Annotated in this window: 44 protein-coding genes, 1 tRNA gene, 1 rRNA gene and 1 other RNA gene; 16 read left to right on the forward strand and 31 right to left on the reverse strand. The window is 59.4% G+C overall.

Going from position 1 to position 51,905, the window contains the following annotated elements; genetic code table 11:
- The 3 genes from DWW51_RS07785 to DWW51_RS07795 all read left to right on the forward strand — a co-directional run.
- On the forward strand, positions 1-880 hold an 880-nt coding region (locus DWW51_RS07785), incomplete at its 5' end, for an LPXTG cell wall anchor domain-containing protein (RefSeq protein WP_231501609.1).
- Positions 881-1,189: 309 nt separating this feature from the next.
- Positions 1,190-2,179, forward strand: coding sequence for a hypothetical protein (locus tag DWW51_RS07790; RefSeq protein ID WP_117774101.1), 990 nt, complete (start codon positions 1,190-1,192; stop codon positions 2,177-2,179).
- Positions 2,180-2,479: 300 nt separating this feature from the next.
- Positions 2,480-3,523, forward strand: a complete 1,044-nt coding sequence (locus DWW51_RS07795) for an LPXTG cell wall anchor domain-containing protein (RefSeq protein ID WP_117774102.1) — start codon at positions 2,480-2,482, stop codon at positions 3,521-3,523.
- A gap of 315 nt (positions 3,524-3,838) precedes the next feature.
- On the opposite strand, the gene ffs is transcribed toward DWW51_RS07795, so the two are convergent.
- Positions 3,839-3,934, reverse strand: an RNA gene (ffs, locus tag DWW51_RS07800) — signal recognition particle sRNA small type.
- Between the two features lie 134 nt (positions 3,935-4,068).
- On the reverse strand, positions 4,069-5,850 hold the full coding sequence (gene tadA, locus DWW51_RS07805; protein ID WP_117774103.1) for a tRNA adenosine(34) deaminase TadA: 1,782 nt from the start codon (positions 5,848-5,850) through the stop codon (positions 4,069-4,071).
- A gap of 51 nt (positions 5,851-5,901) precedes the next feature.
- Here tadA and DWW51_RS07810 point away from each other — a divergent pair.
- Positions 5,902-5,991 (forward strand) — tRNA-Ser (locus tag DWW51_RS07810).
- 3 nt (positions 5,992-5,994) lie between these two features.
- On the opposite strand, the gene DWW51_RS07815 is transcribed toward DWW51_RS07810, so the two are convergent.
- Complete coding sequence (locus DWW51_RS07815; protein WP_117774104.1) at positions 5,995-6,579, reverse strand: TetR/AcrR family transcriptional regulator; 585 nt, start codon at positions 6,577-6,579, stop codon at positions 5,995-5,997.
- 211 nt (positions 6,580-6,790) lie between these two features.
- Here DWW51_RS07815 and DWW51_RS07820 point away from each other — a divergent pair, with 211 nt between their 5' ends.
- Positions 6,791-7,342: a LemA family protein gene (locus DWW51_RS07820; protein ID WP_082421874.1), complete on the forward strand. Its 552-nt coding sequence runs from the start codon at positions 6,791-6,793 to the stop codon at positions 7,340-7,342.
- Between the two features lie 561 nt (positions 7,343-7,903).
- On the opposite strand, the gene DWW51_RS07825 is transcribed toward DWW51_RS07820, so the two are convergent.
- A complete protein-coding gene (locus tag DWW51_RS07825) occupies positions 7,904-8,956 on the reverse strand; it encodes a branched-chain amino acid aminotransferase (protein ID WP_117774105.1) in 1,053 nt (350 codons plus the stop codon).
- A 289-nt stretch (positions 8,957-9,245) separates the two neighbouring features.
- Complete coding sequence (locus DWW51_RS07830) at positions 9,246-9,893, reverse strand: DedA family protein (RefSeq protein WP_117774106.1); 648 nt, start codon at positions 9,891-9,893, stop codon at positions 9,246-9,248.
- 224 nt (positions 9,894-10,117) lie between these two features.
- Here DWW51_RS07830 and cysE point away from each other — a divergent pair, with 224 nt between their 5' ends.
- Positions 10,118-10,822: a serine O-acetyltransferase gene (gene cysE / locus DWW51_RS07835; protein ID WP_117774107.1), complete on the forward strand. Its 705-nt coding sequence runs from the start codon at positions 10,118-10,120 to the stop codon at positions 10,820-10,822.
- Positions 10,823-10,933: 111 nt separating this feature from the next.
- Here cysE and DWW51_RS07840 read toward each other — a convergent pair whose 3' ends face one another.
- The 4 genes from DWW51_RS07840 to DWW51_RS07860 form a co-directional block, all read right to left on the reverse strand.
- Positions 10,934-12,934 (reverse strand): ABC transporter transmembrane domain-containing protein, encoded by a 2,001-nt coding sequence (locus DWW51_RS07840; protein ID WP_197032219.1) that lies wholly within the window; start codon positions 12,932-12,934, stop codon positions 10,934-10,936.
- 1 nt (position 12,935) lies between these two features.
- The gene (locus tag DWW51_RS07850; protein ID WP_197032220.1) at positions 12,936-14,660 is read right to left on the reverse strand and encodes an ABC transporter ATP-binding protein; all 1,725 of its coding nucleotides are present in this window, start codon (positions 14,658-14,660) and stop codon (positions 12,936-12,938) included.
- Positions 14,660-15,160 (reverse strand): MarR family winged helix-turn-helix transcriptional regulator, encoded by a 501-nt coding sequence (locus DWW51_RS07855; protein WP_117774111.1) that lies wholly within the window; start codon positions 15,158-15,160, stop codon positions 14,660-14,662. Before DWW51_RS07855 ends, DWW51_RS07850 begins: the two co-directional genes overlap by 1 nt.
- Positions 15,161-15,340: 180 nt before the next feature.
- Positions 15,341-15,631 (reverse strand): hypothetical protein, encoded by a 291-nt coding sequence (locus DWW51_RS07860; protein ID WP_006235631.1) that lies wholly within the window; start codon positions 15,629-15,631, stop codon positions 15,341-15,343.
- A gap of 292 nt (positions 15,632-15,923) precedes the next feature.
- On the opposite strand from DWW51_RS07860, the gene DWW51_RS07865 reads away from it, so the two are divergent.
- Complete coding sequence (locus tag DWW51_RS07865) at positions 15,924-16,445, forward strand: nitroreductase family protein (RefSeq protein WP_117774112.1); 522 nt, start codon at positions 15,924-15,926, stop codon at positions 16,443-16,445.
- A gap of 63 nt (positions 16,446-16,508) precedes the next feature.
- Here DWW51_RS07865 and DWW51_RS07870 read toward each other — a convergent pair whose 3' ends face one another.
- The 3 genes from DWW51_RS07870 to DWW51_RS07880 all read right to left on the reverse strand — a co-directional run bounded on the left by DWW51_RS07870 (position 16,509) and on the right by DWW51_RS07880 (position 19,687).
- Positions 16,509-17,084, reverse strand: coding sequence for a hypothetical protein (locus tag DWW51_RS07870; RefSeq protein ID WP_147344063.1), 576 nt, complete (start codon positions 17,082-17,084; stop codon positions 16,509-16,511).
- Between the two features lie 84 nt (positions 17,085-17,168).
- A complete protein-coding gene (locus DWW51_RS07875; RefSeq protein ID WP_117774114.1) occupies positions 17,169-18,386 on the reverse strand; it encodes a helix-turn-helix domain-containing protein in 1,218 nt (405 codons plus the stop codon).
- A gap of 266 nt (positions 18,387-18,652) precedes the next feature.
- Entirely contained in the window at positions 18,653-19,687 is a 1,035-nt protein-coding gene (locus DWW51_RS07880; protein WP_117640448.1) for a YeiH family protein, read from the reverse strand.
- Positions 19,688-19,880: 193 nt separating this feature from the next.
- On the opposite strand from DWW51_RS07880, the gene DWW51_RS07885 reads away from it, so the two are divergent.
- Entirely contained in the window at positions 19,881-20,582 is a 702-nt protein-coding gene (locus tag DWW51_RS07885; protein WP_117774115.1) for a GntR family transcriptional regulator, read from the forward strand.
- A 113-nt stretch (positions 20,583-20,695) separates the two neighbouring features.
- On the opposite strand, the gene glmS is transcribed toward DWW51_RS07885, so the two are convergent.
- Complete coding sequence (glmS, locus tag DWW51_RS07890) at positions 20,696-22,543, reverse strand: glutamine--fructose-6-phosphate transaminase (isomerizing) (protein ID WP_117774116.1); 1,848 nt, start codon at positions 22,541-22,543, stop codon at positions 20,696-20,698.
- Positions 22,544-22,854: 311 nt separating this feature from the next.
- Here glmS and DWW51_RS07895 point away from each other — a divergent pair, with 311 nt between their 5' ends.
- Positions 22,855-23,988, forward strand: coding sequence for a LacI family DNA-binding transcriptional regulator (locus tag DWW51_RS07895; RefSeq protein ID WP_231501610.1), 1,134 nt, complete (start codon positions 22,855-22,857; stop codon positions 23,986-23,988).
- A 213-nt stretch (positions 23,989-24,201) separates the two neighbouring features.
- Positions 24,202-25,407 (forward strand): ATP-binding protein, encoded by a 1,206-nt coding sequence (locus DWW51_RS07900; protein WP_117774118.1) that lies wholly within the window; start codon positions 24,202-24,204, stop codon positions 25,405-25,407.
- Between the two features lie 201 nt (positions 25,408-25,608).
- Here the strand turns inward: DWW51_RS07900 and DWW51_RS07905 are convergent, their stop codons facing one another.
- On the reverse strand, positions 25,609-26,259 hold the full coding sequence (locus DWW51_RS07905) for an HAD family phosphatase (protein WP_117774119.1): 651 nt from the start codon (positions 26,257-26,259) through the stop codon (positions 25,609-25,611).
- Positions 26,260-26,432: 173 nt separating this feature from the next.
- Between DWW51_RS07905 and DWW51_RS07910 the strand changes: the two genes are divergently transcribed.
- Positions 26,433-27,311, forward strand: a complete 879-nt coding sequence (locus tag DWW51_RS07910) for an ATP-dependent sacrificial sulfur transferase LarE (RefSeq protein ID WP_117774120.1) — start codon at positions 26,433-26,435, stop codon at positions 27,309-27,311.
- Between the two features lie 142 nt (positions 27,312-27,453).
- Here DWW51_RS07910 and DWW51_RS07915 read toward each other — a convergent pair whose 3' ends face one another.
- From DWW51_RS07915 to DWW51_RS07940, 6 genes are all read right to left on the reverse strand, one after another.
- Positions 27,454-27,906, reverse strand: a complete 453-nt coding sequence (locus DWW51_RS07915) for a PTS sugar transporter subunit IIA (RefSeq protein WP_089573499.1) — start codon at positions 27,904-27,906, stop codon at positions 27,454-27,456.
- Between the two features lie 12 nt (positions 27,907-27,918).
- Positions 27,919-28,857, reverse strand: a complete 939-nt coding sequence (locus tag DWW51_RS07920) for a transketolase family protein (RefSeq protein WP_117774121.1) — start codon at positions 28,855-28,857, stop codon at positions 27,919-27,921.
- Positions 28,857-29,687, reverse strand: a complete 831-nt coding sequence (locus DWW51_RS07925; RefSeq protein WP_089573497.1) for a transketolase — start codon at positions 29,685-29,687, stop codon at positions 28,857-28,859. The genes DWW51_RS07920 and DWW51_RS07925 overlap by 1 nt, the downstream gene beginning before the upstream one ends.
- A gap of 64 nt (positions 29,688-29,751) precedes the next feature.
- Complete coding sequence (fsa, locus tag DWW51_RS07930; RefSeq protein ID WP_006235616.1) at positions 29,752-30,435, reverse strand: fructose-6-phosphate aldolase; 684 nt, start codon at positions 30,433-30,435, stop codon at positions 29,752-29,754.
- A gap of 125 nt (positions 30,436-30,560) precedes the next feature.
- The gene (locus tag DWW51_RS07935) at positions 30,561-31,835 is read right to left on the reverse strand and encodes a class II D-tagatose-bisphosphate aldolase non-catalytic subunit (RefSeq protein ID WP_006235615.1); all 1,275 of its coding nucleotides are present in this window, start codon (positions 31,833-31,835) and stop codon (positions 30,561-30,563) included.
- A gap of 144 nt (positions 31,836-31,979) precedes the next feature.
- Complete coding sequence (locus tag DWW51_RS07940) at positions 31,980-33,452, reverse strand: PTS fructose transporter subunit IIC (protein WP_117774122.1); 1,473 nt, start codon at positions 33,450-33,452, stop codon at positions 31,980-31,982.
- 415 nt (positions 33,453-33,867) lie between these two features.
- Between DWW51_RS07940 and DWW51_RS07945 the strand changes: the two genes are divergently transcribed.
- Both DWW51_RS07945 and DWW51_RS07950 read left to right on the forward strand, forming a co-directional pair.
- Positions 33,868-34,878 carry a LacI family DNA-binding transcriptional regulator gene (locus DWW51_RS07945; RefSeq protein WP_231501611.1) on the forward strand — a complete coding sequence of 337 codons (1,011 nt, stop codon included), beginning with the start codon at positions 33,868-33,870 and terminating at the stop codon, positions 34,876-34,878.
- 119 nt (positions 34,879-34,997) lie between these two features.
- Entirely contained in the window at positions 34,998-35,963 is a 966-nt protein-coding gene (locus tag DWW51_RS07950; protein WP_117774124.1) for a DNA/RNA non-specific endonuclease, read from the forward strand.
- 129 nt (positions 35,964-36,092) lie between these two features.
- On the opposite strand, the gene DWW51_RS07955 is transcribed toward DWW51_RS07950, so the two are convergent.
- The 4 genes from DWW51_RS07955 to DWW51_RS07970 all read right to left on the reverse strand — a co-directional run bounded on the left by DWW51_RS07955 (position 36,093) and on the right by DWW51_RS07970 (position 40,917).
- Positions 36,093-38,168, reverse strand: coding sequence for a translation factor GTPase family protein (locus DWW51_RS07955; RefSeq protein WP_117774125.1), 2,076 nt, complete (start codon positions 38,166-38,168; stop codon positions 36,093-36,095).
- 297 nt (positions 38,169-38,465) lie between these two features.
- Complete coding sequence (locus DWW51_RS07960) at positions 38,466-39,215, reverse strand: amino acid ABC transporter ATP-binding protein (RefSeq protein WP_197032225.1); 750 nt, start codon at positions 39,213-39,215, stop codon at positions 38,466-38,468.
- A 188-nt stretch (positions 39,216-39,403) separates the two neighbouring features.
- Positions 39,404-40,057: an amino acid ABC transporter permease gene (locus DWW51_RS07965; RefSeq protein WP_117774127.1), complete on the reverse strand. Its 654-nt coding sequence runs from the start codon at positions 40,055-40,057 to the stop codon at positions 39,404-39,406.
- Positions 40,057-40,917, reverse strand: coding sequence for a transporter substrate-binding domain-containing protein (locus DWW51_RS07970; protein ID WP_117774128.1), 861 nt, complete (start codon positions 40,915-40,917; stop codon positions 40,057-40,059). The genes DWW51_RS07965 and DWW51_RS07970 overlap by 1 nt, the downstream gene beginning before the upstream one ends.
- Positions 40,918-41,499: 582 nt before the next feature.
- On the opposite strand from DWW51_RS07970, the gene rlmD reads away from it, so the two are divergent.
- Entirely contained in the window at positions 41,500-42,714 is a 1,215-nt protein-coding gene (rlmD, locus tag DWW51_RS07975; RefSeq protein WP_369832581.1) for a 23S rRNA (uracil(1939)-C(5))-methyltransferase RlmD, read from the forward strand.
- A 65-nt stretch (positions 42,715-42,779) separates the two neighbouring features.
- Here rlmD and DWW51_RS07980 read toward each other — a convergent pair whose 3' ends face one another.
- From DWW51_RS07980 to tilS, 5 genes are all read right to left on the reverse strand, one after another.
- A complete protein-coding gene (locus DWW51_RS07980) occupies positions 42,780-43,601 on the reverse strand; it encodes a phosphatase (RefSeq protein ID WP_117774130.1) in 822 nt (273 codons plus the stop codon).
- A 165-nt stretch (positions 43,602-43,766) separates the two neighbouring features.
- The gene (locus tag DWW51_RS07985; RefSeq protein ID WP_117774131.1) at positions 43,767-44,951 is read right to left on the reverse strand and encodes a pyridoxal phosphate-dependent aminotransferase; all 1,185 of its coding nucleotides are present in this window, start codon (positions 44,949-44,951) and stop codon (positions 43,767-43,769) included.
- Positions 44,952-45,117: 166 nt separating this feature from the next.
- Positions 45,118-47,256 carry an ATP-dependent zinc metalloprotease FtsH gene (gene ftsH / locus DWW51_RS07990; protein ID WP_117774132.1) on the reverse strand — a complete coding sequence of 713 codons (2,139 nt, stop codon included), beginning with the start codon at positions 47,254-47,256 and terminating at the stop codon, positions 45,118-45,120.
- 1 nt (position 47,257) lies between these two features.
- Positions 47,258-47,806 carry a hypoxanthine phosphoribosyltransferase gene (gene hpt / locus DWW51_RS07995; protein WP_117774133.1) on the reverse strand — a complete coding sequence of 183 codons (549 nt, stop codon included), beginning with the start codon at positions 47,804-47,806 and terminating at the stop codon, positions 47,258-47,260.
- Between the two features lie 147 nt (positions 47,807-47,953).
- The gene (tilS, locus tag DWW51_RS08000; protein WP_197032221.1) at positions 47,954-49,495 is read right to left on the reverse strand and encodes a tRNA lysidine(34) synthetase TilS; all 1,542 of its coding nucleotides are present in this window, start codon (positions 49,493-49,495) and stop codon (positions 47,954-47,956) included.
- Positions 49,496-49,543: 48 nt separating this feature from the next.
- Between tilS and DWW51_RS08005 the strand changes: the two genes are divergently transcribed.
- The gene (locus tag DWW51_RS08005) at positions 49,544-50,353 is read left to right on the forward strand and encodes an MBL fold metallo-hydrolase (protein WP_197032222.1); all 810 of its coding nucleotides are present in this window, start codon (positions 49,544-49,546) and stop codon (positions 50,351-50,353) included.
- A gap of 82 nt (positions 50,354-50,435) precedes the next feature.
- Here the strand turns inward: DWW51_RS08005 and DWW51_RS08010 are convergent, their stop codons facing one another.
- Entirely contained in the window at positions 50,436-50,867 is a 432-nt protein-coding gene (locus tag DWW51_RS08010; RefSeq protein ID WP_035138719.1) for an Hsp20/alpha crystallin family protein, read from the reverse strand.
- Between the two features lie 277 nt (positions 50,868-51,144).
- Here DWW51_RS08010 and DWW51_RS10185 point away from each other — a divergent pair, with 277 nt between their 5' ends.
- Positions 51,145-51,612, forward strand: a complete 468-nt coding sequence (locus tag DWW51_RS10185) for a hypothetical protein (RefSeq protein WP_147344065.1) — start codon at positions 51,145-51,147, stop codon at positions 51,610-51,612.
- Between the two features lie 131 nt (positions 51,613-51,743).
- Here DWW51_RS10185 and rrf read toward each other — a convergent pair.
- A 5S ribosomal RNA gene (rrf, locus tag DWW51_RS08015) occupies positions 51,744-51,859 on the reverse strand.
- Positions 51,860-51,905 lie beyond the last annotated feature (46 nt).

The following is a 51,905-nucleotide window of genomic DNA, read 5'->3' on the forward strand; positions in this document are numbered from 1 at the left end:
TTCCGGTTCGACGAACAGCCGATCGTGTCAAATTTGGTCTAACAGAGCCAAAGAAAAAGCGTATGCAGCCATGCAGGAAGCGCTCAAAAACCTCGAGGCCGCAAAAGACGCCGCAAGTCCTGAGAAACTTGCGGTAATCGATGATGACATTGCCGCTTTTCAAGAGATCTACGACATGGTGGTGACGGAAGCCGCCAAATGGAGGAAACCCCTTCCCGCCATGCAGGCGAACGTCGATGCAGCCCAAGCCAAATACGATGAGGCCCACAACCGGACAAGCGGCCTTCAGGCAGAATTAGATAAGGTACTCAAGGAGCTCGGCGACGAGGCGCCCAGCACAGCTATTAAGGAGCATATTAAGCAGTTGCGCAGTGAGATCATGGCGGCAGAAAGGCGAGAAGAATCTTGTGAAGATGATCTTCACCACTACCAACGCCGGCTCGAAAGCCAGGAAAAACAGGTTCAGTATTTCGAAAGTGAGGCAAAGGAAGCTAAAGCCCACATCGACGAGGACATAGCCAAGCGAAATGCGCTCCTTAGCGATTTGGAAAAAGCGCAAACGGCCTATGACGACGCCTGCAAGGCATACGAAGAGGCAAAGGCCGCGGCAGACAAGGCCGCCTCGCCCGAGATAACGCAACCGACCGAGACGACAAAACCCTCCAGCTCAGCGCAGCCGGCCGAAACGGCACAGCCCGCCAGCTCGCCCGCGACCGGCAAATACGCTCCATCGAGCTCCACCAAGCAAGCAGATACGACCGCCGGCAAGCTCGCGAACACGGGCGACGCAGCGCCGAGCGCAATCGCACTCGCAGGAATCGCCGCCGCAGGACTCGGAATAACCGCCACGGCCACACGCCGCATCAAGAACTTAAAATAGCCGCCAGAGCATACTACCTTCGCCAATCCACAAACCCAGAGACAAAAAGAGGCCCGTTTCCCCAACCAAAATCAGGGAAACGGACCTCTTTACTTGAAATAACAAATGGTAATGCCGACGTCTCTTGTACCACGCGATCCCATCAATGCCCAGACAACACTAGCAAGCCGCGTTCCTTAAGGGATAGATTTAATGGCTGTTAATCAAGGGGTATACGCGCACACCCAGCCAGTGTCGGGTCAAATAGCTTGGTATACTTACATTAGTGCTACCAAGTTGAGCCGCCGACCCTTGAAATGAGGTGCCGAGATGAACGACATTCTCGCAAGAAGAGCAAGACGAGCAACCTTGGGCATCGCCCTTTCCGCGGCACTCGTCGCGGGAATCGCCCCCGCAACGGCGATCGCGGCGGAAACCAGCTCCCCCACCGGTGCAGTTGCCTTGCAGACGGAAGATGCGGCCACCGCAAAAGAAAGAGCGTATGCAGCCATGCAGGAAGCGCTCAAAAACCTCGATGCCGCAAAAGACGCCGCAAGTCGCGAGAAAATTGCGGAAATCGATACTAAAATTGCCATTTTTCAAGAGAACTACGACACGAATTTGGCGCAAGCCGCCATATATAAAGAATCCCTTCCTACCATGCAAGCGAACGTCGATGCAGCTCAAGCCGAATGCGATAAGGCCCACAACCGGACAAGAGCCCTTGAGGCAGAATTAAATAAAATCGACTACACGACTCCTGCCGAAACTATTCGGCAGTTGCAAGAGGCGATCACAGAGGCAATAATGCAAGAAAATTCCTGTGAAGATAAGCTTGAGCACTGCCGAATGCGCCTCGAAAGTCATAAAAGCCTGATTTATTTCTTTGAAAGCGAAGTGGAGTTTAATAAAACCCATCTCGACGGAGAAACAGCCAAGCGGGATGCGCTCCTCGACGATTTGAAAAGAGCGCAAATAGCCTATGACGATGCCTGCAAAGCATACGAAGAGGCAAAGGCCGCGGCGGACAAGGCCGCCTCGCCCGAGATAACGAAACCGACCGAGACAGCGCCTCCCTCCGGCTCAACGCAACCCGCCGAGGCGACACCGCCCGTTGCCTCACCTGCAACCGGCAAAGACGCCCTACCAAGCTCCACCAAGCAAGCGAACACAAGCAGCGGCAAACAAGCAGATACGACCGCCGACAAGCTCGCGAACACGGGCGACACAGCGCCGAGCGCAATCGCACTCGCAGCAGTCGCCGCCGCAGGCCTCGGAATAACCGCCACAGCCACACGCCGCATCAAGAACTCAAAATAGCTGCCAGCGGTTATTGTCTTCGCCAATCCACAAGCCAAGAGACAAAAAGAGGTCCGTTTCCCCAACCCAGGGAAACGGACCTCTTTACTTGAAATAACAAATGGTAATGCCGCCGTCTCTTGTACCACGCAGCCATCAATGCCCAGACAACACTAGCAAGCCGCGTTCCTTAAGGGATAGATTTAATGGCTGTTAATCAAGGGGTATACGCGCACACCCGATCAATGGCGGGCAAACTGCCTGATATACTTACATTAGTGCTACCAAGTTAGTCGCCGACCCTTGAAATGAGGTGCCGAGATGAACGACATTCTCGCAAGAAGAGCAAGACGAGCAACTGTGGGCATCGCCCTTTCCGCGGCACTTGTCGCGGGAATCGCCCCCGTAACGGCGATCGCGGCAGAAACCAGTTCCCCCACCGGTGCGGCCGTTTCGCAGACGAGCGCCGCCAACGGCAATTCGGGCGCCCCGCAGACAGAAGACGCGGCCGCCGCAAAAGAAAGAGCGTATGCAGCCATGCAGGAAGCGCTCAAAAACCTCGAGGCCGCAAAAGACGCCGCAAGTCGCGAGAAAATTGCGAGATTCAATGATGACATTGCCCGTTTTCAAGAGCTCCGCGACAAGATGGCGGCGCAAGCCGCCGAATTGAGGGAATCCCTTCCCACCATGCAAGCGGACATCGATGCAGCCCAAGCCAAAAACGACGAGGCCATCAACCGGGTAAGCAAGCTCCAGGAAAAATTAGACATGAAGCTTGAGGAGCTTAAGGCAGTCGAAGCACTCGGCGACGAGGAGCTTGCCGAAACTATTAAACAGCAAATAAAGTCGTTGCACCAAGAGATCGTAACGGCAAAAGCGCGAGTTGACTTTTGCGAAATGGAGCTCCGCGAGGCCCAGGACCGCCTCAAAAGGCAGGAAAGACAAGTTAATGACTGTGAGCGTGCTGCAGAGAAGTATAAAGCCCATATCGACCAGTTCATAGCCTGGCGAGATGCGCTCCTCGACAATTTGAAAAAAGCGCAAACGGCCTATGACGACGCCTGCAAGGCATACGAAGAGGCAAAGGCCGCGGCAGACAAGGCCGCCTCGCCCGAGATAACGCAACCGACCGAGACGACAAAACCCTCCAGCTCAGCGCAGCCGGCCGAAACGGCACAGCCCGCCAGCTCGCCCGCGACCGGCAAATACGCTCCATCGAGCTCCACCAAGCAAGCAGATACGACCGCCGGCAAGCTCGCGAACACGGGCGACGCAGCGCCGAGCGCAATCACACTCGCAGGAATCGCCGCCGCAGGGTTCGGAATAGCCACCGCGGGTGTACGCCGCATCAAGAACTCAAAGTAGCTGCCAGAGCATATCGCTCCCACCAATCTACAAGCCCATAGACAAAGAGGCCCGTTTCCCCAACCAAAATCAGGGAAACGGGCCTCTTTACTTGTAAAAACAGATGGCAACGCCGCCGTCTCTTGAACCACGTAGCCATTGATGTCTTGGCGCAGTCAGCGAGCGCCATCAAGAGCGAACAAGTTGGCATGAAAAAGACAAGGCATAGACCTTCTGGTCATGCCTTGCCTTTTGAATGACAAATTGTCGCTCTGGGTGGCGCGCAGCGTCGAGCATTGCGCGGTTTGGTAAAACCGCGCAAAAAGAAAGCCCGTGCGCTCGATGGATCCGGATGCCCGACAGAGGCTCCTTATGGCTGCTTCCTTCCGGACCTGACCAGATTCGGAACATGTCGTCATCCGAACCCATCGAACGCGCTAGGCGCTCGGTATATCTTACTCGCTCCCGCCCGATGGGGCAAGACAGCTAATTTGGGACGGGGCTTTTTTGACTACTTTTTGACTGGCGGGTAGTCAAAAAAGCCCCGTCCTAAAAAGACTACTTTTCTAGATGCGGCCGAGGTCGTAGGCTCGCGCGGCAGACTCGCCGGCGCAGATGAGGTTGGTTGTGGCTTCTTGCGGATCGAGTGCCTGTTCCAGGTCCATGGGCTTGCGGCAAATCGGCAAAACCAAGTCAATACCCTGCTCACATACCGCATCCAGGTTGTCGGCACGACCGCCCACGACAGCGGCCACCGGCTTGCCATATCGCTTGGCACGGCGGGCCACACCAACCGGCGCTTTGCCGGCGGCGGATTGCTCGTCCATATTGCCCTCGCCCGTTATGACCAGGTCGACATCACGCACGCGCTCGTCAAATCCCACAAGGTCGAGCACGGTCTCAACGCCCGAACGCAACTCGGCACCAAGTGCCAACAGCGCGGCACCCAGGCCGCCGGCGGCACCTGCGCCGGGCACGCCGAGCACCGAGCCAAATGTCCGTGCGCCCTCGGGTGTGCGCAACAACCCCTGGGCCCGAGCCTCGACAATTGCCGTATCGAGCAGACGACCGTAGCCGACCATCCAGCTGTCGTACTTGCCCAGCGCCTCGGCATCATCCGCCGGCAGACCCTTCTGTCCACCGAACACTGCCAGCGCACCGCGACGCCCTACGAGCGGATTCTCGACATCCGAAAGCACCACGACACGCACGCCATTCAGTGCCCGAAGCGATGGCGCCAAATCGATACTCGCCACGTGTTCAAGGCCTGCAAGACTGGGAGCGATATCGCAGCCCTGGTCATCGACCACACGCGCGCCCAGCGCCTGCAGCATGCCGGCGCCACCGTCGTTGGTGGCACTGCCGCCCAGACCAATATAGAGTGTCTTTGCGCCCTTGCGAACCGCGCGAAGCATGAGCTCGCCCACGCCATAGGTTGTAGCAGCCAGCGCCGATGACTCCGTACAAGGCGAATACCCAATGCCGGCCGCCTCGGCCATCTCGATGACCGCGGACTCGCGCTCGACATCAACCAGCATCCGGGCAGACGTGCGCTTGCCCAAGGGACCTGCCACCTCGCAGGTCACAATCTCACCGCCGCACGCGGCGATGGCGTCGAGCGTTCCCTCGCCACCATCTGCCAGCGGCAAAGCGTTCAGCTCGGCATCGGGCCAAACGCGGCGCACGCCCTCGGCAACCGCCGCCTCCGCCTGTGCACTCGAAACGCTGCCCTTAAAGGAGTCGATCGCTAGCAGCACGCGACGGGGCCGGCGGCACGCGGGGCCAAAGTCAACCGCCGCGCCAGCATCCTCTTCGGCACACGCGAGCGCCTCAGCATGAGCGGTATGCGCCTCAAGATCGGCCCCACAACCGCAATCAGCGCCGCCCGCTCCGCGCAGACCGCCAAAATAGCTACTCAGCAGCTCGCGGCATTCATCCGCCAAGACCCCAGCCGTCACATTAAACCGATGATTCAGGCGCGAATCGGCATTGAGGTCGTATAGCGACCCCAGAGCGCCCGCCTTAGCATCGGCCGCGCCGTACACGCAGCGCCCCACGCGCGCGTTGACCATAAGCCCCGCGCACATGCAGCAGGGTTCGAGCGTCACGTAGACCGTACAGTCGGAAAGGCGCCAGCGGCCAAGCGCCTGGGCAGCGGCGCACAGGGCCGCGAACTCTGCATGCGCCGAAGGGTCCTGATCGAGCTCGCGACGATTATGCGCCCTCGCGACGATCTCGCCGTCGCGCACCACTACGGCTCCGATGGGCACCTCGCCCACCGCCGCGGCGGCTCGCGCCTCCGCCAACGCCTCGCGCATGAACTTCTCGTCGATTTCGGTGATCGTCATCGTTCGCCTTCCCTGTTGCAAATTCAAAACGATGCTATCATTACGACTCACGGAGAGATGGCAGAGCGGTTGAATGCGGCGGTCTTGAAAACCGTTGAGCGCGAGAGCGTTCCGGGGGTTCGAATCCCCCTCTCTCCGCCACTTTTAGTGATGCACCGGCGTCATGGTTCGCTCGAACAGCGCATCGACAACGTCGGCCATCTCGGAGCGACGTTCCAGATCGTGACCCGATTCCCACCACATAGTAAAAAGCCGAATAATGCCGCCGGCGACAAACTCAGCCGTCGTGTCGAGCGACACGGGCGCAAGCGCGTCCTCGTCTAACGCACTCATCACACGCTCGCGGATAGAGCGGGCAATGCGGTCGCAAATCATGCTGGTCAGCATGCCCGACATGCTGCTCGCCAAAATGTTGTCCATGAGCTGCTCATGGGCAAGAATCAGGTCCATGGCGTCGGTGAACACCTCGTGGCGAAGCACGCGCACGTCGTCAGCCGACACCGTGCCGCCCTCGCCAACCCGCTTTTGCGGCAAACCCGACATAAGCTCATCGATATAAAAGGCAAAGTAATCGTTCTTGTCGCGAAAGTGCTTGTAGAACGTCGTGCGGCGAATCATGGCCCGGTCGCACAGCATGGCAACCGTCAGGTCCTCAAAACGATGCTCCTCGAGAAGCTCGGTGAAGGCATCGAACAGGGCGCGGTAGGTTTTCTTAATGCGAAGGTCCACTGGTATCGCCATCCTCAGGGCAAAGACAACACTCGACAATCTGTCGCATATCTTACACCTGTACCTCGCGCGCTTTGCCCCGGTGCCAACCCCGCCGAAAACATAACGCTTACCGGAAAGTTCGGCACGGCAAAACGTTGCGGGTATACTAGTAGCGTTATACCAACGGCAGCTGGCGCATGCCGCCGCGGCCATTCGAAACGGAGACATCATGATTACCGTCATCATCGGCATCGTTGTTGTCATTGTGATTGTCTGCGCCATCGCCGGCATCTACAACAACATGGTCACCAAGCGTAACCGCATCGATAACGCCTGGCAGAACATCGATACGCAGCTGCAGCGCCGCAACGACCTGATCCCCAACCTGGTCGAGACCGTCAAGGGCTACGCCAAGCACGAGCAAGAGACGCTCTCCGCCGTGATCAGCGCGCGTAACACCGCCGTCAAGGCCACCACGCCCGAGGCCAAGATGGAGGCCGACAACGTGCTGACCGGTGCGCTACGCCAGCTCTTCGCCGTAGCCGAGGCCTATCCCGACCTTAAGGCAAACACCAACTTTACGCAGCTGCAGGCGTCGCTCGAGGATACCGAGAACAAGATTAGCTATGCACGCCAGAGCTACAACGACTGCGTGCTCAGCTACAACAACGCCATTCAGACGTTCCCGGCTGTCATCTTTGCCGGCATCTTCCAGTTTAAGGAGCGCCAGGGCTTCGAGGCCGCCGAAGCAGCCCGCCAGGCCCCGACCGTCAAGTTCTAGTAGTTTGGCAGCGCATCCTTAATCGGCCAAATGCATAAACCGCCCCGTCGAATGCATACTTCGACGGGGCGGTTTCCTTTTTCGCGAAGCTCCCCCTCTAAGCGCCGTGCATTTTTAGGAGTATTCAACATAACCAAGGGCTTCGGGCGCCGCGATAAATGCCAAAGAGCGCAAATATCCCTGCAAATCAAACGCTGTCAGCCCATAACCCCGCCCATCATTCGTAGAAAACATCGAGAAATCCCGATTTTTTGCCCGAGGTCGGTATGCAGGGGCCTTCGATTGCAGAATACTCGCAAAAATGCACGTCGCCATCACCCCCACATGGCGCGAACCAAAACAAAAGCACGGCCTAAAAGGCCGCGCGCCATCTTTAATTCAGATCTATATTGCCCGTAACGGCAGCGCCGAGGTAACGCAGGCCCGAGGGCAACCTTCCTTTCCGGCGCACTCCGCAGGACGAAAGAACCTCCGCCGCACGAAGTGCGCAGCGGAGGTTCTTTCATGTCCGAGGACGCGCCGGAAAGGAAGGTTGCCCTCGGGCCGAACAGCTAAGACAGCTTACGCGACGGTGTAAACCCAGTCGTGCTTATCCTCGACAGCACCAGATTGGATGCCGGTCAGGGTCTCGCGGAGCTTCTTCATCACGGGGCCAATCTCGGTGTAGCCAGCCGGGAAGGTCACGGTCTCGTCGGCACCGTAGACCTTGTTGTCGATCTCGCCCACCGGGGAGATGACGGCGGCGGTGCCGCACAGGCCGCACTCCACAAAGGTGCCGGCCTTGACCTCGGCCCACTCGACGGGGCGCTGGTCGACGGTTATGCCCAGGTCCTGAGCAACCTGAACGAGCGAGCGACGGGTGATGGAGGGCAGGATGGAGTCAGTGTGCGACTGCGGAACGACGAGCGTGCCGTCCTCCTTCACGAACAGAACGTTCGCGCCGCCGGTCTCCTCGACATAGGTGCGGGACTCAGAGTCGAGATACAGGTTCTCGGCATAGCCCTCGCGATGGGCCTCCATCGTGGGCTTGAGGGACATGGCGTAGTTCAGGCCAGCCTTGATGTTGCCGGTGCCGTGCGGTGCGGCGCGGTCGTACTCGGAAACGCGCAGCTTGACGGGCTTGAGGCCACCCTTAAAGTACGGACCGACCGGAGTCACGAGAATGCGGAACGTGTACTCAGGAGCGGGAGCCACGCCGATCACGTCACCAGAGCCGATCATAAACGGACGCACGTACAGGGTTGCACCGGAGCCGAAGGGCGGAACCCAGGCGGCGTTGGCAGAAACGACCTGCTTGACGGCCTCGACAAACTTGTCCTTGGGGAACGGGGGCATCTCGAGGCGCTGGGCAGAGTTATACATGCGCTCAGCGTTCATGTCGGGACGGAAGCAGACGATGCTGCCGTCCTCGGCGGTGTAAGCCTTCAGGCCCTCAAAGACCTCCTGGCAGTAATGGAAGATGCCACCGCACTCGGAGACATGCAGGGTGTGGTCGGTAGTCAGACCGCCCTCGTCCCACTCGCCATCCTTCCAATGAGCCTCGTAACTGTAATCGGTCTTCATGTAGCCAAAGCCGAGGCTACCCCAATCGATATCCTTCTTCTCGACAGTCATATGTCGCTCCTTACATACACAGTTGCATACTCGCGAACTCGCACGCAAGGACCGAGGCCGACCGCGTCGCAACGTCGCACGCCCGGAGCGTAGAGCCGGACGGGACACGCGAACGGCATCAAAGCCGATGGCACGTCGATTCGCATGCACGAGATTGTACTCCGCACGCGCGTCGGATAAAACGTTTTTCTTTAACTAACTAAAGTATTTTCATTTGACCGAAGCTGAAGAGGCCCGCCACCGTAAACGGTGACGGGCCTCAACTGCACGGTTTGCGCGCTGGCTCGAGCTACGCGTTCTTTTTGCCCAGCTTAGCCTTAACCAGACCGACCACGGTCGGGATGATCGACACGGCAACAATGCCCACGATCAGCAGCTCAAAGTGCTCCTGCACAAAGGGGATGCCGCCAAAGAAATAGCCCAGCAGCGTAAAGACCGTCGACCAGGTGATACCGCCCAGCACGTTATAGATGACAAAGTTGCGCCAGTGCATGCCGCCCATACCGGCGATGAAGGGCACAAAGGTGCGGATAAACGGGAAGAAGCGACCCAGGAAGATGGCCAGGTGACCCCACTTGTCCAGGAAGTCCTCGGACTTTTTGATGCGCTCGGGCGTCATGGCCTTTACCTTGCCCGAGGCGATGATTTTGCGGCCAAAGAAGTGGCCGATCATAAAGTTGCACTGATCGCCCAGGATGGCTGCGGCCCATGCGACGGCCAGCAGAGCCACGATGTTAAAGCCGCCGTTGTGGGCAAAGAAGCCCGAGGCAAACAGTAGCGAATCGCCGGGAAGGAACGGGAAGAACACCACGCCCGTCTCGATAAAGATGATCAGGAACACGCAGCCGTAGGCCATGAGCGGGCCAGCGGCGATCCAGCTGGCGATCGCAGTGCGCGGGTCCTTGAGCAGCTCGGCGATAAAATTGATGAAACCCATGAAGTAAAACCTCTCAGTTGTGGGCGCGGACACGTCCAAGTTGACCAGTATACGGTTGCGGCGCCCCCTCGTGCGCAACCCCACAAAAGCATGACTCCATTACCAGCAAGTTTGCATAACTGACACTTGTCGCCCAAAGCAAAGCAAGATCGCCCTCCTTAATCCCTAGCGAATCGCTATACTTTATTGAATCGCATTGTCACGGCGCTGAGGGAGGGCGGCCAGTGAGCTTTATCAATACCATTCGCGAGGACATCAAGACCGTCCAAGCGCAGGACCCCGCCGCGCAAAACGGTCTGGTCATTTTTCTTTCGTACCCCGGCCTGCACGCCAAGTGGAACCACGTGCCCGAGCACTGGCTGTGGGAGCACGGCCATCGCTCGCTCGCCCGTGTGCTCTCGCAAGTCACCCGCCACATCACCGGCGTCGAGATTCATCCCGCTGCACAGATCGGCAAACATTTCTTTATCGACCACGCCATGGGCGTTGTCATCGGCGAGACCACCATTGTGGGCGACAACTGCGTGCTCTACCAAGGCGTCACGCTCGGCGGTACCGGCAACGAGACCGGCAAACGCCACCCCACCCTGGGCAACAATGTCACGGTGGGCACGGGCGCCAAGGTGCTTGGCAACATCCACATTGGCGACAACGTCAAGATCGGCGGCAACTCGGTCGTCGTCAAGGACGTGCCCGACAACTGCACCGTCGTGGGCGTGCCCGGGCGCATCATCAAGCGCAACGGCTGCCGCGTGTTCGAGGAGAGCTTCGACGCCAAGCAGCATCGCGAGTACATGCCCGACGATGCCGCCGAGCAGAGCGCCCTCAACCGCCAGGGCATCAACGAAAACGCCCGTCGCGTCAAGGAACTCGAGCGAGAGGTGGCCGAGCTCAAAGCCCTCGTCGCCAAGCTCGTGGACGAGCGCTAGGGCCGTGGGCAGCCGCCACAGCATGAACGCCAACACAAAAGGCGCGCCAGGGAATCCGCCCCCGGCGCGCCTTCTTTTCGATGCGACATGCGGGGCTGCCCCTTTGTCACCTTATGCGAACTGGCTTAGGTAGAGGTCGGCGTAAGCGCCCTCGGCAGCCAGCAGCTCCTTGTGCGTACCCTGCTCGATGATATTGCCGTGATCCATGACCAGGATGAGGTCGGCATCAACGATCGTCGACAGACGGTGCGCGATCACAAAGCTCGTGCGCCCGCGCATGAGCGCGTCCATGGCGCGGCCGATGGCAAGCTCGGTTCGCGTGTCCACGCTCGACGTCGCCTCGTCCAGGATGAGGATCGCCGGGTTGTTGAGCAGCACGCGCGCGATGGTCAGCAGCTGACGTTGGCCCTGGCTGATGCTCTCGGCATCGTTAGCAACCCGTGTGTCGTAGCCCTGCGGCATAGTGCGCACAAAGAAGTCGACCTGAGCGGCACGTGCGGCCGCGACAATCTCCTCGCGCGTCGCCTCGGGACAGCCATAGGCGATGTTCTCGGCAATGGTGCCATCGAACAGCCAGGCGTCCTGCAACACCATGCCAAACTGCTGGCGCAGCTCGCCGCGAGCCATACGACTCGTATCCACGCCGTCGAGGGTAATGCGGCCGCCGTCGATCTCGTAGAAGCGCATGAGCAGATTGATGAGCGTGGTCTTACCCGCACCCGTGGTTCCCACCACGGCGATCTTCTGACCCGGCTCGGCGGCAAACGACACGTCGCGCATGAGCGGCTTGTCGGGCGCATAGCCAAAGCGCACGTGCTCAAAAGCGACGCGGCCCTCCACCTTGCCCGGCAGCTTGGCAGCCTCGCCCGACTGCGGATCGGCCTCCATCTCGGGCTCATCGAGCAGGTCGAACACGCGCTCTGCGCTCGCCAGCGCGCTCTGCAGCGAGTTAAAGGTAAACGACAACTGCGTCATGGGTTCGGACGCCTCGTAGATAAACTGGAAGAACGCCTGGAACACGCCGACGGTCATATGCCCGGCAACCAGCATGCTGCAGCCCACCAGCGCAATCACGATCTGCGCCAAACGGCCGATAAAGCGCACCGCAGGGCCGACGGCGTTAATCATAAAGTCGGCCTTGGTGCTCACGCGCGCCAGCTCCTTCGAAGCCTCGTGTACCTCGGCAGAGCTCTGGCGCTCGCGGTTAAACGCACGGATCACCAGACGGCCCGAGTAGCCTTCCTCGACCGCGCTCGTAATCTTGGACACCCACTCCTGGCGCTCGCCCGTCACATCGTGCGTGCGGCGCGACACGACCTTCGTCACCAGCAGCGAAAGCGCCGTAAAGAACAAAAAGACGAGCGTGAGCGGCACGCTAAACACGAACATCACGCTCACGGCGCCCACCACGGTACCGATCGACACCAGCAACTGCAGCAGTCCGCGCTGCATGCTCTCGGACATCTTGTCCAAGTCGTTGGTCGCACGGCTGACGACCTCGCCGGGACGATGCGCGTCAAAGTAGGCAAGCGGCAGACGGTTGAGCTTTTGTGCGATGCGGTTGCGTAGGCGCAGGTTGAGGCGCTCGGCAACGCTCGACATCAAAAAGCTCTGGAGTGCGTAGAACGAGGCGGCGGCGGTCCAGATCATAAAGTAGATGAAGATGGTCCTGCCGCAGTTCTCCCAGGTAATGCTGAAGGTAGTGTTGTTGGCAAACGCCACCTTCATGTGCCCCCATAGCTCATCGATCACGCGGGCGCTGTAAGCCGGCGCCGCAGTGTTAAAGATGGCATAGAACACGATGCTCGCGAACACGATATAGAAGCGCCAGTGGTCGCCGGCGGCCTCGCTCCACAGGCGGCGCACCGTCGCCCAGGTATCGCGGGGCGTCTCGTCCTCGTCCTCGTCGTCAACGTCGCGCATGCGCTCCGCCTCGGCGCGGGCGCGCTCGTCCTCGGCGCGCTCGTTTTCCTCGTAGAGTGCCTGGCGGCGAGCCTCGCGCTCCGCCGTCTTGGCGGCTTCGTCCAGGACGGGCATGGCGCCCGTCTCCTCGACTGTCTCTGCAGCCGCGGCGTCATCGGCGATGCTCTGCCTCTTTAGCTCCTCGGTCATGCTACTCACCTCCCTTCATCTGCGATTCCGCGATAGCGCGGTACACCTCGCAGGTTTCCATGAGCTCGTCGTGCGTGCCCAGGCCCACGACCCCGCCGTCTTTGAGCACCACGATCTGATCGGCATGCAAAATAGTCGAGATGCGCTGGGCGATGATGAGCACCGCGGCATCGCACGTCTCGTCCTGCAGCGCATGGCGCAGTGCCGCATCGGTCTTAAAGTCCAGAGCCGAAAAACTGTCGTCGAAGATATACAGGTCGGCGCGCTTCATGAGTGCGCGGGCAATCGCCAAACGCTGGCGCTGGCCGCCCGAGAAGTTCGTGCCGCCCTGGGCCACCGGCGTATCGAGCCCCTGGGGCTGGTCGAGCACAAAGGTGCTCTGGGCAACCTCCAGCGCATGGAGCATGTCAGCCTCGGTCGCGTCTTCGTTGCCAAAGCGCAGATTGCTTGCCACCGTACCCGAGAACAGCCATGCCTTCTGCGGCACATAGGCGATACGCCCGCGGATGTCGTCTTGCGAAAGGTCGCGCAGATCGATGCCGTTCAGGCGAATGGTGCCCTTCGTGGCATCGTGGAAGCGAAGCAAGAGCTTGGCCACCGTTGACTTGCCCGAGCCCGTTGAGCCCACGATCGCGGTCGTCTGTCCGCGGCGGCAGGCAAAACTCAGGTTGCACAGGGTGTCCTCGTCGGCATCGTCAAAACGGAACGACATGTGGTCGAACACGGCCACCGCGTCGGCCCCATCTGCGGACTCAGGTGCCCCGTCGCCCAGCGTAGCCTTACCGTCCACAATGCTCGGCTCGATTTCGAGCACCTGCTGCGCACGGTTGAGGCACGCCGCGGCGCGCGGAAGCGTCAGTACTACCATCTGCGCCATCATCACAAAGAACAGGATCAGAAGCGCGTACTCCAGCACGGCCGAGATGCTGCCGATTTGCATGGCATGGACGCCCACGCGGTTGCCGCCCACCCACAGCACCGCCACCTCGGCGATGTTCATCAAAAAGAAGCTGGAGCTGTCGAGACCCACAAACAGGTGGTTGACCTTGATGGCATTGGCCGCGTAATCGCTAAACACCTCGTCCAGGCGCTGCTCCTCGTGGCGCTCCTTGTTAAATGCGCGGATGACGCGCACGCCCACGATGTTCTCGCGCAGCACCACGTTCATGCGGTCGATAAAGCTCTGCAGGCGCATAAAAATCGGCGCGGCGTTAGCCACCGTAAAGACCGCCGCCACCAGCACGATCGCCACGACTGCGCCCAGCAGCGTACCCATGGCGGGATCGATAAACCAGGCGAAGATGATGCCCGCCACGGCCAAGAACGGCACCGGCAGCACCAACTGAATCGTCTGCAGGATTGCCTGCTGAATCACGTTGATGTCGTTGAGTGAGCGTGTGATCATCGATCCCGTGCCAAAACGATTAAAGTCGCTGGCAGCGAGCTCGAGCGATTTGTCGTACACGGCATTGCGGATGTCACAGGCCACGTTGGCAGCCAGACGGGCCGAAAGATAGCAGCCCAGCACCGCGCCGCCGCTGGCCATGCCGGTCGCGATAAGCATGTACAGGCCGTTGCGCAGGATGTAGTCGACATCACCCGTCGTGATACCGGTATTGACCATATTCGCCAACATTGTAGGCACCAACAGCGTGCCGACGTTATCCACCAACAGCACCAGCAGCGTCACTGCGACAAGCCCTCGATAGGGCTTCAAAAACCTCATTAGCAGTCGCACGACTCCCCCTCACGTCGATCTTGCATCTGACTTTCGGCTGCCATCTGCTGCTTAAATGCCTCGCACTCGTCGCCCAGGACTTGGGAGAATTTACCGATCAAGCGCATGATCTCGCGCTGTTCCCATGGCTCGAGGGCATCGAAGGCTCTCTGCTCGGCCCCTTGCGCCGGCAACGCATAACGCTCGGCAAATCGCCTGCCCGCTTCGGTCAAACGCACAACCTTGTTCTTACGGCTGCCTTCGGCAAACTCCAGCGTGGCGAAACCCCGCGCCGTCAAGGTTTTAATGGCCGAGTTGATAGTCTGCTTGTTGTAGAACCATTCGCTTGTCAGACGGCTTACGGCAACACTGCCGCCCGCCGTGCTGGTATCGACGAGCATCCAGTAAGCGCAGTCCGAAAGACCGCAGGCGCGCGAGAACTCCGAATAGATATGGTCGAGTCCATTGAGCAACCGACTGAAGTCGACCAGCGTAACCGCACTATTCATCTATCCCACCATTCGATTGTCCGATTTTTGACCAATTTATGTCTCTAGATTAGTCCGAGTTTTGACTATCGTCAACAGGCGCTCCGCAAATGTTTGCACTTTTATGGCCTATCGGCAGAAAAAGACCGCCGGCGCGGGGGCAGCGCCAGCGGTCACGTGAAAATCGGGTTTTATTGCCTGTTAAGCGGCGACGGCCTCATAGACCGTAGCGCCCGAGAAGCTATCGTGCAGGCTCTTGCCGGCAATCCACGGCAGCTCGACGACCTCGCAGACCGTGTTGACCAGCTCCGAGCAGTCAGTAAAGTGGCCCTTATCGTTGAGGGCCTCGCAATCCTGAACACGCCAATAGCCATCGGTGTGCGTGATGTAGTACTCGTGATCGTTGATTGACACGAAAGCGCGCGTCTTGGAACGCAGCAGCTTCAGAAATCCTTCGAAATCGGTCTCGACGACATCTCCAGCCTGGAACATGATAGTTACCTCCTGGCCCGGCGCCACCACGGCGCGTTGATTAACGTTGATGCTCCTTTAGTAAAACCTTTATCAGGGGTTATGCGGGCATGATTTAGGCAAGTGGTAAAAAACCGCAGGGTAGACGGGATAAAACGTTTAATCATCCCACCGGTTTGTCACATTCTGGCTGAAGTTTTATGCAAACCAACTTTTCCACTTGGTAGCTTGCATTGTTTGGAGCCGACGGCGCGATTACGGTTTTGGTTCGGCGGGTAAGAACGAGGCATCGAAACCAACGTCAGGAGGACACATGGAGACCATCGAAGCGCTCATCCACCGCCGCAGCTGCCGTAACTACAGCGATCGCCCCGTCGAGGCCGAGAAGCTCGCACGCATTATCGAGGCAGGCCAGTACGCGCCGAGCGGCATGGGACGCCAGCCGGTGACGTTTGTCGCCGTCACCGACCCCGCAACCGTCGAGCGCCTCTCGCAGCTCAACGCCCAAGTTATGGGCAGCGAGGGAGATCCCTTCTACGGCGCCAAGACCGTTGTGGTGGTGCTCGTCGACCGCAGCGTGCCCACGCACCTGGAAGACGGCTCACTCGCCATGGGCAATCTGCTCAACGCAGCCTATGCGCTGGGCGTCGATTCATGTTGGATCCACCGCGCGCACGAGGTCTTTGACTCGCCCGAAGGACTGGAACTGCTGGCCAAGTGGGGTCTGCCCGCCGACGGCAGCCTGCGCGGCGTCGGTCACTGCATTCTGGGCTATGCCGAAGACACGCTACCCGAGCCCAAACCCCGCCGCAACAACGTCGTCTACGTAAGGTAACCCAGGAGCGTCATAGGGGTAGCTAATTTGGGACGGGGCTATTTTAGCCACCCCGCTCGCAACTTATCTTGCCGGTGGAGTTGTCGTCGTTTCGTTCGTGTGGGTCGTTTCGGCGCCGTCGCCCTGTTCGCCGTCGTCCTTTTGAGCGTCGGCGATGGTGGAGGCTGCCGCAACGATACCGCGCTGGGGCGCGACGCCCGTCTGGGTCTGAGCGCCCTCAACAATTTCTGTGCCTGCATGCGCGAGCTCGGGCGATTTAAACACTGCGTCCAAGTTGGCGCCGCCGCCGGCGTAGCCAAGCGCAGCGAGTGCGATGATGATCACCGCAATGACGACCGCGATCGGAACATAACGATGCCAACCAGCCGGATTGAGTCCGCTGCGGCGAGCCGCCCCGCGGCTGATGTAACCGAGCGTGCCGTCGTGCTTGAGCTTTGAGCCCACCACGCACTTGCGGCCCCACAACGAGGACTCTGCCTGCATGGCCAAGCGGGCGCTTGCCGAAGGATAGCCGTATTTAGTGCGCTTGAACGAACCATCAAACCCCGAGGCGTGTTTGCCCCACGTCACCGATGTCGTGCGTCGGTTGACTGGTGCGGCGCTCCGCCTTCTGCGGCTCGGTTTTGTAGTCTCAGCCATACGCCCCCGCACGCCGTAACCAAATCGAAACAATAACGCTTTGGACTGTAGCACACGCGTCGCGCGCGGTCACGGGCGCCTCGCTCAACGGTCATCGTCCTTCAGCAAGCGCCACAGCGTTGTTCGGCTTATGCCCAGCACCTCCGCCGCACGGGTTCGGTTGCCGTGGAGATGATCTACAACCAGATGCGCGATATCTCGCTCGGTATCGGCCAACGGTCGCAGGATATACAGGTCGCTTTCGAGTGTCGGGGCGCCAAAGGTTGCGGTCTTAATCACGTCCTCTTGGGCTAGCACTTCCTCCGCCACAGCGCGATCCACCGTGCCCGTCCCCACCAATATATACAGTCGTTCCGAGACCTCGCGGAGCTGCAGATAGTTGCGCGGCCAGCGGTAAGCATCGAGCGTCTTCGTCGCCGCGGCGGACAGCGTGGGTGCTGCCGTCCCAAATGCATCAGCGAGATATTCCAAATAGCGCGCAACCTTCGTCGACGCGGCTCCCTGCTCGGCAATCGCCGGCGCCACGCTCACCGCACAGGCGAAACGCTCGGTCACAAAGGCGGCTTGATCACTTTCGCTGCCGCCCGGCATGTCATTCGCCGTCAGCACCACATGGCAGCGCGTCGCCAACGCGGTGTCGGCCATCGTGGAAACGAGCTCGCGGAGGCGCTGGGGGCCAACCGCGTTCCAGCCCTCAATGCAAAGGGTCAGCCCCGTTTGGAACAGCGGCGATTCGGAGCTTTTGAGCACATGACGCCAACCGCGCTCGGTGAGCTCATCGAGCGCGACGGAAACAAAGGGTTGATCGGCAAAAGGGCCATCCAGATAGAGGCGCATGGCAATCTCGACCTGACCCGCGCCCAACTCGCCCTCGAGCATAAGGGGCACCCCGCGCGCATAGCTCTCGGCAACCGGTGCGGCTACCGCAGCGGCGCCTTCAACGATGCCGTACGCGCTCGATTCGTAGCGGGCCTCAACTTCGTCGGCGTTGAGCCACTCGATGCCCGCATGCGCCGCGGCGCCGCGCACCTCGCGGACCACGACGACCCAAAGGCCCCCGCCCTCTTTGTCGGTGGGGCGAACGGTCAGGCTCAGGCGCGTACCCGCACGCCCCATAACCAGACGCGCGCCGTCTCCTAAACGGTCGAGGCGCTCAGCGACAAAAGCCGCCACATCCCACTCGAGCGCCGCGTCGTTCATGGTCGAGATCGCGACGTCCCCACGCGCATCGATTGCCAATGCCGAGGCCCCAGCAGCAGCCAGGGCCTCGGTCAAGATGTTCAGCTTGGCATCGCTATCCATGATTTGCCCCTGTCCGCGGCGACGTACAGCCGCCGACGGTCGCACGACCGAGTGTTTCAAAATTGAACGATATTGCTCACCAAACACTATAGGGCAGAAAGCGCCGTCCTGCGAGTATAGGTGTTGCCCCGCATCGCCATCCTGGCGGGGCGATAAGAGCTCTTCGGGACTTATAAACCTGCGGACAAGCCATACCCGCAAGAGCTCCTATCGCTCCACCGTGAGAATGCGCCCACCAGCAGCCAACACGCAAACTGGCTACTTCTCTACCAGATTCCCAGCACGTGTTGCATTCCCAAACTCATGCACGCAATGCCAATCCAGCAGCAAAAGCCCAGCGCGATGGGCTTGCCGCCCTTTTTGACCAGCTCGACGATATCGGTATTAAAGCCAATAGCCGCCATAGCCATCACGATAAAGAACTTCGACAGCTCCTTGATGGGCGCCGTAATGGATGCAGGAAGCTGAAGCACCGTGGTGATTACGCTCGCCAGCACAAAGAACAGCACGAACATGGGAAACGCGCGTTTAAGCGAGAACGTGCTTTTGGCGTCGCCGCCGGCCTTGCGCGCCAGATGCATCTGCCAGCATGCGAGCACCAACGTAATGGGAATAATGGCCAGCGTCCTGGTGAGCTTGACCACTGTGGCGCTTTCGAGCACATTGGCGCCGGGATGCATGCTGTCCCAGGCGCTCGCCGCAGCCGTTACCGACGAGGTGTCGTTGATGGCGGTGCCGGCAAACAGGCCAAAGCCCTCGTTGGTCAGCCCGAGCATGCCGCCGAGCGTCGGAAACACGAGCGCCGCGATAACGTTAAACAGGAAGATGACCGAAATAGCCTGGGCAATCTCGCGATCGTCGGCATCGATGACGGGCGCGGTCGCGGCGATGGCAGAACCGCCGCAAATCGACGAACCCACACCCACAAGCGTCGCGATCTTGCCCGGCACGTTCATAACGCGGCAGAGCACGAAGGCGATGACAAGCGAGGTCGAAATCGTCGCCACGATAATCGGCAGCGACTGAGCGCCTTTGGACAGAATCTGCGAGAGGTTCATGCCAAAGCCAAGCAGGATTACCGCGTACTGCAAGACTTTTTTAGACGTATAGGTGACACCGGCGGCGAGCTGTTCGCGACGATTCTTGGGAAAGACGAGCGCCAGGACCATGCCAAAGAGGATGGCAAACACCGGCCCGCCGACCACCTCAACCTGTTTGCCGAGCAACGTCGCGGGGATGGCGACGATCAGGCAGAACAATACGCCCTTCCAGCGCTCGCGTACGATATTCGCCAGTTGCATATGGGATTCCTTCTTTCTATTTCACGTTTGCGACGGCTTATGATACGGCAACATTGAGCACAGCCATGCGTAAACACAGACCAAGATGCCGCAATAGTTCTTGGGCAACAGTCGAATTACCCACCGCGGAGAGCCGATTCGCGGCATAATTAACAGCTGACATATCAGTGTGATAGAACGGTTGCGAGGCGCTATGGAAGAATCGATGCACATCGGTGAGCAAGAAACGAGCCTACAGGACCAGTCCTACCACACCATTCGACGCAAGATCGTCTATCTGGACTACAAACCGGGCGAAAAGCTGGGCGTCAAGCAGCTATGCGACGACCTGGATATGGGGCGCACCCCTGTGCGCGAGGCACTGGTGCGTCTGGCGCAAGAGGGCCTGGTGCGCACCGTGCCCCAAAGCGGCACCTATGTCTCGCCCATCAACCTCACCCTTGCCGAGAGTGCCTGCTACATTCGCGAGCACCTGGAAAAACAGGTGATTGTAGAGTGCTGCGCGCGCGCCACCTCGGCAGGCGTCGAGCAGCTCGACCGGGCCATCGCGTTGCAGGAAAAGGCCATGGCCGAAGAGGATCGCATCGGCTTCTTTTTAAGCGACAACCTCATGCACCGCATGATCTTTAGCATCGCATGCCGTAGCACCGTGTGGTCGTGGCTCGAAGAGACCAATGCCGACCTGGAGCGCTTCCGCTGGCTGCGTGCCGCCACACAGACGCTCGACAATCAGGAGACTGTTAACGAGCATAAGCAAATCCGCCGCGCCATCGCCGGTCGCGACCCCATCGAGGCGAGCTTTTTGGTCAGCAAGCACCTGCATATGATGTTCCGCAACCAAACCGAGGTCCTGGCCCAGTTCCCCGAGTACTTCGAGACCAGCAAGCTTCGCTAACCTGCCAAAAAGGGACAGGTTTATTTTGGCAGGTTTTATCTGGGCAAATGCAACAAGGCCCGGCTCCGCTGCAACGGAGCCGGGCCTCGGTCACTAGAACGGCGGAACAACAATTATTCGACCGTGACGCTTTTCGCCAGGTTGCGAGGTTGGTCAACGTCGCAACCGCGCAGGATGGCCACCTCGCGGGCGAGCAACTGCAGCGGGACGCTCGCCGTGATGGGGCTGAACACGTCGCGGACTGCCGGCACGCGGATGATGCAGTCGGCGATCTTGTTGATCTCCTCGTCACCCTCGGTGGCAACGCCGATGACCTTGGCGCCACGCGCCTTGCACTCCATGAGGTTCGACACGGTCTTGTCGTAGGTGGCACTCTTGGTGGCCACAGCGATGACAGGGAAGCCCGGGTCGATCAGGGCAATGGGGCCGTGCTTCATCTCGCCGGCGGCGTAGGCCTCGGCATGCAGGTAGCTGACCTCCTTGAGCTTGAGTGCGCCCTCGTAGGAAATAGCGGCACCCATGCCACGGCCCACGAACAGCGCCGACTGCGCGTCCTTGCACAGCAGGGCGGCCTCATGCACGGCCTCGGTCTGGGTATCCAAAATCCACTGGATCTGCTCGGCCGTATCGGAAAGCTCGCGGAACAGCATGCGCGCCTGCTTGGTGGTCAGGCGGTACTTGACCTGCGCTAGCAGCAGAGCCAGCAGCGTCAGGCTCACGACCTGGCCGATGAAGCTCTTGGTCGAGGCGACCGCGATCTCCTTGTTGGCCTTGGTGTAGATGACGCCGTCGCTCTCACGCGCCACGGGGCTGCCCACCACGTTGGTGATGCCGAAGACCTTGGCACCCTTGATGCGCGCGTCGCGAATGGCGGCAAGGGTATCGGCCGTCTCGCCCGACTGGGACACGGCAACGACAAGCGTCGTCGGCGTAATGATGGGGTTGCGGTAGCGGAACTCGCTGGCCGCCTCGACCTCGGTAGGAATACGAGCCCAGCCCTCAATGAGATTCTTAGCAATGAGGCCGGCGTGATAGCTGGTGCCGCAAGCAATCACGTAGACGCGGTCGATGTCGTTGAGTTCCTCGAGCGAAAGGCCAAGCTCGTCGATGTCGAGCTCGCCGGCCGGCGTCATACGACCGACCAGCGTGTCACGCACGACGCGCGGCTGCTCGTGGATTTCCTTGAGCATAAAGTCGGGATAACCGCCCTTTTCGGCCATGTCCAGGTCCCAGTCGATGTGGGTGACCTTGGGCTCGATAACGTTGCCGGCCTCGTCGGTGTACTCGACGCCTGCGGGCGTGAGCTTGGCAAACTGACCGTCCTCGAGCACCACGACATCGCGGGTGGCGTCGATGAGCGCGATGACATCGGAGGCGACATAGGTGCCGGTCTCGCCCGCGCCGACCACAATCGGGGAATCCTTGCGGGCTACGGCGATCACGCCGGGCTCGTCAGCGCACACGGCGGCCAGACCATAGGCACCGACCACGTGGGTGCACGCCTCGCGCACAGAGGCCATCAGGTCGTGCGTCTCGGCATAAGCCTCTTCGATCAGATGCGCGAAGACCTCGGTATCCGTCTCGCTCTTAAAGTGATGGCCGCGGCCCTCCAGCTCCTCGCGCAGCTCGGCGAAGTTCTCGATGATGCCGTTGTGGACGATGGCGATGCGACCGTCGCAGCTGGTGTGGGGATGGGCGTTAACGACGGAGGGCTTGCCGTGGGTGGCCCAACGGGTGTGACCGATACCGCAGGTAGCGTCGCTGTCGATGTTGGAAAGCTCGCTCTCCAGGCCCGCGACCTTGCCCACGCGGCGGATGACGTCGAGGTGCGCCGCGGCACCCTCGCCCACCTCGAGCGCGACGCCTGAGGAGTCATAGCCGCGATACTCCATACGCTTGAGGCCCGTGACCAGGATGTTCTTTGCAATATCAGAGCCGGTGTAGCCGACGATTCCGCACATAGGATAAATCCCTTCGTTCGCGTGACTGCAAGACGTCCACGCACAGGGGGCGCTGAGACGTATAACGTTCGAGTATTGTACTCACGCAAGCGCAAGCTGATATACCAGAAGTGGTATCTCAACTTAGATACCACCCGATGCACACATGCCCAGCCGGTCCAAACCACCACAATGGGGACAGGCACCTTTGTGGTGGTCGCGCTGGCAACGGCGTTTCCCCAGATAAACCTGCCAAAATAAACCTGCCACTTTTTGGTTGGTTTAGGATGCTACAATCTGGCTTGTACTTGAAACGCATCAAAGGGGCCGCTATGGCAAAGGTTAAAATCAGCGACGTCGCGCGCGAGGCCGGGGTTTCGCTGGGCACGGTTTCCAACGCGCTCAACCATCCCGAGAAGTTGCGCCCCGAGACCCTCAGTCTCATCAACGAGACCATCAATCGCCTGGGCTACCTGCCCAACCAAAGCGCTCGTCAGCTCGCGGGCGGCGCCACCAAGTCCTTTGGCCTGGTGCTCCCCCGTCTCGACCACGGCTTTTCGCTCCAAATCGCCAGCGGCGCCCACAACGAGGCCCGCAAGCACGGCTACGATCTGCTCATCGCCAATGCTGATAACGACGATATTCTCGAGGATCATTACCTGCGCTATTTTATGGGCACGCAGATGTCCGGCGTCATGGTTCAGCCCATGGCGTCCCCCGACTGGCACCCCGCTATGACCAAGATGCCCGTGCCGATCGTCTATCTGGACATCCATTGCTCCGAGCCCGGTTACTACGTGGCCGCCGACAACGAGGCACAGGGGCGTATTATCGCCGAGCTCGCCATCGCCCGCGGCGCACGCCATATCACCGTTGTGGGCCGAGCGGCATTTATGCAGCTCACCCTGCGCGTCCTTGGCATCCACAAGGCACTTGCCCTGCATCCTGATATCAAAATTGAGGTCATCGATGCCGGGGAGTGGAATACCGCAGCCGACGGCTACAGCATCGGTACCCAGATTGCCGAACGCCCTGCTGACGAGCGCCCCGATTTTGTCATCGGCCTGACCGACGTATTGGCCTCGGGCGTTATCTCGGCGCTGACCGACAAAGGCATTTCCGTCCCCGGCCAGGTCCGCGTGGCCGGCTGCGACGGCAACCCGCTCGCTTGGAGCGGGGCGGTCCCGCTCACCACGGTAGCACCCCCAGGCTACGAGATTGGCCGCAAGGGCGTTCAATTGCTCATGGAGCAAATCGAGGATAAACCTGCCGCCAAGACCAAACGAGTCCGCATCGGCTCCGCCGCGCGCACCGTCACCACGGCCACGGCCGCCGAGGACATTAACCGTCAGGAGCTCGTGCGCCCCTTCTTGCTCGAACGTGTGAGCACCCAAAAGGCCGAGCAGCACCCGACGGGCCCATCCGCGGCCCCAATAACCGACATCAACCTGGGCGCCTACCTGTAACAAAAAACGCCGCAACGGGAACAGTCCCGCTGCGGCGTTTTGCTGGCCCCATGTTCCCTCCCCGTTTAGCCGGACCTGCGGCTACGGATATTTATGGAATGTAATCCATTTTTCATTAACTTTTTTGTTAAAATAGATTCAATTCCATATTTTTAGATATTTCCTATAAGTATTGATTTTGCTCCAGTTTTTTCTCGCCAAGAAAGGGGTTTCATGAATCTGATTGATCGCAAACAGTACCTCGACTGGCTCATTTCGTGGAAAGACTCGCACGTCATCAAGGTCGTTTCGGGCGTGCGAAGGTCCGGCAAATCAAAGCTATTCGAAATCTACCGTAGCTACCTGCGCGATCATGGAATCACAGGCGACCAGGTTATATCCCTCAACTTTGAAGACCTGGAGTTCGAGTCGCTTACGTCGTATAGAGCACTCTACGACTACATTTCCGCCAGACTCGTCCCCGATAAGATGAACTACGTTTTTCTGGACGAGATACAGCACGTCGAGCATTTCGAAAAAGCCGTCGACAGTCTTTTTATCAAGGACAATGTCGACCTCTACATAACCGGTTCCAACGCTTATCTGCTCTCGAGCGAGCTGGCAACTTTGCTCTCCGGCCGCTACGTAGAGCTCAAGATGCTGCCCCTATCCTTTAAAGAGTTTTGCTCGGCAAAAACCAATGACGGAAAGGCTCCCGCGCAGTTGTTTGACGAGTACATCACCCGGGGCTCTTTTCCCTTTATCGCCGAGACGGGTATTCAGGGACCCCAGGCGCGCGATTATCTTATGAGCCTCTACGATACCATCGTCATACGCGACGTTATCGAACGCCTGAAGGTCTCGGACGTCCCGACCCTGCGCGATATCACCAAGTTCCTACTCCATAGCATTGGAAACCGGATCTCGATTAAAAAAATCTCCGACACGCTCTCGTCCAACGGCAACAAAACCGACCAGAAAACCGTAGCCAAATACCTCAAAGGCTTAACAGACAGCCTTGTGCTGTACTTTGCTCCGCGCTATAACGTGCGCGGTCGGCAGCTTCTTTCAACAAACGGCAAATACTACGCCGTTGACCTTGGACTTAGAGGTGCTCTCGTCAAAACCCAAAGCAGCGATATCGGTCATATCCTCGAAAATGTTGTTTATCTCGAGCTCCTACGCCGTGGATACGACGTCTACGTGGGCAATATCGACGGCGGGGAAATCGATTTTGTTGCCCTAAAGTCAGACGAGACAGCCTATTTTCAGGTTTCAGCCACAACGCTCGACGAAACTACCCTCAATCGAGAGTTGGCCCCCTTTAAGAAAGTCCGAGACAACTACCCCAAGACGCTTCTTACGCTCGACACGCTGTTTGCGGACGCGAACTACGAAGGAGTCCGCAAGCGCAACGTGATCGACTGGCTCCTGGAGTAACTTGTAACGTCATAACCCTCCGCCAGCTCCTTACCAAGGCCGCAGCCCCAGTCGCTTAAAGCACAATGCCCCTCTTATCGGCCAATACAGCAATCTTGGCGTGATAAGAGGGGCTGACTGCGTCAGCGCCTCCGCGCAGGCGCCGTTACCGTCACCGTCCTGCGGGATCGGGCGCGGGGCATGGCGACTCGCGTGCAAACGCTAGCGCACAGCCTTGACCGCCGCCGGCAGATCGAACAGCGTATCGAGCACGGCCTCGCAGCTATCCACCACGTCCTGCGGCAGCGGCACGATATCGGGGACGGCAAAGACGTGGCAGCCGGCCGTGATGCCCGAGACGCAGCCGTTGCGGGAATCCTCGACCACGGCGCACTCCTCGGGGGCAAAGCCCGCGCGCTCGCAGGCGAGCAGGTACATCTCGGGGTCGGGCTTGCCGTGCACGACGTCCTCGCCGCAGGTCACCGTCTCAAACTTGTCAAAGAGGCCAACCGTCTTAAGGTTGCGTTCGGCGGTAACGTGGCGCGACGACGTCGCAAGGCCCACGTGATAGCCCGCAGCCAGCAGCTCGTCGATGCACTCGGCGGCACCGTCCTTAAGCTCCAGATCGGTCTTGACCATCTCGTCGCGAATCTCCCTATGGCGACGATAGATTGCCTCAGCGGTTTCGCAGCTGCCGTAATGCTCATCAAGGATCTCCATGACATCGGGCAGCGTGCGACCGATAAACTGATGGATCAGCGCATCATCAATCGCGAATCCCAGCTCGGCCGCGCCCGCCTTCCACGCCTTGATACCCAAACGCTCGGTATCGACCAGCGTTCCGTCCATGTCAAAAATAACGGCCTTGATCATATCGGTCCCCCATCTCTTCGCGCTGCTGTACTCCCGCAACTTTACCGCACCTGTAAACTTGTATATAACGTATATAGCATATTGCACTTCCGTTACATAGATAGAAGTCTTATGACAAGCAGTCCAGTAGGATTATAGTTTTCGACCGAGTACATATTGGTAAGGATCAATTCATGCTTTCAGACACCACCGCACCCGCAGAGGGGCTTCAGGACAAACTCGCAGCGCTCGAGCAGCTGCTTTTAGCATACGGACGCGTCGCCATCGGCTTTTCCGGTGGCGTCGACAGCAGCTTTTTGGCCGCGGTCTGCGCCCGCATCATGCCCGCCAGCACGCTTCTCGTTCACCTCACCACGCCGTTCATCGGCACGCCCGAGCAGGCTTCGTTTGAGCGGGCGGTTGACGGGCAGGCCGATGAGGGGCCACATTTCAAGCTCCCCGTGCTCAACCTCTCGGTCGATCAGCTGCAGCTCCCCCAGGTAGCCTGCAACGACGCCGACCGCTGCTACCACTGCAAGCGCGCCGGCTTTACCGCCATCGTCAACCACGCCAGGTCGCTGGGTTTTCCCACCGTCATCGACGGCAGCAACGCAAGCGACCGCGGCGACTACCGCCCCGGCATGCGCGCCGCCCAGGAGCTCGGCGTGCGCTCGCCGCTTATGGAGGTCGGCTTTACCAAGGACGAGGAGCGCGAGCTGCTACGCGCCTGGGGATACCCCGTCTGGAACCTGCCGGCAGGAGCCTGCCTGGCCACGCGAGTCCCCACGGGCGAGGAGCTCACGCGCGAGAAGGTCGATGTAATCCGCACCTGTGAGGACTACCTGCACGACCTTGGCCTGGACCAGGTCCGCGCACGCCTCGTCGGCGGCTGCATGCATATCGAGGCCGCGCCGGCAGACGTCGCCAAGATCGCCGCCCTCAGCGGTGCCGCCGTCGACGCCGAAGGCAAGACCCCGCTGCCCGCCGCCATCGAGTCCACGCTGCGCGAGCTGGGCTGCGGCCATATCTCCCCCGAGGTCACCCCCTACATCCACGGCAACATGAACCTTTAAGTTACGCCGTTTAACCTACCAAAAAGGGACAGGTTTATTTTGGCAGGTTTTATCTGGGGAAACGCAGACAGGGCCGCGACGCCTATAGCGTCGCGGCCCTTTTCCTTGGAGAAGGATCGATTAATGGAACGGAGAGCCCGTTCTAGCCCTCGAGCCCGGCGTTGATGAGCTCGGCAATCTCGACAGGATCGGTGCTTTCGCGCACCCTGTCACGGAAGCCAGCATCCATCAGCATCACGGCAGCCTTGGAGAGCAGACGCAGGTGCGTGGTTCCCGCTTCGCCGGCGGGCACGTACAGCGCGAGCGCCACATCGACGGGCACGCCATCAAAGCTCGGCCACTCAACAGGCTCGGACAGCTTGAGCACGGCCACGCCCGGCGTATGGATCGCATCGCTCTTGGCATGCGGAACGGCAAAACCGGCGACGAGGCCAGTCTCGGCCTCGTTTTCGCGAGCAATAAAAGCCGCCTCTACAGCAGACGCGTCATCGGCAAAACCAAGCTCAACAGCCTGCTCGGACAGATAATGCAGCGCGTCCTCGCGCGAGGCGGCGGCGTAGCCAATCGTCACTTGGTTGGCAGATACAAACCCCATGGAAAGCCTTCCTTACAACACGGACCTGACCGCAGCTTCGATGCCGTCGGCGTCCAAACCGTACTTATGCAGCAAATCGACCGCAGGGCCGGACTCGCCGTACACATCGCGCACGCCGACGCGACGCATCGGCACTGGATGCTGCTCCGCGAGCACCGAGGCAACGGCCTCGCCAAGACCACCGATAATCGAATGCTCCTCGGCGGTGACCACGCGACCGGTCTTCTTGGCGCTGGCAACCACCAAACGCTCATCGAGCGGTTTGATCGTATGCATGTTGATGACCTCAGCATCGATGCCGTCGGCAGCGAGCGCCTCGGCAGCAGCGAGTGCCCCAGCGACCATGAGACCGCACGCGACGATCGTGACATCAGAGCCCTCCCGCACAACAACACCGCGGCCGATCTTGAACTCGTAGCCCTCGTGATCGTTGATGACCGGTGTTGCCAGGCGGCCGAAGCGTATGTAGACCGGCCCCTCAAACTCATAGGCGGCGCGCACACAGGCGCGGGCCTCGACATCGTCGGCGGGAACGACCACCGTCATACCCGGAATCGTACGCATGAGTGCGATATCCTCGCAGCACTGGTGCGTGGCGCCGTCCTCGCCCACCGAAATGCCGGCATGGGTGGCGCCAATCTTGACGTTGAGGTGCGGGTAGCCAATGGAATTGCGGACCTGCTCGTAGGCGCGACCGGCGGCAAACATCGCAAAGGTGCTCGCAAAAGCAACGCGGCCCGTGGTCGCGATGCCGGCGGCAAGACCCATCAGGTTGCTCTCGGCGATGCCGGCATCGTAAAAGCGCTCAGGATGGGCAGTCTTAAACTTACCCGTCTGCGTAGCGGCAGCCAGGTCGGCATCGAGCACTACAAAGTCATCGTGCTCATTGCCCAGCTCGACGAGCGCCTCGCCGTAGCTTACGCGCGTGGCGACTTTTTTGACCTCTGCCATTAGAGCTCCTCTCCTGCTGCCGCGAGCTCGGCCATGGCCTGCTCAAACTGCTCGTCATTGGGCGCCTTGCCATGCCAGCCAACCTGGTTCTCCATAAAGGAGACGCCTTTGCCCTTCACCGTCTCGGCGATGATAGCGACGGGCGCGCCGGTCACCTCGCGAGCTTCGGCGAAAGCCGCCTCAATCTGCGCCATGTCGTTGCCATCGGCTAGCTCTATCACATGCCACTTAAAGGCGCGGAACTTGTCGGCAAGCGGCATGGCCGAGTTGACTTCATCGATCGTGCCGTCAATCTGCAAGCCGTTGTGGTCGACGACGGCAACAAGATTGTCGAGCGCATGGTTGCCGGCAAACATAGCCGCCTCCCACACCTGGCCTTCCTCGCACTCACCGTCGCCCAGCAACGTGTAGACACGGTAGCTGTCGCCCCAGTGCTTAGCGGCAAGCGCCATTCCAACTGCAGCAGAGATGCCCTGACCGAGCGAGCCGGTGGACATATCGATGCCTGGGGTATCGTTCATGTTGGGATGGCCCTGCAGTCGGCTGCCAATATGGCGGAGCGTCTCGAGCTCTTCGACGGGAAAATAGCCGCGATTTGCCAACACCGAATACAGGCCCGGCGCCGCGTGACCCTTGGAGAGCACAAAGCGGTCGCGATCGGCCTTGTGAGGGTCGGCAGGATCGATATTCATTTCCTCAAAGTACAGATACGTCATGATGTCGGCTGCACCGAGCGATCCACCCGGATGTCCCGACTTGGCCGCGTGAACCGCAGTCACGACACCCTTCCTGACCTCATTGGCGACCTTCGCCAGCTCCTGGTTGGTCATACGAATTCCTCTCTTGAGAACAACCCCGGCACCGGATGGCGCGATGCCGAGGGCAACCCGGTCGTTAAGCCTGAGCGACAACCTTCTGCCAGTCAGCCTCAAAAGAGGCGAGGCCCTGGTCGGTCAGCGGGTGATGCAGGCACTTCTTGAGAGCGGCCATGGGCACGGTCGCGATGTCGGCACCAAGAAGAGCCGCCTGGGTCACGTGGTTGGGTGTGCGGACCGAAGCGGTGATGATCTCGACGGTGTCGTCGACGTTCTTGCCAGTCCAGTCATAGTTCTTGATGCAGGTCACAACGTTGTCGAGCTGCGAGATACCGTCCTCGGCGATGTCGTCGAAGCGTCCCACAAACGGGCTGATGTAGCGGGCACCGGCGTTGGCGGCCATGAGGGCCTGCGTCGGCGAGAAGACAAGCGTCATGTTGACGCGCACGCCTGCGTCGGCCAGGGCGCGGCAGGCGGCGAGGCCGGCCTCGCACACGGGAAGCTTAACCACGATGTTGGGAGCGAGGGCGGCAAGACGCTTGCCCTCCTCGATCATGCCCTCGGCAGTAGTCGCGGTGGACTCGGCGGACACGGGCAGGCCCTCGCAGAGCTCGGCAATCTTGAGCATATGGGGCTCAAAGTCGGCGAGCTTACCGCCGGTCTTGGCGTACAGGGACGGATTGGTGGTGACGCCAGCAAGGCAGCCCCAGCTCTTGGCCTCGGCGATCTCGTCAAGGTTGGCGGTATCGATAAAGAACTTCATGGTGCAAACTCCTTCGGAGGAATCCAAAACTCAAAAGAAAGGACAAAGGGGATGCCCCTTTGTCCTATGTGCCGGGCCTGCAGCTGGGACATGCCCCAGGCCCGGCGTCGTGTAGGAAAAACTACTTAGTCCTCGAGAGCCTTCTCGATGCGGCTCGTGACGCCCTTGAGGTTAAGGCCGACGACGTACTGCTTGATCGGGCGCTTGATGTGCTCGATCACAAAGCGCTTGCCGTCGATGTCCTGGGCAGCGAGGTTGCGGTAGAGCTTCTCGACCTGCTCCTTGACCTCGGGATCGTTGAACGCGTAGTGGCCGGAGACATCCAGAATCTTCAGGCTGAGCTCGTCGTCGGCCAGGATGTCGTCAACCTGCAGGTTAACGTCGTCGCCGGTCATCCACTTGCGCCAACGCTCGGTCTTGATAGCCTTGACCAGCAGCGTGTGATACAGGTCGGAGGGATCGTCGCACAGGCCGTTGTCGACCAGAATCTGCTCGGTAGCGCAGAGCTTGAGGTAAGCGCGGGTCTCCTCGGTGCCGTACTGAGGGGCAACATTGGAGGCCGTCACGTGAGCCGGGATGTGCTCGAGCAGCGTCGCGTCATCCAGGTAGTCGGCGTTGTGCTCCTTCAGGCCCACGCCGTAGCGCTTGGCCATATCGGCAAGCTCGCGAGCGTTCTTGAAGTTGTAGTGACCGACCTGCTCCGTCCAGCGGGTAAGGGTGCCGGTCTGGCCGACGATAAAGGTGGGCATGGGGCAGCCGCGCTTCTCGAGCTCGGGCTGCAGCTGAGAAATGAACTCCTCGTACTTATCGGTAGAGGTCAAGCCGCCATTGGTCTCCTCGGTACCGACCTCATAGGCAACCTCGGGCAGGTTATGCTCGCGACGGTATTGCTCAAGGTAGTCGATAAGATCGATCGTGCGGCGAAGCACCACGTCGAGCGGAATAACCTTGCCGATCTGATAGGGGTCCTTGGTGGGGTCGACCATCAGCAGGTCAAAGCCTGCCTCCATGTCGGCGACGAAGGACTTGCGGGCGAGCTCCATGGCCTCGTCCTCGGGCAGGTGGGCGTTACGCTCCTCGTCGCGCTGCCACGGACCGCCGTGATCGCGGCACAGGTAGTATGGACCGGTGTAGCCCACCTCGTCGGCAACCTTCTTAATGTCGGCGGCAAAGCGCGTCTGGTCCCAGCCGTTGACGTAGCCGGCGCCCATCTCGTCCATATCGACCTGGTTGCGGCTAGCGATAAACATGGGCGGGAAATCCTCGTCCTTGGCAAGCTCGAACACGGCCTGAATCAGGTTGGGGCTCATGGGGCCAATGCCGACCATGGTTGCGTGATCGCCGCTATCCTGCAGCTTGAGCATGCCCTGAACGGCCTGGCGGATGGTGAGGTTGGACATTTTGTTCTCCTTCTCCAGAGGATTTTTGACAAAAGTTCCCTGGGACCCAGATGCGGGCCCTATCAGTACGGATGGATTTTGTTGTGTAGGGGCGGTTGTGCGGAGTCAAATCCATCCCTCCGCACAACCGGAGTCCTTAAAGGTTTACTTGGCCTGCTTATCGAGCGTAGGCTTCATGGCAATCAGGATTGCAGCGGCGACCACGGAGCCAATCACGATGTCCAGGCAGAACAGCGCGACGTTGTTGGTGGCAAGGGCGACGATAAAGCCACCGTGCGGGACGTAGCAGTCGATACCCTGGAAGGCGGCAAGCGCCGCGCCCACGGCAGAGCCGATGCAGATGCCGGGAAGGGTGTGACCGAGGTCCTTGACCGCGAAGGGAATGGCGCCCTCGGTAATACCGATGCAGCCCATGAACAGTGCGGAGATACCCATCTGGCGATCGGCGTCATCGAACTTGTTTTTGGCGATGAGCGCAGCGAGGCCACAGGCAATCGGGGGAACGGCGACGGCGACGCGGAACATACCGTTGGGGCCATAGATGCCGGAGGCCATGATGGCCATAGTAAAGGTCGAAGCGGTCTTGTTGATGGGGCCACCCATATCGAAGGCGGTCATAACGCCAATGACCAGACCCAGGACAACTGCGGAACCGCCCTGCAGGCTGCCGAGCACGCCGGTGAGCCAGTCCATCACAAAGCCAAGCGGCGTGGCCAGGATGTAGATATAGGCCATGCCCAGGACAAGCGAGGTCAGAATCGGGATGATCAGGATGGGCATGATGGTCTGGATGGTGTTGTTGACCTTCCAGGTCTTCATCCAGCGGACAAAGTAGCCGCAGATAACTGCCATGATCATGGCGCCCAAGAAGCCGGTCGAAACGCTGTTGCCGTTAGGGGTAACGACTGCGTTGTTGACCAGGTAGCCCAGGACAAAACCGGGGGCGAGCGCGGGCTTGCCGGCCATCGAGTAGGAGATGTAAGCCGCAAGCACCGGAATCATCATGGAGATGCCGGCCATGCCGATGGTATTAAGGCTCACCATCAACGGGTTGGTTACCTCCATACCGCTAGCACCGGCAGTACCGGATGCCAACGAGAAGGCGAGGAACACGCCACCGATAACGACAATGGGGATAAAATAGGAAACGCCGGTATTGAATGCATTGAGCAGCGTCTTGCCAGGATCGGCAAAGATAGACTGCTTGGACGCCGGTGTCGGGGCCTGCGGGGCAGCGGAGACGGCCTTCTTCTCTGCCTTGGCCTCGGCCTTGGGCGCGTCAACGGCGCCACCCGTCGCCTTGATAATCTCAACAGCCTGGTCGATGATCTTGACCGGATCGGCGATTACATCGGAAGTACCGACCTTGAGGAACTTGCCCTCGGCCATCTTCTGCTCAAAACGGTCCTCGTTCTCGACACCCACGTCGACGGACTCCAGGACCAGGTCGGCGGAGTCCACGTCTTCCTGCGTGAGCTCATTCTCGATACCCAGGCCACCCTGAGCCTCGACCTTGCACTCGATGCCACGGGCGGCGCATTCATCTTGAATCGCCTTCTGGGCCATATACGTGTGGGCGATACCCACGGTACAGGCGGCAACGCCTACGATCTTCATTGCTTCCCTCTTTTCATAGAGTTGCGTGCGCAAGACACCGTTTGCGGAGGCCTCCGGAGCATCCCCTGCCGTTTGGACTTGCTGTCTTTTCGACAAGACCAATATAGGTGCTTAATTTTCTTAATGCCAGCTTATTTCGGTAAACGCGCAGGTCAGAGCGTTGGTTACGCTATTTAGTTATGCGTTTAACCAAAAATGAATCCTGCGATTTTACCCTCGATTTCAAAAGTCAAGAAGTATTTGATTTTCTCGGTAGACGGCAGATACGCATGCCGGTCACAAATTTCGACCCCACCCGTATACCGCATTTGTTGCATACTCATATGAAAGGAGAAAGCCGCTCACCGAAGCGCATCCCTCACCAAGACTCAAAGTCATCATGTTGGAAAATGCTCATCTGTCGGAAGGAGTCGCTGTGGCAAAACAGCGCGTTACGATTGCAGACGTCGCTCGAGAGGCGGGAACCTCGACGGCAAGCGTCTCGTATTACCTCAACGACAAACGAGAAAAGCTTAGCGAAAAGACGCAGAACAAAATCGCGCGCGTCATTAAGGAACTCGGATACGTTCCCAACGCCCAAGCGCAGACGCTCACCGGCAAGCAAACCCACGTCATTGCCATCATCATTTTGGATAACACCAACAAATGGGCGGGGCTCGTTCTCAATGGCATGGAGCAGGTCATGCTCCCCGCGGGCTACCAGACGGTCGTTTGCACGAGCAACTTTAACCCCGAGACCGAGCTCATGTACGTCGACAAGATGCTCTCGCTGGGCGTCGATGGCTTTATCATCCAGCCCACGGCAAATTTCAAGGCCGTGCACGACCGCATTAGACGCGCCGGCAAGCCCGTCGTCTTTTTTGACGCGGCCATCTACAGCCCAGGCACCAGCTGGATCAAAACCAACCTCTACGACGGCGTGTACAACGCCACACAGGCACTCCTCGACGCCGGCTACGAAGATTTCTTTTCCATTGCCGCCAACATGACCGAGATGCGCACCCGCATGGAGCGTTTTCAGGGGTATGCCGAGGCGCTGGCAGCGAACGGACAGCTCTACAAAGCGATTCCCATCGACCACAACAAGCCGTCAATCAACGAGCTTACCGAGTACTTTAAATTCAAGTTTAATCCCGCCAAGCGTACGCTCATCTTTGTCCAAAACCAATGGGCGCTCCCCCGCGTCTACAAGGCCCTCCAACCCATGGCCCATCTGCTTCCGCAGCAAATAGGTCTTTTGGGACTCAACTGCGAAGACTGGACTAATCTCACCACACCGACCGTCTCCACCATCATCGAGCCCGTCGACCAGGAAGGCAGGGAGGCGGCCGAGATGCTGCTCGCCTTGCTTGATGGCAGCAGCCAACCCGGCGAGCAGCGCATTCTCGAGTGCAAGCTCAACTGGCTCGACTCCACCTCGATCTAGACCGCGGGACAAATAAATCAGGAGTGTTTGTCCCAAATCTTAAGTATTTGTTCGACAGAACGGCCCCTGTCGGCTCCTGCTAGACTGGTAGATTCGCAACCGACTACCCAGGAGCCCCCATGTCGCGCAAGTCCGCCTACAAGCAAGTACTTTCCATCGGCACCGCCGTGGTGCTGGGATTTGCGCTGTTTACAGGATCTCTCGACGGGGCACCCAAGCTGTTGTCGTCGCAAAGCGATGAGCAGGCGGCGGCTCTAGCCGAGAAGCAAAGCGAGAGCCCCAACCGCACCGACGACGAAGCGGACTTGGTCGCCCGGCTCGAATCGGGAACAGCGAGCTCCGAGGACTCCGGCGATGGCTCCGAATCCGCCACGACCAACACCAACGGCAACGTTGCCGAGGACAGCTCCACCACTCCCATCGACGAGGTCGAAAATCCCGATCTCGACCGCGCGCGCGGCGTTTACCTCACCAGCATTCCCGACTACGCCGGCAACCCCTACGTTGCCCTTCGCGCCGATAGCACGCACCCGTTGGGCACGCCGTCATTCACACTCGATGAATACGAGCGCGCTACAGAAGAGGGCTGCTTTAAGAAGTTCTCTAAACTCGACAGCCTGGGCCGTACCCGCAAAGCACTCGCCTGCATAGGACCCGAATCGCTCGGTCAGGGCAAGCGCGGCGATATCTCGCGTATCCACCCCGCCGGATGGCACCAGCAGCGCTACGACTTTATTCCAGGCCAGAGCCTCTATAACCGCTGCCACCTTATCGCTTGGTCGCTCTGCGGCGAAAACGCCAACCGCAAAAATCTCCTGACCGGCACGCGTTATCTCAACGAAACGGGCATGCTGCCCTTTGAGGAGCAGATCCTCGGCTACATCCGCGACACTGGCAACCATGTGCTCTACCGCGTCACGCCCATGTACAACGAAGAGGAACTCGTCTGCCGCGGCGTGCGCCTTGAGGCCCAATCGGTCGAGGACCACGGCAAGACCCTCTGCTTCCACGTATATTGCTACAACCTGCAGCCGCATGTGCGGATCGACTACGCCACCGGCCGCAATCAGGCCTCGGGAGACTAGGGCCGACCAAGCTGTCCCAAAACCTAAAATGATCCGTTCTCCTCCGTCCCCCGGGGATCAAAAAGGGCCGCTCTGGATTGCCCAGAGCGGCCCTTGCACCGGCATGTATGTTGCAGGCAACGCCATACGCTACTTGGCGCGACCCTCCTCATAGCGCTCGACCAGCTTGGCCTGAACGTCATAAGGCACCTGCTCATAGCCTGCAGGCTTCATGGTAAAGTCGCCCGTGCCGCGCGTGATGGAGCGCAGGCGCGTCGAGTAATCCGTCAGCTCGGCCAGCGGCGCCTGGGCAATGACCACGGTGTCTCCGCGCTCATCGGTCTCCATGCCCGTCACGCGACCGCGCGAGGCCGAGATGTCGCCCATCACGGCGCCGGCGTAGCTCTCGGGGATGGTCACCGTGATTTCCTCGATGGGCTCCAGCACCACCGGGTCGGCATCGGCGCATGCCTTGCGCAGGCCGATGCGAGCCGCCGCGCGGAACGCCATCTCGTTGGAGTCGACGCTGTGATACGAGCCATCGTACACAGCCACGCGAATGCCCGTGAGCGGGTAGCCGGCGATGATGCCGTCCTTCATAGTCTCCTGGACGCCCTTGTCCACGGCAGGGATCAGCGAGCGCGGAATGCGGCCGCCCACGACCTCGTCTACGAACTCATAACCGTCGCTCGTACCGTCGGCGGTAATCATCGGCTCCACACGCAGCCAGCAGTCACCATACTGGCCGGCGCCGCCGGTCTGCTTCTTATGACGACCCTGGGCACTTGCCGTGCGGCGGATGGTCTCGCGATACGGGATACGGATCGGCACGCTCTTGGCAGCGACCTTGGTGCGGTCCTCCAGACGATTGAGCAGGACCGAAACCTGTGCCTCGCCCACCGCCGAAATGATGGTCTGGCCGGTCTCCTCGTCGCGGTCGATGCTCATGGTCGGATCGGCCTTACAAGCCTTCTCGATAAACGTGTAGAGCTTCTCTTCGTCGCCGCGATTCTCGGCCTCGATGGCGATGCGGTACTGCGAGTTGGGGAACTTAAACGCCGCCGCCTCGACCTTACCGGTAATGGAGAGCGTATCGCCCGTCTCGGCAGCCAGCTTGGGCGCCACGATAATATCGCCGGCATAGGCGTGACCGACTTCGGTCATGTCGCGGCCGCACATCACATACAGGTGAGCCAGACGCTCGCCCTTGCGCGTGCGCGCATTGACCAGCTCAAGGCCCGGCTCAAGCGTGCCCGTCAGCACCTTGATAAAGCTGATACGACCCTGCTGCGGATCGGCCAGGGTCTTAAACACAAACGCCACCGGGCGGTCGTCATCGCTCGAGATCTTGAGCGAATCGCCGTCGATGAGCGGCATCTCACCGTAGTCCGTCGGCGCCGGGAAGTACGTGGCGATGTCGTCCATCAGCGAGTTGACGCCCTGCTCCTTAATGCAATCGCCCGCAAAGACCGGCACAAAGATGCGCTCGGCAATCGCCTTCGACAGCAGGCCCTCGAGCTCCTCCTGCGTCAGCGTCTCCTCGCCTTCCAAGTACTTCATCATCAGTTCGTCGTCAGCCTCGGCCACCAGCTCGCACAGATGGTCATGGGCTTCCTCGGCCTGGGCACGATACTCCTCGGGAATCTCCGACTCAACGGCCTCGGCGCCGTTGCAGTGGCGTGCCTTCATGCGTACCAGGTCGATGATGCCGTCAAAGTCCTCGCCCTCGCCCCAGGGAAGGGTCACGGCGCCCAGGCGCGTACCAAAGCGCTCCTGCAGCAGGTCCATCGTAGTCGCAAAGCTGGCCTCGGAGCGCGACAGGCGGTTTACAAACACCGCACGCGCCAGACGCAGGTCCTCGGCGGCATACCAGAGTTTAACCGTTGTAGGCTGCGGGCCGGCCTCGGCGTCGACCACAAACAGAGCCGTCTCGCAGACGCTCATCGCGGCATAGGCGTCGCCGATAAAATCGGGATAGCACGGGGCATCGAGCACATTGATGCGCGCGCCCTTCCAGTCTATCGGCGCAATGGTCGTCGAGATGGAAAATGCACGCTTGACCTCTTCGGGGTCATAGTCGAGCGTGGGCTTGGTGCCGTCGTGGCCGCCCAGGCGGGCGGTCTTGCCGGAAAGGTGGAGCATGGCCTCGGCGAGTGAAGTCTTGCCCACCCCGCCTTGGCCTACGAGCACCACGTTCCTTACGTTACCGGTCTTGGGAGCACCCATGATGACCTCCTTGCAGGGCCGCGCGCAATGCGCGACGCCAACGGGGAGAGTTCGCGGTCGGTGCCGTCCCGGAAGCAGCATGGTCGGCAGCCGAGCCGGCTCACCCTCCAAATGTCCTATGCCACCACCCTACCCTCACGGGTGACTGCCCATGCACACCTTTCGGCGCACGTATGAATACAGGCGGCGAGAGGACAGGGCAAGCATGCCAGGCGATTATTAAACCCCATCGATACAAATAAAAGCCGTCGCAGACCATAAGACCTGCGGCGGCTTCTTCTCAATACATAGCTGAGCCTAGCCCTCGATACGGCTCAAGAACTCACGGGTGCGCTGCTCACGCGGATGGTCGATAACCTGCTCGGCAGGACCCTCCTCGACAATGCGACCGCCGTCCATAAAGACCACGCGGTCGGCAACATCGCGCGCAAACTGCATCGCATGGGTCACGATCACCATCGTCATATTCTGCGCGGCAAGGTCTTTAATGACACGTAGCACCTCGGCCGTTAGCTCGGGATCGAGCGCCGAGGTCGGCTCGTCAAAGAACAAGATCTCCGGGTCGAGCGCCAAGGCGCGGGCGATACTCACACGCTGTTGCTGACCGCCCGAAAGCTCACATGGCACCTTGTTCTCGTTTCCCGCAAGCCCCATCTGCGCGATCAACTCACGCGCACGTGCTTCGGCCTGCTCGCGCGGGCGTTTGAGCACGCGAATCGGAGCATCGGTGATGTTTTTCATCACGGTATAGTGCGGAAACAGATTGTAGTTCTGAAACACCAGGCCAAATCGCGAGCGTGCCTGCTTGGGCACGTCGCCTTTCGCATATACCGCACCCGATCCCGCGTCCGTCGCAACGGCAAGGTCGCCAAACGAGAGCGATCCTCCGTCGAGCGTCTCGAGCAGCGTGGCACACCGCAGCAGCGTAGACTTACCGCCGCCCGAAGGCCCGATAATCGCCACAACCTCACCGCGCTTGACCTCGAGCGAGATATCCTTGAGCACCTCATAGCCGCCAAACGCCTTACGCGCGTTCGATATATTCATTACCGTTCCGGACACGGGAGCCTCCATGTGTTTAAAGAGTCAGCGAGCGTGTGACTGGCGAGACAATGTGCTCCGAAAGAGGAGCGCCGCGTACTTCTGTACGCAAGCGACGGTTTGAGGAGCAGATTGGCCGTCAGGCACGCGCGCAGCGTCGAGCAGTCCGCCGTTCGTTAGAACGGCGGAACGATCTAGTCATGATAATAGTCCAGCTTCTTTTCGGCGGCGCCCAGCAGCATCTCGACCACAAAGTTAAAGACCCAGTAGATCAGCGCCGCAATCGCAAACGGCACCATGCTCACTTGCGAGGCAACCAGCGCCTTGGCCGTCGAGAACATCTCCCCCACGCCGATGGCAAACGCCAGCGACGTGTCTTTGACCAGCGTGATGATCTCATTGCCCATCGCCGGCAAAATGCGCTTGGCGACTTGCGGCATCACGATATACAGAAACGTCTGCATACGCGAATAGCCCAGCACCTCGGCTGCCTCGTATTGACCGCATGGAATGGACTGCAAGCCCGAGCGATAAATCTCGGCAAAGTAGCCGGCGTAGTTGATGATGAATGCCACGACGCACGCCGTCCATTTGGAATCGGGCGTGAGCGAGATGCCGAACACGTAGTACGGGGCAAAGTAGATGGCAAACATCTGCAGCATGAGCGGCGTACCGCGCATCACCGAAATATAGATGCGCGCGATCCAGCGAAGCGGCGCGATCTTACTCATACGCATAAACGCCACGGGGATTCCCAACGGAATCGATCCGAGCAGCGTCAGCACAAACAACTGCAAGCTGACCAAGAACCCCTGGCCAAGCATCTGCATCATGACCTGAATAGACATTACTTGAGCACCCAATTATCGAAAGATAGACCATAGCTTGAATACTTATCGCAGAGGTCCTTGACCGTACCGTCCTCATAGAGCGCCTTGAGCGACTCGGTCACGGCGTCGGCCGACTTGGTGTCGCCCTTCTTAAAGCCGACGGCGTAGTGCTCGCTGGACAGCGGCTCATCAAGCTGCGTATAGGCATCGGGCTTGGCGGCAAGCTGATACTGGGCAATCGAAAGGTCGCAAGCCACGGCATCGACCGCGCCGCTCTCGAGCTGCATAAAGGCCGTGTTGTACTCGCCGATGGTGTCGAGCGTGGCAAACGTCGCCGCCAGATCCTTCTGGTCACCCTCGAGCACGTCCTGAGCGGCGGAATCGGTCTGGGTAATCACGGTCTTTCCAGCAAGATCGTCCCAGCTTTTGATGCCCGCGTCCTTCTTGACCACCAGCACCTGCTCGTTGAGCATGTACGGATCTGAGAATGCATAGTCGTCCTCGCGGCCCTCCATGGTAAAGCCGTTCCAGATGCAGTTGATGGCACCCGAGTTGAGCAGCGTGTCCTTAGCGTCCCAGTCGATGGCCTCGTATTTGACCTCCCAGCCTTGCTTATCGGCAACAGCCTTGGCCAGATCGAGATCAAAGCCGGTGTACTCGCCGTCGTCGCCCACAAAGCCGTACGGAGGATAGGACTTATCAAAGCCCACCACGAGCTTCTTGGACTCCGCAGCGCCCTTCACATCCTTGGCCGCGGCAGAGCCAGCAGCGGAGCCCTTGCCGGCACCACCGCCGCAGCCGACAAGACCAAGGCCAAGCACCGTGGCAAACGAGCCGGCTAGACCAACAAACTGACGACGAGACATATCGGTATTCATGGTATTCCCCCTTGGTGGCACTTTAGTTAAGTAAAGTGAGTCGTGTAACGTCCAGAATCATACACTTTACCTTGATAGAGTACAAGGGAGGGTTTGCCAGGCGCGGACGGGGAGCGGCGCATAATTAAGTTTCCTGCTCTACAGTCCTGCGCAAGACGGAAAGCACATTAAGTGCTTTCCTTTGCGTGCGGAACTCGCGATAAACTTAATTATGCGCCGCTCCCCGTCCGCGCCTGGCAAACGTCGTTGGACTTATCACTGACAGGAAATGACCGCTTGCATATCGCCCGCTGGCTTGGCACGGTACAATGCTTGCAGCTTTTAATTCATGAATTAGTGGAGTTATTGATGGCAGAATCTCGTGCGGAGCGTAGGGCTCGTCGTGCTTTGGTGGAAGCGGCTGAGGGGTCAAAAGAGGAGAAATCCTCTACGAAATCCAAGTCTTCTAAAGCTGCAAAAAGCAAGTCGGCTAAGGGCAAGACTAAGGCCAAGCGCCCCGGCTCTCGTCGGAGCGAGGACAAGGCATCTCAGACTCGCACCAAGCGCCCACATAAAGATTCGGTTTCGCCTGCGCGTAAGGCTGTGGACCCCAAGTCTCCCTGTTCCATCATGAAAGCTTGTGGTGGGTGTACGGCGCTCAATCGTCCTTATAAGAAGCAGCTAGCAGCCAAGCAGGCTGCTATGGAGGAGCTTTTTGCCGCTCTTTGCGATCGCGAGGGCATAACCGTCGATCCCATTCGCGGTATGGGCGTCACCCTGGGTGATCCGGGCAAATATCCTGCGCCGCGCGGTTTTCGCCATAAGGCCGCCACTCCCTTTGCCCCTGGCAAAGAGGGCGCTGTCCGCTGCGGCTTTTTTGAGCGCGGCACGCACAGAATCGTTGCCGTTCCCGAATGCCCCGTTGAGGCACCGGGCACCCGACAGGTCCTCAACGGCATCGCGCGCGAGGCCGAACGTCTGCACATTCCCGCCTTTAACGAAGACAAGCACCTGGGCTTGCTTCGCTATGCCGTCGTTCGCTGTGGCTGGCGCACCGACCACATCATGGTCACCCTCGTGACCGCCCAGCGCGACCTGCCGCATGCACAGGATTTCTTTGAGGCCGTCGCCGCGCTCGATCCGCGCATCGTCACCGTCGCCCAAAACATCAACGGACGCCCTGGCAACGCCATCCTGGGTGAGGAAACCCGCATCGTGTATGGCGCCGAGTGCATGCGCGACCAGCTACTCGGCTGCGAGTTCGACATCTCCCCCACCGCGTTCTACCAGACCAACCCGCAGCAGACCGAGCTGCTCTACCAGCTCGCTATCGACGGCATGGATCTGCACCAAGGCGATGTGCTTATGGATGCTTACTGCGGCAGTGGCACCATCGGTCTTTGCGCAGCTAAAGAAGCCCAGAACAAGGGTATCGGCATCATGCTGCTCGGCGTAGAGCGCAACCCGGCAGGCATTGCCGATGCACGCCGCAATGCCGAGCTCAACGGTCTCACCCGCAGCGCCTGGTTTATGGCCGACGATGCCACCGATTACATCCTAGATGCCGCCGACAACAACGAGCGCGTCGATGTCCTTTCCATCGACCCGCCGCGCGCCGGCTCCACCCCCGAGTTCCTCGAAGCCGCCTGCGCACTTAAGCCGCGCCGCATCACCTATATCAGCTGCAACCCCGTGACCCAAGAGCGCGACCTGCACCAGCTCCTCGACGGAGGCTATCGCCTGCTCAAGATCACGCCCGTCGACATGTTCCCCCACACCGACCATACCGAAACCGTAGCGGTCCTCGAACGCCGCTAATTCTCCGGCACAAGAAAGGGGGCGGCCCGCCTGGACCGCCCCCTTCGCTTGGTTTATAAACTCCGCTACATCCCCTTGCGCAGGTCGCACACGCCGGCTGCAGCCATCTCGCGCAGCAGCGTCTCGCGGTCGCGCGTCACGATCAGGTCCAGCGGGAAGTGAATCTCGTCGAGCATCTTGCGCGCCTGGTCGAGCTTGCCAATCGCCATGCCAATATGCGCATCGGTCGAAACGCCAATCCCCACGCCCAGCTCGGCGCAACGCTCGGCAATCTCACGACACACGTTCCAATGCTCGGCATCCGTGCCATGCTCAAGGCTGTGGTTGTTGATCTCGATGATCTTGTGCTTGGCCTTGGCCGCCAGCAGTACCTCATCGATATCGAACGGCACGCCCGAACGACCCGTGTGGCCCAGCATGAACACCTTGGGGTGTTCCAAGGCATTGATATACATCTCAGTCGTCCGGGCCGGCGTCGCGCCCTCAGCAATCTGCGGATTATGCACGCTTGCAACCAAATAATCCAAATTACGCGTAACCAAATCGAACAGCGAATGCTGACGGCTGTACGAATCGCCGGCAATATCGAGCGTGACAGGAACGTCCTCGCCAAACAGGCTTCCATCCAGCGAAACGATATCAGCCTCGGCACCACGCAGCACCAGCACGCCGCTCCAAATGCGCGGCCAGATATTCTGGTTGATAAAGAACTGGTAACTGCGCAGGTCATTAGGGCAAGCCGAAACCATAGAGCTCAGATGGTCGGCAGATCCGAGCACCTGCAGGCCACGCTCTGCCGCCCAGTACACATTCTCCTCAATGGTCGAATATGCATGCGCAGAGAACATCGTATGGGTATGAATGTCACAAGAAAGCAGGTAGGGCATCGGGTCTCCTTATCTGGCATGGCCGTCGCTTATATTCATTGTACGCATAGCCTTCGATAGTCGTAAAACCGCTCCATCCCAATGACACAACGTCCATGACAACGGGGTCCGGCTTAACACCAAACCCCGTTTCACGTAAAACATTGCAGGCAGAGCGCTTTACTTTTAACGATACTCGTCCGCCAACCGTTTCCAAGCGGGTAGCGAATTGATGATCGTTTCATAACTCACGCAATAACCCAGGCGGAACCAACCCGGCATGCCAAAACTGTCCGAGGGAACCGCAAGCAGCTCATACTTCTTGGCGCGCTCGCAAAACGCATTCGCATCGGGCTCGAGCGCCTTCACCCACAGGTAGAAAGCACCATCCGGCTCAACATAGGTATAGCCGTAGTCCGCCAAGGCGTCGGTGAGCGCCGTGCGGTTGCGTGCGTAGGCCTCAACGTCGCTCGGCTCATCGATACAATCGATGATCACGCGCTGGAAGAGCACCGGTGCACATACAAAACCCAGCGTACGGGCAGCACCCGCAACAGCCGGCATCAGACGCGCAGCCTGCGGATTGGTGTTGGGAACCAGGATCCAGCCAACGCGCTCACCAGGCAGCGACAGTGACTTAGAATACGAGTAGCACACCACGGTGTTCTCGTAGATCGAGGGGACCCAAGGCACCTCGGCACCGTATACAATCTCGCGATACGGTTCATCCGAGATAAGCATAATCGGGTTCTGGGGATCGCGCTTAGCGTTGACCTCGCGCAAAACATTGACCAGACGCGTCAGCGTGTCGCGCGTATACACGGCACCGGTCGGATTGTTTGGCGAGTCGATAATGACAGCGGCCGTCTTATCAGTGATCGCCTTGAGCACATTACCCACGCTCAGCTGGAACGTGTCTTCGTCGGCAAGCGCCTCGACACACGTGCAGCCGGCCTTCTCAATCCATACGCGATACTCCGGGAAGTACGGGGCGATAACAATGACCTCGTCGCCCGGGTTCGTAACGGCGTTGAGCGTGCAGGTGAGCGAAGCCGCGGCGCCCACCGTCATAAAGACGTCTTTGCCCTCATAGCTCGTGCCAAAGCGGCGGTTGAGCGATTCGGCGACGGCTGCTCGACATTGCGGCAGGCCCGGTGCGGGGGTGTAGCCGTGCAACTGGTCGCTTGGCAGCCCCAGGGCCTTCTTTATGGACTCCGCCACGGCAGCGGGCGCCGGAACACTCGGATTACCCAGCGAAAAATCGAATACGTTTTCTGCGCCGATCTGAGCCTTGCGCTCAAGGCCATAGCTAAAAATCTCACGGATGATGGAGCTTTCCGCACCGCGAGCATACATAGTTTCGTTGATCATCTGTTCCCCTTTCGCATAGGCGCTATTGTACGCTTTAGCCGAGCAAAGTGCCGCAGCAATGTGACCCGAAATTTATCGGCTTCACCCGTAAGCAGCGGGCAGTCTCCATATCGCCCAAAAGAAAAAGCCTCCGCAGGTTTCCCCGCGGAGGCTTTCGCCATAAAGACTATTTGTCGTCGTCGGCGCCGGCATCGGCGTTGACGGCACAGTCATCGCCAGCGTCATCGGATGCGACTTCGGCATCCTCCTGCATGGCCGCCTGCGCAAAAGCTGCGGCATCAGCCGCCAGCTCCTCCTCGCTCATACGAGGCGTGCGCTTTTTGGTCGGCATGCCGGCCGCCTTGGCATTGCGCTCCTCCTTGGCCGCCAGGATATCGCCCTCGCGCTCAAGGTAGGCATCCCATTCGTTGTCGAGCAGGGCGCTCACGGCATCACCCTCGACGGTCTCACGCTCAAGCAGCACCTTCGCCATCAGATCGAGCTGATCGCGACGGGCATCCAGGATCTCGACCGCTCGGCGATGGGCTTCGCGCATGATGCGCTGAACCTCAATATCGATGCGGCGCGCCGTCTCCTCGGAGTAATCCTGGTGATCGGCGTAATCGCGACCAAGGAACACCTGATGCTGAGCCTCGCCAAACACTTGCGTGCCCAGCTCCTCGCTCATGCCCAGACGCGTAACCATCTCGCGCGCCATCTTGGTCGCGCGCTCCAGGTCGTTGCTCGCGCCCGACGTGATGTCATCGCACATGAGCTCCTCGGCGACGCGGCCGCCCAAGAACACGGCAAGCTCGTCGAGCATCTCGTTCTTGGTCTTGAGGAAGTGATCCTCCTGCGGAAGCTGCAACGTGTAGCCCAGAGCCTGGCCGCGGCTGACAATCGAAATCTTATGAACCGGGTCGGAGTGCTCCAGGATGTGACCCACCAGGGCATGGCCGCTCTCATGGTAGGCAATCGTGGTGCGCTCGGCTTCGGTCATCACGCGACCCTTGCGTTGCGGTCCGGCAATCACGCGCTCCATCGACTCCTCGACCTCGTCCATCGAGATCACGGAACGATGACGGCGAGCGGCCAGCAGCGCAGACTCGTTGAGCAGGTTTGCCAAATCGGCACCGGTAAAGCCAACGGTCATCTGGGCGAGCTTCTCAAACTTAACGTCCTCGTCCACCGGCTTGTTCTCGGCATGCACGCGCAAGATCTGCTCGCGGCCCTTTACGTCCGGACGGTCGACCGTGACCTGGCGGTCAAAACGACCGGGGCGCAGCAATGCCGGGTCCAGAATATCGGGGCGGTTGGTTGCGGCGATCAGGATGACCGACTCGCTTTCCTCAAAACCGTCCATCTCGACCAGCAGCTGGTTGAGCGTCTGCTCGCGCTCGTCGTGGCCGCCGCCCAGACCGGCTCCGCGCTGACGTCCCACGGCATCGATCTCGTCAATAAAGATGATCGACGGAGCCTGGGACTTGGCTTCCTTAAAGAGGTCGCGCACGCGGCTGGCGCCGACACCCACGAACATCTCGACAAAGTCAGAACCCGAGATGCTAAAGAACGGCACGCCCGCCTCGCCGGCAACGGCCTTGGCCAGCAGTGTCTTACCGGTACCCGGAGGGCCAACCAGCAAAACGCCGCGCGGAATCTTGGCACCCAGCTTGCGATAGCGATCCGGATCGCTTAGGAAGTCGCGGATCTCCTCGAGCTCCTCGACGGCCTCGTCCACGCCGGCAACGTCTTCAAACTTGACCTTGGGACGTGTGGCCTCGTTGGTCTTGGCGTTGGTCTTGCCAAACTGCATGTTCCTGTTGTTGGCGCCCATCATCTGGCGCATAAAGTAGAACATGATGGCAATCAGGGCAATCGTCGGCAGCACGCTCATCGCCAGGTCGCCCCAAAAATCGGGATCGTTGGTGTTGACGATGTACTTGGTATCGGGGTGCTCCGCCATAAGCTCGGCAAGCGAATCGGAGCCGACATAGGTCGAGGAGAAGCTCTTGAGCTCACTCGTATCGCCCTTGTCCTTTTTTGTCTTCCAGTAATGACCCGCCACGCTTCCGTCTTGAACCGTATAGGTCAAATCTTCGACGCGGTCCTGCTTAATGGCGTTGACCATCTCGCTCGTCGCGAGCTTAACGGTATTGCTGGAATTGGCAAAGCCGGAGCCCATGTTAAAGAAGGCGTAGCCCAGAAGCGCGCAAGCCAAAATAAAATACAGCCAGCCCGTACGCGTGGGCTTCTTGCCTCCGGGCACCCCCGGGATCTTAGGCTCCCGGGGAGTCTGGGAATTGTTATCGTTACGGTCGTCGGGCATCTTACGAATAAACCTCCGGTTTCAAAATGCCCAGATACGGAAGGTTACGATAGCGCTCGGCATAGTCGAGGCCGTAGCCCACCACAAAGGCATCGGGGCAATGGGTTCCAACATACTTGGGCGTGATGGCCGAGGTACGGTCCTCAACGTCCTTCCACAGGAAGGCGGCGACCTCCAGAGAAGCGGGCTTGCGGCTCTCGAGGTTCTTCATCAGATACTTGAGCGTCAGGCCCGAGTCCAGAATGTCCTCGACGATCAGCACGTCGCGACCGCGGATGTCGATATCCAGGTCCTTAATGATACGCACGATACCCGAGGACTTCACGCCGTCACCATAGCTCGAAACAGCCATGAAATCTATGTTGGTCGGCAGCTCGATCTTGCGCATCAGGTCGCCCATAAAGACCACGGCGCCACGCAGGACCGCAATCAGCACCAGATCCTTACCCGCGTAGTCGCGAGTAATCTGCTCGCCTAGGCGAGAGACGATACCGTCGATATCCTCCTGCGTAAACAGAACCTTCTCGATATCCGGATGTTGAGAAGCCATGACAACCCTTTCTTGTGCTTATCGCCCACACACCGCCGTATGGACGCGAACTTCACATTCTAGCAGCGCACGGGGTATATTTTCCAGCCCGTACGCCATCAGCGCGGGAATACCGTCAACGTCGCACAGAATAGCTGGCGTGGGACGCTACTCCGCATCGACCACACGAAGCAGATATGCCACGCGCGTTGCGGCCGTGCATTTAAAACGCTCGTCCGTGCGAACGCCTGCGACCCATACTACGGTACCTCCCGGAGCCGTTCTTACCACAGGAACGCCTGCGCGCTCAGAAACGGGAATACGAGCCTCGTTGAGCAGGTCGGATACCTTCTTACTTCGCCCACTCATGCCCAACGGACACATCACATCCCCCGGCGCGGGACCGTCTACCCACAGACGCGCCAAACGCGCCTCGGCGGGAATCTCCCCGCGCGAGCCGGCGAGCATCCGTTCGTTATCGCGATCGGCAAAGCCCAGCGTCGCAGCATCCACCATCGCGACCACCCCTCCGGCACCCGCGAGTTCGCGGGCACGGCGCACAATATCACACCCCGGCTCGACGGCCATCGGCTCTGCCACAAGAATGCGGCCCGCCCCCAGCGGCAATCGACCGGGAATGGTGACCCAATCGGCAACTAATCCCTCGCGCGCCGCCGGAGCCTTGAATGACAGCATGCCAAACTCCACGCGCGCATCGATTCCCGCCGGCAGCGTGACCGAACCCGAGCCTTCGGCGACACAGGCGAGCACGCGCTCCACATGCCGCATCTCCGGGCGAGCGTCGGGGTCGATACGCTTAATTGCCAGTCGCACCATGCGCCGAGCAATCACCACCTCGGCCGCGGCCAGTCGGCGAGCGTCAAGAACCAGTGCACCCGCCGCCTCCTTACGCAGGCAGCTTCGAAACGCCTGTGCGGAAAGCTGGGAAAGAAAGGCATCCTCATCGCCCAAGATCTCGCAGGCGGCGCCAATCGTCTTACAGACACTCGCGTTGCGCTGCGCCACCACCGGCATCACTCGATGGCGCACATAGTTACGCAAGTATGACACGTCCTCGTTGCTCTCGTCCTCTCGCCACGGCTGACCATGCACCTGCAAATAGCCCACGAGCTCATCATGAGTCAGGTCGAGCAGGGGACGCACCACGATATTCCTCCGGCGAGGAATGCTCGATAGGCCAGCGGGCCCCGAACCCTTAATCGCGTTCATCAAAAACGTTTCCGCGCGATCCGAAGACGTGTGCGCAGTGCAGATACGAGCCGCCGTTCGCGGTGCCCCCGTCTGGACGCAGAGCTCGCGAACATACCTCCGCGCCGCGGCATAGCGCACCTCGCGGGCGGCCGCCTCGATATTGCCCGATTCATCATCAAAATAGGCATGCTCAACACACAGCGGCAAGCCATATTGTGCGCATAGGCCGCGCACAAAGGCCTCGTCGCCATCGGATGCCTCGCCGCGCAGGTGATGGTTCACATGCAGCACGTGTAGTCGCTCGCGCGCGATGGGGGCTACACCACGCCCATCCAGAATATCCAACTTTGATGTGCATGCCATAAGGAGCAAAGCCGTCGAGTCCGCACCACCTGATACCATGAGCACCACGGGGGCAGCCGTCTGCCGCGTTGCCAGGGCCCTATCATCGGCCCACGATGCAGCATGGTGTCCATAATGCTGAGATACCGTTGGCATTTGCTTCCTCCTCTATTCGTTCGCACCCATTGTATCCTTTGGAATATTATGTCTCGTCTGCACCTTCATATCCTTGGCAGCGGCTCAAAAGGCAACTGCGCGCTCATCGAAGGCCCCCGAGGGCTCATCATGATTGACGACGGTCTTTCTCGCCGCGAGACATTAAAGCGCATGGCAGAACTGGGGCTCTCGGCAGATAACGTCTCGGCTCTTCTCATCACTCATGAGCACAGCGACCACATCAAAGGTCTCGATGTCTGGTGCAAGCACTGGCACGGCCCCCTCTATGCCAGCAGGGGCACACTTTCGAGCAAAGAAAATCTTTCGTATCTGTCTGTCGAGGAGTTCGATCCCGGTGACACCCTATCCATTGCCGGCATCCACGTGCAAACCTACTCAACATCACACGATGTCATCAATCCAGTCGGCTATCGATTCGACGTCCTCGATGATTCTATCGGCTTTGCCACCGACACCGGAGAGCTATCAAGCCAAGCCATGAACACCCTCAAAGATTGTCGAGTCCTCGCGCTCGAAAGCAACCACGATGTGACCATGCTGCGCGAGGGAGAATATCCCCGCTTTCTTCAGGAGCGCATCCTGTCTGCAAGGGGGCACCTCTCCAACGACCAAGCCGCCGAAGCCGCGCGCGAACTCGTTACCGATCGCACCGAACAGCTCATTGCCATGCATATCAGCCAAGACAACAATCGCCCGAGCCTTACCGTCAAAAGCTATGCCAAAGCTCTAGCCGCAACCCTAGATGACGAGCTCGGCAGCTCCGCCACCCTTCTCCAAGGATCGCGAAAACTCTCGATACGCCCCGCAAGCCAGCATCGGCCAGCAACCATTCAATAGACTGTTCTAGACAGCAAAAGGGGCCGGGAATCGCTTCCCAGCCCCTTTTGTTGTCTTTTAATAGCGAAGAACACCAACGAAGTTAGTCGATGGAAATCTTCGTAACGTTCTTCTTCTCGACGATCTTGGGAACCGTAACGGTAAGGATGCCGTCAGCGTACTTAGCCGAGAGGCCCTCGCTCGAAGCGTCCTTTAGATACACGCCACGCGTTGCGCTGTACGAACTGAACTCCTTCTGCAGGAAGTTCTTGCCCTCGTTCTCCTCGTCTTCCTCGACATTCACGCTAATGGACAGGCGGCCCTCGTTAAGCTCGACATCGATATCGTCCTTGGCGACGCCGGTCAGATAAGCCTTGACCTCATAGCCATCGCCCTTATCCTCAACGTCAACGGGGAACGCCTTTGAGGCAATCGAGCTGTTCGCTAGGTCACTCATATCATCAAACAGATCGAACAGCGAGCTAGCAGAGGGACGAACGCCAAAAACCGAACGATAAGGAACCATGCTTGCCATGTTTACCACTCCTTTATAGGACTGCCGAGTCATCTTCTAGGTGACTGGGACTTCTTTTGACGCTCTTATATATGCCCACCCGGTGCTCATATATACACCGACTATAAAGTTTTTTGAGTCAGGCACCATAAGCATATCTAAGTGTATATGACTCAGGTTTTTGGAAGGTTAAGGTTCTTTGAACCAGAGCTTAAATAACGAGTATGTCCACAGCTACAAATAGCAAGGGGCTTACAATGAGCGCGTACACGTTGTTGGTAACGAGCTAAAGGGCATCATGGACGACCAAAACCAAAACAATATGTTTATGCCGACACAGGGGGAAGATACTTCCACGCAGCCGCCACGGTTCCATCGCCCTCACATCTCGCAAGAGCCCATTAATGATCCAGAGCCCGAGTATGTGACGAGAAATCGATATCAAACGCTCGAGGATACCCAAACGGGACGTAAGCATATGGGCGTCGCATCGGGCGATCCCGTATATCTGAAAGATGCACCGTTATCAAAAAACAGCGCAATCAATGACGACCCGACGGAAACGCGCATAACTCGGCAGCAAAGAGGTCCTCGACCCAAGCAAACCTTAACGCATTCGGCTCGTTATCTCGAAACGCCAAAACAAGGGAAAACGATCTTCGTTTCATCAAGTAAACGACGCAAACAGCATCGACTCCAATTCCTGCTTTTGATCATTGTGGTCATAGCGGTTGCCCGTGTGATTCGATGTATTGTCTTTAAATAAAAGCTCATCACCCGTAAGTCCAACCGGGTTACAGGTGAAATGCGACTATATTTTGAAGTGTTAACGCAAAAAGGGGGAGGCCGCGAGGCCTCCCCCCTTCTAAGTTCAATGACGGCTCGGTGCCGTCCACCGGTCAGCGGCGCCCTGGCCTCCCACGGGCTGGCCCCGCAGTACTCTCGGCGCGATGGGGCTTAGCTTCCGGGTTCGGAACGGGACCGGGCGTGCCCCCCATGCTCTGGCCGCTGACCGGTGGGCGGCGCCCACCGTTACGGTGTCCTGGGTCTCATCTACGT

Origin of the sequence: Collinsella sp. AF15-51 (assembly GCF_003462845.1) — a bacterium.
Lineage (GTDB): Bacteria > Actinomycetota > Coriobacteriia > Coriobacteriales > Coriobacteriaceae > Collinsella.

What these genes read in the sequence shown, in the direction of transcription:
- DWW51_RS07790 (WP_117774101.1), top strand. Translation starts at nt 1,190, where the DNA reads ATGAACGACATTCTCGCAAGAAGAGCAAGACGAGCAACCTTGGGCATC.
- DWW51_RS07795 (WP_117774102.1), top strand. Translation starts at nt 2,480, where the DNA reads ATGAACGACATTCTCGCAAGAAGAGCAAGACGAGCAACTGTGGGCATC.
- tadA (WP_117774103.1), bottom strand. Translation starts at nt 5,850, where the DNA reads ATGACGATCACCGAAATCGACGAGAAGTTCATGCGCGAGGCGTTGGCG.
- DWW51_RS07820 (WP_082421874.1), top strand. Translation starts at nt 6,791, where the DNA reads ATGATTACCGTCATCATCGGCATCGTTGTTGTCATTGTGATTGTCTGC.
- DWW51_RS07825 (WP_117774105.1), bottom strand. Translation starts at nt 8,956, where the DNA reads ATGACTGTCGAGAAGAAGGATATCGATTGGGGTAGCCTCGGCTTTGGC.
- DWW51_RS07830 (WP_117774106.1), bottom strand. Translation starts at nt 9,893, where the DNA reads ATGGGTTTCATCAATTTTATCGCCGAGCTGCTCAAGGACCCGCGCACT.
- DWW51_RS07840 (WP_197032219.1), bottom strand. Translation starts at nt 12,934, where the DNA reads ATGACCGAGGAGCTAAAGAGGCAGAGCATCGCCGATGACGCCGCGGCT.
- DWW51_RS07850 (WP_197032220.1), bottom strand. Translation starts at nt 14,660, where the DNA reads ATGAGGTTTTTGAAGCCCTATCGAGGGCTTGTCGCAGTGACGCTGCTG.
- DWW51_RS07855 (WP_117774111.1), bottom strand. Translation starts at nt 15,160, where the DNA reads ATGAATAGTGCGGTTACGCTGGTCGACTTCAGTCGGTTGCTCAATGGA.
- DWW51_RS07860 (WP_006235631.1), bottom strand. Translation starts at nt 15,631, where the DNA reads ATGTTCCAGGCTGGAGATGTCGTCGAGACCGATTTCGAAGGATTTCTG.
- DWW51_RS07865 (WP_117774112.1), top strand. Translation starts at nt 15,924, where the DNA reads ATGGAGACCATCGAAGCGCTCATCCACCGCCGCAGCTGCCGTAACTAC.
- DWW51_RS07870 (WP_147344063.1), bottom strand. Translation starts at nt 17,084, where the DNA reads ATGGCTGAGACTACAAAACCGAGCCGCAGAAGGCGGAGCGCCGCACCA.
- DWW51_RS07875 (WP_117774114.1), bottom strand. Translation starts at nt 18,386, where the DNA reads ATGGATAGCGATGCCAAGCTGAACATCTTGACCGAGGCCCTGGCTGCT.
- DWW51_RS07880 (WP_117640448.1), bottom strand. Translation starts at nt 19,687, where the DNA reads ATGCAACTGGCGAATATCGTACGCGAGCGCTGGAAGGGCGTATTGTTC.
- DWW51_RS07885 (WP_117774115.1), top strand. Translation starts at nt 19,881, where the DNA reads ATGGAAGAATCGATGCACATCGGTGAGCAAGAAACGAGCCTACAGGAC.
- glmS (WP_117774116.1), bottom strand. Translation starts at nt 22,543, where the DNA reads ATGTGCGGAATCGTCGGCTACACCGGCTCTGATATTGCAAAGAACATC.
- DWW51_RS07895 (WP_231501610.1), top strand. Translation starts at nt 22,855, where the DNA reads ATGGCAAAGGTTAAAATCAGCGACGTCGCGCGCGAGGCCGGGGTTTCG.
- DWW51_RS07900 (WP_117774118.1), top strand. Translation starts at nt 24,202, where the DNA reads ATGAATCTGATTGATCGCAAACAGTACCTCGACTGGCTCATTTCGTGG.
- DWW51_RS07905 (WP_117774119.1), bottom strand. Translation starts at nt 26,259, where the DNA reads ATGATCAAGGCCGTTATTTTTGACATGGACGGAACGCTGGTCGATACC.
- DWW51_RS07910 (WP_117774120.1), top strand. Translation starts at nt 26,433, where the DNA reads ATGCTTTCAGACACCACCGCACCCGCAGAGGGGCTTCAGGACAAACTC.
- DWW51_RS07915 (WP_089573499.1), bottom strand. Translation starts at nt 27,906, where the DNA reads ATGGGGTTTGTATCTGCCAACCAAGTGACGATTGGCTACGCCGCCGCC.
- DWW51_RS07920 (WP_117774121.1), bottom strand. Translation starts at nt 28,857, where the DNA reads ATGGCAGAGGTCAAAAAAGTCGCCACGCGCGTAAGCTACGGCGAGGCG.
- DWW51_RS07925 (WP_089573497.1), bottom strand. Translation starts at nt 29,687, where the DNA reads ATGACCAACCAGGAGCTGGCGAAGGTCGCCAATGAGGTCAGGAAGGGT.
- fsa (WP_006235616.1), bottom strand. Translation starts at nt 30,435, where the DNA reads ATGAAGTTCTTTATCGATACCGCCAACCTTGACGAGATCGCCGAGGCC.
- DWW51_RS07935 (WP_006235615.1), bottom strand. Translation starts at nt 31,835, where the DNA reads ATGTCCAACCTCACCATCCGCCAGGCCGTTCAGGGCATGCTCAAGCTG.
- DWW51_RS07940 (WP_117774122.1), bottom strand. Translation starts at nt 33,452, where the DNA reads ATGAAGATCGTAGGCGTTGCCGCCTGTACCGTGGGTATCGCCCACACG.
- DWW51_RS07950 (WP_117774124.1), top strand. Translation starts at nt 34,998, where the DNA reads ATGTCGCGCAAGTCCGCCTACAAGCAAGTACTTTCCATCGGCACCGCC.
- DWW51_RS07955 (WP_117774125.1), bottom strand. Translation starts at nt 38,168, where the DNA reads ATGGGTGCTCCCAAGACCGGTAACGTAAGGAACGTGGTGCTCGTAGGC.
- DWW51_RS07960 (WP_197032225.1), bottom strand. Translation starts at nt 39,215, where the DNA reads ATGAATATATCGAACGCGCGTAAGGCGTTTGGCGGCTATGAGGTGCTC.
- DWW51_RS07965 (WP_117774127.1), bottom strand. Translation starts at nt 40,057, where the DNA reads ATGTCTATTCAGGTCATGATGCAGATGCTTGGCCAGGGGTTCTTGGTC.
- DWW51_RS07970 (WP_117774128.1), bottom strand. Translation starts at nt 40,917, where the DNA reads ATGAATACCGATATGTCTCGTCGTCAGTTTGTTGGTCTAGCCGGCTCG.
- DWW51_RS07980 (WP_117774130.1), bottom strand. Translation starts at nt 43,601, where the DNA reads ATGCCCTACCTGCTTTCTTGTGACATTCATACCCATACGATGTTCTCT.
- DWW51_RS07985 (WP_117774131.1), bottom strand. Translation starts at nt 44,951, where the DNA reads ATGATCAACGAAACTATGTATGCTCGCGGTGCGGAAAGCTCCATCATC.
- ftsH (WP_117774132.1), bottom strand. Translation starts at nt 47,256, where the DNA reads ATGCCCGACGACCGTAACGATAACAATTCCCAGACTCCCCGGGAGCCT.
- hpt (WP_117774133.1), bottom strand. Translation starts at nt 47,806, where the DNA reads ATGGCTTCTCAACATCCGGATATCGAGAAGGTTCTGTTTACGCAGGAG.
- tilS (WP_197032221.1), bottom strand. Translation starts at nt 49,495, where the DNA reads ATGCCAACGGTATCTCAGCATTATGGACACCATGCTGCATCGTGGGCC.
- DWW51_RS08005 (WP_197032222.1), top strand. Translation starts at nt 49,544, where the DNA reads ATGTCTCGTCTGCACCTTCATATCCTTGGCAGCGGCTCAAAAGGCAAC.
- DWW51_RS08010 (WP_035138719.1), bottom strand. Translation starts at nt 50,867, where the DNA reads ATGGCAAGCATGGTTCCTTATCGTTCGGTTTTTGGCGTTCGTCCCTCT.
- DWW51_RS10185 (WP_147344065.1), top strand. Translation starts at nt 51,145, where the DNA reads ATGGACGACCAAAACCAAAACAATATGTTTATGCCGACACAGGGGGAA.